The 55,667-nt window shown below is 63.7% G+C and carries 57 protein-coding genes and 2 tRNA genes; 28 read left to right on the forward strand and 31 right to left on the reverse strand.

Going from position 1 to position 55,667, the window contains the following annotated elements:
- The 9 genes from FXB38_RS26360 to FXB38_RS26400 form a co-directional block, all read right to left on the reverse strand.
- Window positions 1–881: HAD family hydrolase (locus FXB38_RS26360; protein WP_148753936.1), on the reverse strand; the 881-nt coding region annotated here is incomplete at its 3' end.
- 28 nt (window positions 882–909) lie between these two features.
- On the reverse strand, window positions 910–2,529 hold the full coding sequence (locus FXB38_RS26365; protein ID WP_430640190.1) for an arylsulfatase: 1,620 nt from the start codon (window positions 2,527–2,529) through the stop codon (window positions 910–912).
- Window positions 2,530–2,672: 143 nt separating this feature from the next.
- A complete protein-coding gene (locus FXB38_RS26370; RefSeq protein WP_148753862.1) occupies window positions 2,673–4,070 on the reverse strand; it encodes a BatD family protein in 1,398 nt (465 codons plus the stop codon).
- A complete protein-coding gene (locus tag FXB38_RS26375) occupies window positions 4,067–5,590 on the reverse strand; it encodes a VWA domain-containing protein (protein ID WP_148753863.1) in 1,524 nt (507 codons plus the stop codon). Before FXB38_RS26375 ends, FXB38_RS26370 begins: the two co-directional genes overlap by 4 nt.
- Window positions 5,583–6,581 carry a VWA domain-containing protein gene (locus FXB38_RS26380; RefSeq protein WP_148753864.1) on the reverse strand — a complete coding sequence of 333 codons (999 nt, stop codon included), beginning with the start codon at window positions 6,579–6,581 and terminating at the stop codon, window positions 5,583–5,585. The genes FXB38_RS26375 and FXB38_RS26380 overlap by 8 nt, the downstream gene beginning before the upstream one ends.
- Entirely contained in the window at window positions 6,574–7,044 is a 471-nt protein-coding gene (locus FXB38_RS26385; RefSeq protein WP_148753865.1) for a DUF4381 domain-containing protein, read from the reverse strand. Before FXB38_RS26385 ends, FXB38_RS26380 begins: the two co-directional genes overlap by 8 nt.
- Before the next feature lie 37 nt (window positions 7,045–7,081).
- Window positions 7,082–8,059 carry a DUF58 domain-containing protein gene (locus FXB38_RS26390; protein ID WP_148753866.1) on the reverse strand — a complete coding sequence of 326 codons (978 nt, stop codon included), beginning with the start codon at window positions 8,057–8,059 and terminating at the stop codon, window positions 7,082–7,084.
- Window positions 8,060–8,066: 7 nt separating this feature from the next.
- Window positions 8,067–9,062 (reverse strand): AAA family ATPase, encoded by a 996-nt coding sequence (locus tag FXB38_RS26395; RefSeq protein WP_246230153.1) that lies wholly within the window; start codon window positions 9,060–9,062, stop codon window positions 8,067–8,069.
- A 242-nt stretch (window positions 9,063–9,304) separates the two neighbouring features.
- Window positions 9,305–10,312, reverse strand: a complete 1,008-nt coding sequence (locus tag FXB38_RS26400) for a formylglycine-generating enzyme family protein (RefSeq protein ID WP_148753867.1) — start codon at window positions 10,310–10,312, stop codon at window positions 9,305–9,307.
- 502 nt (window positions 10,313–10,814) lie between these two features.
- Between FXB38_RS26400 and FXB38_RS26405 the strand changes: the two genes are divergently transcribed.
- A complete protein-coding gene (locus tag FXB38_RS26405) occupies window positions 10,815–11,801 on the forward strand; it encodes a helix-turn-helix domain-containing protein (protein ID WP_148753868.1) in 987 nt (328 codons plus the stop codon).
- Here the strand turns inward: FXB38_RS26405 and FXB38_RS26410 are convergent.
- Both FXB38_RS26410 and FXB38_RS26415 read right to left on the reverse strand, forming a co-directional pair.
- On the reverse strand, window positions 11,798–12,295 hold the full coding sequence (locus FXB38_RS26410) for a bleomycin resistance protein (protein WP_148753869.1): 498 nt from the start codon (window positions 12,293–12,295) through the stop codon (window positions 11,798–11,800). The genes FXB38_RS26405 and FXB38_RS26410 overlap by 4 nt on opposite strands.
- A gap of 906 nt (window positions 12,296–13,201) precedes the next feature.
- A complete protein-coding gene (locus FXB38_RS26415) occupies window positions 13,202–14,281 on the reverse strand; it encodes a methyl-accepting chemotaxis protein (protein WP_148753870.1) in 1,080 nt (359 codons plus the stop codon).
- 270 nt (window positions 14,282–14,551) lie between these two features.
- Between FXB38_RS26415 and recJ the strand changes: the two genes are divergently transcribed.
- The 3 genes from recJ (at window position 14,552) to FXB38_RS26430 (ending at window position 18,120) form a co-directional block, all read left to right on the forward strand.
- Window positions 14,552–16,393 carry a single-stranded-DNA-specific exonuclease RecJ gene (recJ, locus tag FXB38_RS26420; protein WP_148753871.1) on the forward strand — a complete coding sequence of 614 codons (1,842 nt, stop codon included), beginning with the start codon at window positions 14,552–14,554 and terminating at the stop codon, window positions 16,391–16,393.
- Between the two features lie 29 nt (window positions 16,394–16,422).
- Window positions 16,423–17,232 (forward strand): SDR family NAD(P)-dependent oxidoreductase, encoded by an 810-nt coding sequence (locus FXB38_RS26425; RefSeq protein WP_187435157.1) that lies wholly within the window; start codon window positions 16,423–16,425, stop codon window positions 17,230–17,232.
- 96 nt (window positions 17,233–17,328) lie between these two features.
- Window positions 17,329–18,120: an aldolase gene (locus tag FXB38_RS26430; protein WP_148753873.1), complete on the forward strand. Its 792-nt coding sequence runs from the start codon at window positions 17,329–17,331 to the stop codon at window positions 18,118–18,120.
- Between the two features lie 6 nt (window positions 18,121–18,126).
- Here FXB38_RS26430 and FXB38_RS26435 read toward each other — a convergent pair whose 3' ends face one another.
- Window positions 18,127–19,359, reverse strand: a complete 1,233-nt coding sequence (locus tag FXB38_RS26435) for a lytic murein transglycosylase (RefSeq protein ID WP_148753874.1) — start codon at window positions 19,357–19,359, stop codon at window positions 18,127–18,129.
- A gap of 196 nt (window positions 19,360–19,555) precedes the next feature.
- Here FXB38_RS26435 and FXB38_RS26440 point away from each other — a divergent pair, with 196 nt between their 5' ends.
- Entirely contained in the window at window positions 19,556–19,807 is a 252-nt protein-coding gene (locus tag FXB38_RS26440; RefSeq protein WP_148753875.1) for a hypothetical protein, read from the forward strand.
- 114 nt (window positions 19,808–19,921) lie between these two features.
- Here the strand turns inward: FXB38_RS26440 and FXB38_RS26445 are convergent, their stop codons facing one another.
- Complete coding sequence (locus FXB38_RS26445; protein ID WP_148753876.1) at window positions 19,922–20,455, reverse strand: MarR family winged helix-turn-helix transcriptional regulator; 534 nt, start codon at window positions 20,453–20,455, stop codon at window positions 19,922–19,924.
- Between the two features lie 54 nt (window positions 20,456–20,509).
- Here FXB38_RS26445 and FXB38_RS26450 point away from each other — a divergent pair, with 54 nt between their 5' ends.
- Together FXB38_RS26450 and FXB38_RS26455 are read left to right on the forward strand one after the other, a co-directional pair.
- Window positions 20,510–20,989, forward strand: coding sequence for a carboxymuconolactone decarboxylase family protein (locus FXB38_RS26450; RefSeq protein WP_148753877.1), 480 nt, complete (start codon window positions 20,510–20,512; stop codon window positions 20,987–20,989).
- Between the two features lie 21 nt (window positions 20,990–21,010).
- A complete protein-coding gene (locus FXB38_RS26455; RefSeq protein ID WP_148753878.1) occupies window positions 21,011–21,514 on the forward strand; it encodes a cupin domain-containing protein in 504 nt (167 codons plus the stop codon).
- Between the two features lie 52 nt (window positions 21,515–21,566).
- Here FXB38_RS26455 and FXB38_RS26460 read toward each other — a convergent pair whose 3' ends face one another.
- The 3 genes from FXB38_RS26460 to efp form a co-directional block, all read right to left on the reverse strand.
- Window positions 21,567–22,475: an amino acid ABC transporter substrate-binding protein gene (locus FXB38_RS26460; RefSeq protein ID WP_148753879.1), complete on the reverse strand. Its 909-nt coding sequence runs from the start codon at window positions 22,473–22,475 to the stop codon at window positions 21,567–21,569.
- A 158-nt stretch (window positions 22,476–22,633) separates the two neighbouring features.
- Window positions 22,634–24,256 carry a M23 family metallopeptidase gene (locus tag FXB38_RS26465; protein WP_148753880.1) on the reverse strand — a complete coding sequence of 541 codons (1,623 nt, stop codon included), beginning with the start codon at window positions 24,254–24,256 and terminating at the stop codon, window positions 22,634–22,636.
- Between the two features lie 24 nt (window positions 24,257–24,280).
- The gene (gene efp, locus FXB38_RS26470) at window positions 24,281–24,847 is read right to left on the reverse strand and encodes an elongation factor P (protein WP_148753881.1); all 567 of its coding nucleotides are present in this window, start codon (window positions 24,845–24,847) and stop codon (window positions 24,281–24,283) included.
- Between the two features lie 162 nt (window positions 24,848–25,009).
- Between efp and epmA the strand changes: the two genes are divergently transcribed.
- From epmA to FXB38_RS26485, 3 genes are read left to right on the forward strand one after another with little or no spacing between them, the layout of a single operon-like run.
- On the forward strand, window positions 25,010–26,074 hold the full coding sequence (epmA, locus tag FXB38_RS26475) for an EF-P lysine aminoacylase EpmA (protein ID WP_148753882.1): 1,065 nt from the start codon (window positions 25,010–25,012) through the stop codon (window positions 26,072–26,074).
- The gene (locus FXB38_RS26480) at window positions 26,071–27,165 is read left to right on the forward strand and encodes a lysine-2,3-aminomutase-like protein (RefSeq protein WP_148753883.1); all 1,095 of its coding nucleotides are present in this window, start codon (window positions 26,071–26,073) and stop codon (window positions 27,163–27,165) included. The genes epmA and FXB38_RS26480 overlap by 4 nt, the downstream gene beginning before the upstream one ends.
- Window positions 27,166–27,205: 40 nt before the next feature.
- Window positions 27,206–27,457, forward strand: coding sequence for a hypothetical protein (locus FXB38_RS26485; RefSeq protein WP_148753884.1), 252 nt, complete (start codon window positions 27,206–27,208; stop codon window positions 27,455–27,457).
- Between the two features lie 63 nt (window positions 27,458–27,520).
- On the opposite strand, the gene FXB38_RS26490 is transcribed toward FXB38_RS26485, so the two are convergent.
- The 6 genes from FXB38_RS26490 to FXB38_RS26515 all read right to left on the reverse strand — a co-directional run bounded on the left by FXB38_RS26490 (window position 27,521) and on the right by FXB38_RS26515 (window position 32,861).
- Window positions 27,521–28,606 (reverse strand): 3-deoxy-7-phosphoheptulonate synthase, encoded by a 1,086-nt coding sequence (locus tag FXB38_RS26490; protein WP_148753885.1) that lies wholly within the window; start codon window positions 28,604–28,606, stop codon window positions 27,521–27,523.
- A 233-nt stretch (window positions 28,607–28,839) separates the two neighbouring features.
- Complete coding sequence (locus tag FXB38_RS26495) at window positions 28,840–29,418, reverse strand: HdeD family acid-resistance protein (protein ID WP_148753886.1); 579 nt, start codon at window positions 29,416–29,418, stop codon at window positions 28,840–28,842.
- 74 nt (window positions 29,419–29,492) lie between these two features.
- Complete coding sequence (locus FXB38_RS26500) at window positions 29,493–30,533, reverse strand: PrsW family glutamic-type intramembrane protease (RefSeq protein ID WP_148753887.1); 1,041 nt, start codon at window positions 30,531–30,533, stop codon at window positions 29,493–29,495.
- Between the two features lie 582 nt (window positions 30,534–31,115).
- Window positions 31,116–31,376 (reverse strand): hypothetical protein, encoded by a 261-nt coding sequence (locus FXB38_RS26505; protein WP_148753888.1) that lies wholly within the window; start codon window positions 31,374–31,376, stop codon window positions 31,116–31,118.
- 130 nt (window positions 31,377–31,506) lie between these two features.
- The gene (locus FXB38_RS26510; protein WP_148753889.1) at window positions 31,507–32,133 is read right to left on the reverse strand and encodes a PilZ domain-containing protein; all 627 of its coding nucleotides are present in this window, start codon (window positions 32,131–32,133) and stop codon (window positions 31,507–31,509) included.
- A 275-nt stretch (window positions 32,134–32,408) separates the two neighbouring features.
- On the reverse strand, window positions 32,409–32,861 hold the full coding sequence (locus FXB38_RS26515; protein WP_246230155.1) for a hypothetical protein: 453 nt from the start codon (window positions 32,859–32,861) through the stop codon (window positions 32,409–32,411).
- 500 nt (window positions 32,862–33,361) lie between these two features.
- On the opposite strand from FXB38_RS26515, the gene FXB38_RS26520 reads away from it, so the two are divergent.
- The 3 genes from FXB38_RS26520 to FXB38_RS26530 all read left to right on the forward strand — a co-directional run bounded on the left by FXB38_RS26520 (window position 33,362) and on the right by FXB38_RS26530 (window position 37,762).
- Window positions 33,362–34,375: an acyltransferase family protein gene (locus FXB38_RS26520; protein ID WP_187435158.1), complete on the forward strand. Its 1,014-nt coding sequence runs from the start codon at window positions 33,362–33,364 to the stop codon at window positions 34,373–34,375.
- Window positions 34,376–34,646: 271 nt separating this feature from the next.
- Window positions 34,647–36,092: a glycosyltransferase gene (locus FXB38_RS26525; protein ID WP_148753891.1), complete on the forward strand. Its 1,446-nt coding sequence runs from the start codon at window positions 34,647–34,649 to the stop codon at window positions 36,090–36,092.
- A gap of 26 nt (window positions 36,093–36,118) precedes the next feature.
- A complete protein-coding gene (locus FXB38_RS26530; protein WP_148753892.1) occupies window positions 36,119–37,762 on the forward strand; it encodes a hypothetical protein in 1,644 nt (547 codons plus the stop codon).
- Between the two features lie 15 nt (window positions 37,763–37,777).
- Here the strand turns inward: FXB38_RS26530 and FXB38_RS26535 are convergent.
- Window positions 37,778–37,852, reverse strand: a tRNA-Glu gene (locus FXB38_RS26535).
- A 227-nt stretch (window positions 37,853–38,079) separates the two neighbouring features.
- Between FXB38_RS26535 and FXB38_RS26540 the strand changes: the two genes are divergently transcribed.
- From FXB38_RS26540 to FXB38_RS43035, 3 genes are all read left to right on the forward strand, one after another.
- Window positions 38,080–38,334, forward strand: a complete 255-nt coding sequence (locus FXB38_RS26540) for a PilZ domain-containing protein (protein WP_148753893.1) — start codon at window positions 38,080–38,082, stop codon at window positions 38,332–38,334.
- A gap of 110 nt (window positions 38,335–38,444) precedes the next feature.
- A complete protein-coding gene (locus FXB38_RS26545; RefSeq protein ID WP_430640191.1) occupies window positions 38,445–38,621 on the forward strand; it encodes a hypothetical protein in 177 nt (58 codons plus the stop codon).
- Between the two features lie 7 nt (window positions 38,622–38,628).
- Window positions 38,629–38,796, forward strand: coding sequence for a hypothetical protein (locus tag FXB38_RS43035; RefSeq protein ID WP_187435159.1), 168 nt, complete (start codon window positions 38,629–38,631; stop codon window positions 38,794–38,796).
- A gap of 118 nt (window positions 38,797–38,914) precedes the next feature.
- Here FXB38_RS43035 and FXB38_RS26550 read toward each other — a convergent pair whose 3' ends face one another.
- From FXB38_RS26550 to FXB38_RS26560, 3 genes are all read right to left on the reverse strand, one after another.
- Window positions 38,915–39,553, reverse strand: coding sequence for a glutathione S-transferase family protein (locus tag FXB38_RS26550; RefSeq protein WP_148753894.1), 639 nt, complete (start codon window positions 39,551–39,553; stop codon window positions 38,915–38,917).
- 290 nt (window positions 39,554–39,843) lie between these two features.
- The gene (locus tag FXB38_RS26555; RefSeq protein ID WP_148753895.1) at window positions 39,844–40,296 is read right to left on the reverse strand and encodes a VOC family protein; all 453 of its coding nucleotides are present in this window, start codon (window positions 40,294–40,296) and stop codon (window positions 39,844–39,846) included.
- A gap of 296 nt (window positions 40,297–40,592) precedes the next feature.
- Complete coding sequence (locus FXB38_RS26560) at window positions 40,593–46,256, reverse strand: cadherin-like domain-containing protein (protein ID WP_187435160.1); 5,664 nt, start codon at window positions 46,254–46,256, stop codon at window positions 40,593–40,595.
- A gap of 475 nt (window positions 46,257–46,731) precedes the next feature.
- On the opposite strand from FXB38_RS26560, the gene FXB38_RS26565 reads away from it, so the two are divergent.
- From FXB38_RS26565 to FXB38_RS43040, 3 genes are all read left to right on the forward strand, one after another.
- Window positions 46,732–47,412, forward strand: coding sequence for a transposase (locus FXB38_RS26565; protein WP_148753897.1), 681 nt, complete (start codon window positions 46,732–46,734; stop codon window positions 47,410–47,412).
- Window positions 47,413–47,553: 141 nt separating this feature from the next.
- Window positions 47,554–47,760 (forward strand): hypothetical protein, encoded by a 207-nt coding sequence (locus FXB38_RS26570; RefSeq protein ID WP_148753898.1) that lies wholly within the window; start codon window positions 47,554–47,556, stop codon window positions 47,758–47,760.
- 6 nt (window positions 47,761–47,766) lie between these two features.
- Entirely contained in the window at window positions 47,767–47,931 is a 165-nt protein-coding gene (locus tag FXB38_RS43040; RefSeq protein WP_187435161.1) for a hypothetical protein, read from the forward strand.
- A 201-nt stretch (window positions 47,932–48,132) separates the two neighbouring features.
- On the opposite strand, the gene FXB38_RS26575 is transcribed toward FXB38_RS43040, so the two are convergent.
- Both FXB38_RS26575 and FXB38_RS26580 read right to left on the reverse strand, forming a co-directional pair.
- Window positions 48,133–48,441 (reverse strand): hypothetical protein, encoded by a 309-nt coding sequence (locus tag FXB38_RS26575; protein ID WP_148753899.1) that lies wholly within the window; start codon window positions 48,439–48,441, stop codon window positions 48,133–48,135.
- Between the two features lie 172 nt (window positions 48,442–48,613).
- Window positions 48,614–48,784 carry a hypothetical protein gene (locus FXB38_RS26580; protein ID WP_246230157.1) on the reverse strand — a complete coding sequence of 57 codons (171 nt, stop codon included), beginning with the start codon at window positions 48,782–48,784 and terminating at the stop codon, window positions 48,614–48,616.
- Window positions 48,785–49,235: 451 nt separating this feature from the next.
- On the opposite strand from FXB38_RS26580, the gene FXB38_RS26585 reads away from it, so the two are divergent.
- The 4 genes from FXB38_RS26585 to FXB38_RS26595 all read left to right on the forward strand — a co-directional run bounded on the left by FXB38_RS26585 (window position 49,236) and on the right by FXB38_RS26595 (window position 51,285).
- Window positions 49,236–49,532 carry an HU family DNA-binding protein gene (locus tag FXB38_RS26585; RefSeq protein WP_027531020.1) on the forward strand — a complete coding sequence of 99 codons (297 nt, stop codon included), beginning with the start codon at window positions 49,236–49,238 and terminating at the stop codon, window positions 49,530–49,532.
- Window positions 49,533–50,090: 558 nt separating this feature from the next.
- A complete protein-coding gene (locus FXB38_RS44650; protein WP_283812768.1) occupies window positions 50,091–50,225 on the forward strand; it encodes a hypothetical protein in 135 nt (44 codons plus the stop codon).
- 372 nt (window positions 50,226–50,597) lie between these two features.
- Window positions 50,598–50,948 (forward strand): GrlR family regulatory protein, encoded by a 351-nt coding sequence (locus tag FXB38_RS26590; RefSeq protein WP_148753939.1) that lies wholly within the window; start codon window positions 50,598–50,600, stop codon window positions 50,946–50,948.
- Window positions 50,949–51,087: 139 nt separating this feature from the next.
- A complete protein-coding gene (locus FXB38_RS26595) occupies window positions 51,088–51,285 on the forward strand; it encodes a hypothetical protein (RefSeq protein ID WP_148753901.1) in 198 nt (65 codons plus the stop codon).
- On the opposite strand, the gene FXB38_RS44655 is transcribed toward FXB38_RS26595, so the two are convergent.
- A complete protein-coding gene (locus FXB38_RS44655; protein WP_283812769.1) occupies window positions 51,282–51,407 on the reverse strand; it encodes a hypothetical protein in 126 nt (41 codons plus the stop codon). The two genes, FXB38_RS26595 and FXB38_RS44655, sit on opposite strands and share 4 nt — an antisense overlap.
- A 391-nt stretch (window positions 51,408–51,798) precedes the next feature.
- On the opposite strand from FXB38_RS44655, the gene FXB38_RS26600 reads away from it, so the two are divergent.
- Window positions 51,799–52,086, forward strand: a complete 288-nt coding sequence (locus FXB38_RS26600; RefSeq protein ID WP_148753902.1) for a hypothetical protein — start codon at window positions 51,799–51,801, stop codon at window positions 52,084–52,086.
- 88 nt (window positions 52,087–52,174) lie between these two features.
- On the opposite strand, the gene FXB38_RS43045 is transcribed toward FXB38_RS26600, so the two are convergent.
- Window positions 52,175–52,339, reverse strand: coding sequence for a hypothetical protein (locus FXB38_RS43045; RefSeq protein WP_164933808.1), 165 nt, complete (start codon window positions 52,337–52,339; stop codon window positions 52,175–52,177).
- Window positions 52,340–52,610: 271 nt separating this feature from the next.
- On the opposite strand from FXB38_RS43045, the gene FXB38_RS26605 reads away from it, so the two are divergent.
- The 4 genes from FXB38_RS26605 (at window position 52,611) to FXB38_RS26620 (ending at window position 55,039) form a co-directional block, all read left to right on the forward strand.
- Entirely contained in the window at window positions 52,611–53,372 is a 762-nt protein-coding gene (locus tag FXB38_RS26605; RefSeq protein WP_187435162.1) for an SIR2 family NAD-dependent protein deacylase, read from the forward strand.
- Window positions 53,373–53,580: 208 nt separating this feature from the next.
- Entirely contained in the window at window positions 53,581–54,213 is a 633-nt protein-coding gene (locus FXB38_RS26610) for a cold-shock protein (protein ID WP_187435163.1), read from the forward strand.
- A 151-nt stretch (window positions 54,214–54,364) separates the two neighbouring features.
- Window positions 54,365–54,850: a DUF192 domain-containing protein gene (locus FXB38_RS26615; protein ID WP_148753903.1), complete on the forward strand. Its 486-nt coding sequence runs from the start codon at window positions 54,365–54,367 to the stop codon at window positions 54,848–54,850.
- 112 nt (window positions 54,851–54,962) lie between these two features.
- Window positions 54,963–55,039: transfer RNA gene (locus FXB38_RS26620), tRNA-Pro, on the forward strand.
- A 214-nt stretch (window positions 55,040–55,253) separates the two neighbouring features.
- Here FXB38_RS26620 and FXB38_RS26625 read toward each other — a convergent pair.
- Window positions 55,254–55,475: an RNA-binding protein gene (locus FXB38_RS26625; protein WP_148753904.1), complete on the reverse strand. Its 222-nt coding sequence runs from the start codon at window positions 55,473–55,475 to the stop codon at window positions 55,254–55,256.
- Window positions 55,476–55,667: the final 192 nt, after the last annotated feature.

Raw genomic sequence — 55,667 nt, forward strand, 5'->3', positions numbered from 1 at the left:
TGCCGGTCGTAGGCATATTCGCGGGCCGCGTCGGTGTGATGGACGATCCCGAGGAAGCGCGCGCCGGGGCCGGCCGCCACCCACTGCAGCATCTGGTGGTCGCCGTCCGAATTGCCGAAGGCGAGGATCGGGCGGCGGCCGATGAAGCGGTTGATGCCGGACGGCTTGCCGGGGCCATCGTCGATGAACTCGACCTTCGGCAAGTTCATCAGGACGGGTTTGCCGTCGGCGCCAATCCTGAACTGCGTGACGCCGGAGGAGCCGACCACCTGTTCCGGCGGGATGCCGTAGGCTTTGTCCGCCCACACCCGCATGAATTCAACGCCGCCGCCGGAGACGATGAAGGTCTTGAATCCATTCGCGCGCAGATAGGCGAGCAGCTCCACCATCGGCTGGTAGACGAGCTCGTTGTAGGGACGGTTGAATCTGGGGTGCCGGGCGCGGGCGAGCCAATCGGCGACCGACTGCGCGTAGACGTCCGTCGTCATGCCGCTATGGGCGGCGGCGGCCAGCAACAGCATTCCTTTCTCGCCTTGCGCCGCCAGCGTCTCCTTGTCGTGCGACAGGAACGCCTTGAACGGCTGCTGCTCCTTCCATTCGGGATGTTGCGGCGCCATCGCCTTGACCTGGTCGAGGGCAAAGGCGAGCTGGAAATAGACCGGCTGCTCGCACCACAATGTGCCGTCATTGTCGAACACGGCGATGCGCTCGGCGGACGGCACGAAGTCCGCGCCGCCCTGCGATGTGACGCGTGCGACGAAATCGGCGATCGCCGTCTTCGTCGCACCGCCGTTCCAGGACGGCAAGGGGTCGGCCGGCTGCGCCACCGCAATCGAGATGGTGGCGAGACATGCAAGCAGCACGGCGTAGAACCGGACCATCACGGGCACTTGTCCTCCTGTTCCGTAGCTATTGCGGTTTGAGCGACTCAAGCTCGTTGAGCCGCTTCAGCGCCGCCTGCTGCCGGAGCAGTCCGTAGTTGATGCCGCCCGCGTTCAGCGAACTGCCTTCCTGATAGGGGAACTTGTTGAAATCGGAGAAGAACTCCTTGATCTTGCCTTGCACGGGCACGATCAGCCACATGTTCTGGGCGAGGAATTTCATCGCCTCGCCACCTTCCTCCAGGCCGCGCTCATAAGGATCCATGCGCAGATTGGTGATCAGCGACCAGGCGGTGACCTCGCGTGTGCCGGTTGCGATGTTTCCCTTCGACGATGCGAAGCTCAGCTTCCAGTCGTTCCACCTGATGGCATTGAGGTTGCCGCCCTGATCGAAGTAGTAGATCGCGTCGCGGGGCGGCTCCCTGGCGTCACCTTTGAAGAACGGCATGAAGTTGTAGCCGTCGAGATGAACCTTGAAATTCTTCCCGCCGGCACCGGCAAAGCCGGTCTTCATCTTCTCCTTGACGTCGGGTATTCCAGCTGCTGCGCATAGCGTCGGGAACCAGTCGATCAGCGAGATGATCTCGTTGTACTCGGTGCCCGGCTTCACCACGCCCGGCCAGCGCACCATCATCGGAATGCGCATGCCGCCTTCCCAGGTGGTGCCCTTCTCGCCGTGGAAGGGTGTCATGGCTCCGTCGGGCCACAGCGCGATCTCGGCGCCATTGTCCGTGGTGTAGAGGACGATGGTGTTGTCGGCGATGCCGAGATCGTCGAGCTGCTTGAGGAGCTCGCCGACCATGCCGTCGTGCTCGACCATGCCGTCGGCGTGGATGCCCTTGCCGGTCTTGCCGAGCGATGACTGCTTCAGATGCGTGAACACGTGCATGCGGGTGGAATTGAACCAGACGAAAAATGGCTTGTCCGCTCTGGCTTGTCGCCCAATGAAGTCCTTGGCGGCTCCCAGAAATTCCTCGTCGACCGTGGGCATCCGCGCCGTGTTCAGCGGACCGGTGTCCTCGATCTTCCCGTCCGCGGATGCCTTGATGACGCCGCGCGGACCGTACTGCTTCCGGAAGTTCGGATCCTTCGGATAGAAGTAGCCTTCCGGCTCCTCCTCGGCATTGAGATGGTAGAGATTGCCGAAGAACTCATCGAAGCCGTGCTTGGTCGGCAGATGCTCGTCGCGGTCGCCGAGATGGTTCTTGCCAAATTGTCCGGTGGCATAGCCCTGGGTCTTCATGGCGTCGGCGATCGTCGGCATCCAGTCCTGGATGCCGTGGGGATCGCCGGGCATGCCGATGGTGAGAAGGCCGGTCCGGAACGGCTCCTGACCGAGAATGAAGGAGGCACGGCCGGCGGTGCAGCTTTGCTGGCCGTAGGCGTCGGTGAAGATGGCGCCTTCACGTGCGATGCGGTCGATGTTGGGTGTGCGATATCCCATCATGCCCATCGTGTAGGCGCTGATCTGGGGGATGCCGATGTCGTCGCCGAAGATGACGAGAATATTCGGTTTGCGGCCCGGGGCAGGCGACGCGGCCGGAGCCGCAGAGGGAGCGGCCTTCTGAGCTTGCGCGAATGCCTGCGAGGTCAATGTCGCCGCCGCGACAATTGATGACGAGCCGAGCAGTATGGCCCGACGGTTCATGGCTGAGTTATCGCTGCAAGGGGATCCGGCGACGCCGTCTTTATTTGTCTCGTTGCGCATTCGACGCTCCTTTGGTCTGCAAGTGTTGTTCGCTCTGGCTTCCGAGTCTTGCGTTCTGCTTGATCAGTCTCCGTAGGCTTCAGTCATCTGGCAGGCCTTCTGCCGCCATGGGCCGGAGCCTTCGAGGCCCCGACTGGATTGAGGGTTTGCGGTAGACGCGCGCTTTTGCGGCGGTGGGTTCGCAGTCGCAGCCTGCGGCGGGCGACGGTGACGTGGCGCAGCAGCTGGCGTGGCGACCAGCGGTGCGAATCGTGCTGTCTTGCGAACAGTTCGTGCTCGATGGCGCCGATCTGACCGTCCAGGGCAGGATCGCATGCGACTGACTTGAAGGCGCTGATCGTAGTCCGGGAGGAGGTGGCCTTAAGACGTGGCAGCCAGTCAAGCAATGCGAAGTACGCGGTGCTTGCGTCTCGATGACGAACGGCGCGGCGAAGCCGGTCGAACGCAAACGCTTCGGATTGCCGATAGGCCTCCCGCCGGCGACGATGATAATCCGCAGCTCGCCGCGCCATGCCGGGTGCGAACCAGCCAAGTGCGACAGCAATGAGGGTCGCGACCAGCACAGATGGCCAGTGATCCGCAATGAGGTCGACAAGGCCGCTCCACGTCCGGCTCACGTCGGACCCGTCGATGGGCACCGTACCTCCTGCCGGATCGGCAATGACCTTCAGCGGCACGGCATCGAGATGAACCTGCTGGACCTTGCCGTCGCCGGTGTTCCACCAGCCGATATCGATCGCGGGCAGGGAATAGTCGCCGGGGCGTTCCAGCATGTAGGTCGCGGAATCAACGCGGGTCGAGCTCATGACGTCGGTGCGACCCTCCGTCTTGTCCGCGAGGGCGGGTTGCGCGGGATAGAGCTTGAGACCGTCGACGTCGGCGAACGGCTGCGGGGGCAGCAGCATCGCGGGCGTCCCTTCGGCCGCGATCGTCACAGTCCGCGTGACGGCATCGCCTGGCTTGAGCTGATCCGACGAGCGCTTGATCGTTTGCTCGGCGTTCAGCCGGGTCGCCGATAGAAATGGCCGAAGCTCGGCCGCAGCATCCGGAATAAAGGCTTCAAACGAAACGCGCGGCAGCACAATGTCGACTTCGCGCGTCGCCGGAGGCTCGGCAGCATACTTGACGTGGACCTTCTGGTCCGAAACAGCATAGGAGCCCGGCTCCTGCGGGTAGATGGCATATTCAAAGCGCACGCCGGCATAGAACGCACCGTCGCGCTGCTCGTTGGTGTTGACGCTCTGCAGCTGCCGGGTCACGGCGTTACGCAGCTGGAAGCCGGGCAATTCGGGCGGCGACGTCATGTAGTTCGGCGCCAGCACAATGACGTGAAGCGTCGCTTGCTGCCCAACCACCACGCGCGGCGGATCGATGGTCACCTGCACCCTCGGCGCGGGCGTGACGGGCTGTTGCGCCCGCCCAGATTGCGACGGCAGCGCGACCGCGGGCAGCAACGCAATGGCAGCGAGCCAATGTCTCATCGCGACGCTCCCCCTTGGGCCGGCGCGACCGCCTGGATCGCGAATTTCAGCTTGAGGAAGTCTGCGGGCGAGGTCTGGACCTGGCGCATCCAGGCTTCGGCCGCGCCTGCGGTGGTGACGTCTTGCGGCGTGACCTTGATCGTCTTGCCGCCTTTCTGCTTGGGGTCGACGCGCATCTCGTCGGCTTTTTGGTCGGGCGCTGCGCTATCGTCCTGCTCCTGCTTGCGACGCTTCGCTTCCTGGGCGTCCAGCGCGGCCTGCACGATTGCGCGATTGGTCTTGGCGGCGAGATGGCCCGGCTGGACCTTCAGCACATCGTCATAGGCCTTGATCGCCTTCTCGAAGGCATGGTTCTGGGCCTGCGCGTTGCCGAGCGCGAAGGTGCCCTCCAGCGTCTCGACCCGCGTAAATTCCTGCGCGGCCACGATGAAGTCGTAGGCGCGGTATGCGGAGATGCCCCGCCACATCGGGTCGGCAAACAGATTTGCCGCGGCACGATAGTCGCCCCGGTCGAACGCGAGCCGGCCCTGCTGATCCGGAGTCAGCCAGAGATTAGCAAGGCGCGACGTCTCGCCGGCCCGTGACGGGCTCACTTGGGTCAGGAGGACGAAGGCAACAACCCACGCGACCGTCGTGCCGCGCCGAAACCAGAGCAGGCTCAGCAGCGCGAGCGGCAGCAGCAGCCAGAAGCCCTCGTCCTGCCATCGCGTACCGAACGCATCGCCCTCGGCAGCCTGGAAACGCGTCTCGATCCGGCGCTCAAGCCGCAGAATGTCCTCACCGTCGACACTGACCCGAACGACGTCGCTTCCCAATGGCTCGGACGTTGCGCTCGCGGTCACGGCGAGCATCACCAGATTGTTTCGCCCGGCCGCCTGCCGGATCGGCGCGGCGTCGGCAGCGCCGAGGTCGTCGGCGACCACCAGGATCGTGCCGGCGACTGGCTCCGTCGCGAGGGATTGTGCAGCCAGGGCAACCGCACTCGTCACGTTCTTGCCGTCCGACGGCATCAATCCCGGCGTCAGCGCGGCGAGAAACGGCGCGATCACGGAGCGGTCGTCGGTCAGCGGCATGACCAGATGCGCGGTTCCGGCATAGGCGACGAGCCCGGTCCTGGCGCCAGCGCGTGCCGCAAGGAGATCGCCGATCTTCTGCTTGGCGCGTTCGAGGCGCGAAGGCGCGACGTCGCTCTCGGTCATCGACGACCCGGCCGCGAGCGCGATCATCAGCGGCGCCTTGTCTTCGACAAAGGGCGGCAATTCGCGCCGCCAGGTGGGGCCGGACAGCGCGATGGTGCCGAGCACCATTGCGGCGGCCACGAGATAAAGCGCGTTGACGCTGCGTCCCCGGCCGGGCTGCACGATCAGATGGTCAAGCAGGTGCGGCGCAATGACGCCGCACCATTGCGCCCGCGCGTTCTGCCGCCACAGCAACAGCGCGAACACGGCCGCAACCGGGATCAGCGCGACAAGCCACAGCGGGCGCAGCAGATGGAAGGATATGGTGGCGGCATCATGCATGGCTGACGATCTTCATGCGATGCCATTCGCTTCCGAGCAGAAGCGTAAGCCACAGCAACAGGCCGAGGACGACGGCGGCGCCGAGCGGCCATTGAAACAGCGGCAATTTCGGGCGCCATGACAGCGTATCGAGCTTTGCCGGGGCGAGCTGGTCGATGTCGGCATAGATTGCCTGCAACTGCGCACCGTCCTCGGCGCGGAAGAAGTGACCGCCGGTCGTGCTTGCAACGGATTGCAGGACGCCGAGATCGACGCGATTTTCGCCCGAAGCTGCGGGATCGCCGACGCCGATCGTGTAGACGGCGACATCGTTCTGATGCGCGATATCGGCAGCGTGTTCGGGCGGCACCCGGCTCGCCGTATCGTTGCCGTCGGTCAGCAGGATCAGGAGCTTCTGTTTCGCCGTGCTGGTCGCAAAGGTCTTGATGGCAAGCCCGATGGTGTCGCCGATCGCGGTCTGCTGGCCGGCCATTCCGACTGCGGTCTGGTCGAGCAATTGCTGCGCGGTCTGCAGGTCCTGGGTGAACGGCACCTGCACGTAGGCCCTGGTGCCGAACAGGATCAGCGCAACGCGGTCGCCCTTGCGGCGGGCGATGAAATCCTTGATGACGCGCTTGACGCCATCGAGCCGCGTCAGCGTCGTACCGTCCGGCGTCTTGAAGTCGCGCTGGTCCATCGATCCCGATATGTCGATCGCCAGGATCAGATCGCGCGCGGACACCTCTCGCGTCACGGGATCACCGACCCATTGCGGCCTTGCGAGCGCTATGACCAGCAGGATCCAGATCGCCACCGCCACGATCATCTGCAACGCGCGGCGCTCCAGCACCACGGCGCCCCGCTGCGGGGTCTGTCCGGTCGCGGCCGCCAGCCGTTCGAAGAACGGCACCTGGACCGAAGCCTGCCGCGCCCGAAATGGCGGCAACAGCCACCATACGAGGATCGGCAGCGGCAGCAGCAGGAACAGCCAGGGCCAGGCGAATTCAAGCATGGTGCCTCCTGATCCAGCTGCGGACGAGACCGACGAGCGATTTCAGTTCGGCATCATCCGGCGAGATTTGGCGATAGGGGCCGCTGACAAGCAAACGACCGATTCCTTGCGAGAACTCGTCTCCGCCATAGCTCCGGTCGAGGAAAGAAAGCCAGGCCGGGCCGATCAGTGGCGCGACCTGCTCCCGAGGAAAGGCCGCGAGCGCCGTGCGCCGGACCAGCAGGGCCAGCCGTGTCAGCAGTTCTCCTCGTGCCGAGGGGCTCGCGCGCCTGATCGCGGTCAATTCGGCGATCGCCTCGCGCCGATAACGATTGCCGCGCCGATGGTGCACGAGGCGCCACGCCGCAGCGGTCACGACCGCCAGGACCAGGATGATTGCGATCCGCGCTTCCCAGGTCTGCGGCCACAGGCTCACCTCGCGCGGCAACGGGATGTCGATGAGGCCGGCGACCGGATCGGGCATGGCGGGTTGAACTTTTGCCAAGGATTCAGCCAGGTGTTCAGCCAAGGGTCGCCTCCGTCCTGTGGCTACCGCCGCGACCGTGCCTGGCCGGCATCGCGCCAAGGAGGCGACGGAGCTGCATGGCGGTATCCTCCGCGGCGCTCAGCGGCAGCACGGGAATGCCGAGCTCGTGCGTCCAGGCGAAGACGCCCTTCAGGCGCTCCTCGGTCGCCTGCGAGATGTACTTGCGCACGCTGTCGCGTCCGACATCGAGCCTGATCTGCAACTCGCCGTCAGTCACCGTCATGCTGGCCGAGGGCGGAAGGTCGCTTTGCAGGGGATCGTGAACCAGCAGGGCGACGACGTCGTTGTGAAGGGCCATCGCGCCGATCTTCTTGCGCGTCGCATCGTCGGCGCCGTCGAAATCGCTGATGATGACCACGACCGTATCGTGCAGCGCGCGGCGCAGAGCGTGCTCCAGCGCCGTGTTGAGCATGGCCGGCGCGGAGACGAGACCGCGACCGACGCCCAACGCCTGGTTTTGCGCAACGATGGCTGAGAAGATCTGGAGCACGTTGGCCCGGCTGCGCCGTGGGTTCACCTCGACGAGATCGCGGTCACCGAAGATGATTGCTCCGATCCGGTCGCCGACACCAAGCACCCGCCACGCGCCGATCGCCGCAGCCTGTGCCGCGGTCACCGATTTCATCGCGAGCCGGCTGCCGAAGAACATCGACAGGCGCTGGTCGACCACGAGGATCGTCTGCCGATCGCGCTCCTCGTTGAAAACCCTGATGTGTGGCTTCTGGAGCCGTGCCGTCACTTTCCAGTCGATCGAACGGACGTCGTCGCCGGCGCGGTAGTCCCGGATCTCCTCAAAATTGAGCCCGCGTCCGCGCATGCGCGACGCGAAGCGACCGGACAACAGGCTGTGCACCGGTTGGCGCGGCAGGAACGACACCTTGCGTCCGCGATATTCGAGCGCGATCAGGTCGTCGAGACTGACATAGACACCGGGCGAGTTGGCTGATGTCATGACGGCCTCACGCTGCAGCAACAAGTTCGGTGATTTTGTCGATCACCTGGTCGGGCGTCACGCCCTGCGACACCGCCTCGTAGCTGAGGATCAAGCGATGCCGCAGGCAGTCATGGACCACCGCGCGTACGTGGTCGGGTGTCACGAACTCGTATTCATCGAGCCAGGCCCGTGCACGGGCACAGCGATCGAGCGCGAGGCTGCCACGCGGACTGGCGCCGACCTGGATCCATTTGGCGAGCGGATCGCCGTAGCGGTCCGGAAACCGCGTCGCGTAGATCACATCCACCACATACTTCTGGGCAAGATCGGAGACGAATATCCCATCGATTTCGCCGCGCGCGTCCAGGATTGCTTGTTGCGGGATCGGCGGCAGCTCCGCGGCGCGGTCCTTCGGCTTCTGCGCGTTCTCCGCGCGATTGAGCTTGATGATCTCGCCTTCGACGGCCTCGTCCGGATACGTGATGACGACATGCATCAGGAAGCGGTCGAGCTGGGCCTCCGGCAGCGAATACGTGCCCTCCTGTTCGATCGGGTTCTCGGTCGCAAGCACCATGAACAGGTCGGGCATCTTGTAGGTCTTGCCGGCGACGGTAACCTGACGCTCTTCCATCGCTTCGAGCAGCGCGGATTGCACCTTTGCCGGCGCGCGGTTGATTTCGTCGGCGAGCAAGAGGTTGGCGAAGATCGGTCCCTTCTGAAACTCGAATTGCCCGCCCTTGTCGGTCTGGACATAGATCTCCGCGCCGGTCACGTCCGACGGCAGCAGGTCGGGCGTGAATTGCACGCGCGACAGATCCGCCGCGAGATGCTTCGCGAGCGTCTTGACCGCGCGGGTCTTGGCAAGGCCCGGCAGGCTCTCGATCAGAAGATTGCCGTTGGCGAGCAGCCCGATCAGCATGCTCTCCACCAGATGATCCTGACCGAGCACCGACTTTCCGATCCGTGTCCTGAGATCCAGCAGGCCTTCGCGCGCCGACGACGTCCCGGCACCTTGAGACACTGGAGCCGCCATGCGTTTGCTTGGGCTTCCGTCCGGCATGGAAATCTCACTCACCTTGCGAGACGTTCGCATCCCGCGAACGTCGACTTGTTCACGACCACGCATGATGGCGCGGCATTCATCTCGGATCTCGGTGCCTCACTTGTTGGGGTTGGCCGCGTAGATTTTGTCCATGGCGTCGCCGATGGTGAAGCTCGCCGCCTTGGCACGTGGCGGTAAGTCCCTGAAGCTTTCCGGTACTCCTATCTTGCGGACGGTGATCTCGCTGAATCAGGATCGGCCACTCGCACCACGCATCGGAATCCGACGTGACTGGTCGATGTATCGACCGGCTCCGCATGGCGTGCGGCGGGGCGGTAGCGGCGGCAGTAATTCGGCGCACAAAGATGTGATCCGCCCTTCAACACCTTGCGGGGAATCCTGATGTCGGGGAGGCCAGGGTCGTAACTTGCGTCCTCACCGCCGCCGCGGGGATTTTTGGGGATGCAGCAGGGTTTTGCGGCGTCGGCGGCGTGCTTTGCCGTCCACCAGTCGGAGGTCCATTCCCAGACATTCCCGATCATGTCGTAGAGGCCGTAGCCGTTCGGCGGGAAGGCCATGACCGGGGAGGTACGCTCGTAACCATCCTCGCCGAGATTCTGGGCGGGGAAGCTTCCCTGCCAGATGTTGGCCATGTGCTTGCCGCCCGGCATCAGCGCATCGCCCCATGCAAACTCTTCGCCGTCGAGGCCGCCGCGCGCGGCGAACTCCCATTCGGCTTCGGTCGGCAGATCCTTGCCGGCCCAGCGCGCATAGGCCGCTGCATCGCTGTAGGAGATGTGCACGACCGGATGGTCGTCGAGACCCCTGATGTTGCTGCCGGGGCCGTAGGGATGGCGCCAGTTGGCGCCCCGCAGGAAAGACCACCATTGGCTCCAGTCGGTGAGATCGGTGATGCGGGGCAGGGGCGAGAACACCAGCGATCCCGCATAGAGCATCTCTTTCAGCGCGCCGGGATAGTTCTTGGGATCAGGAACGATCTGCGCCTCAGTGACATGGCCGGTCGCGTTGACGAATTGCTTGAACTGCCGGTTGGTGACCGGCGTACGGTCGATCCAGAAGCTGTCGACGGAGACGCGATGGCTTGGCGCCTCCTCGGGATAATGATGGTCGGACCCCATGCGAAAGGTTCCGCCGGGAATAAAGACCATCTCGCCGGTCTTCACATCATCCGGCAACCACTCGCAGTGATCGAGATCCGCGCGCAACATGGTGGAACTCCGATACGCGTATTCCACCCTATGCTACGGCGAAGACCTTGGCAGAGGTCGTCGACGGCCCATTGCCCGGTACGCTGGACGCATTGTCCGGTCCCTCTTTCTTGGCGCTTGGAGGAGAGGACGACGCTTCATTGCGTCGACATCTTTTTCCCGTCGCGCGCACGCTTTCGAGCAGGCGGCAAACCCCTGCCGCGTGCGCTCTGCCATCCGCAGAGCGCTTTGGGTCGATACCGCTGAGGTTGCAAACGCTATCCGAAGATTGGACGGCTGTGATGTGCAGTTTGTGCCAGTACGCAGGAGCACTGGGTGAGACCAAACGACCCACGTCGCAAACCACTGAAATTAAGCCGAAATGCAGTCAAATTTGCCTGCAGGATTTCGATGGCGTTTGTCTCAAAACGCGAAGGCAGATTGTCGCACCCGCTTCGCGTTGTGGTGGCATCTTGCTGCGACCTGCCGCAGAATTGTCGCGCTTCAGCAACAGGGTACAACCATGGGGCAATTCCTTCTGGTTGATTCGAGAAAGCTGGACGGTTTCGAAGGACTTCGTCAGGCCGTTCACGGCTCGCATGTCGATGTGATGCAGCTCGGCCGCGGGCGGCTGCGCGGAACGTTGTCGCATATCGGCATCGACGATTTTTCGCTGAGCATCGGCACCTTCAATGTCGGCATGCGCACGCAGCGCGTTTCCAGCGATGACAAGCTGATCATCGGGATGCTTCTCGCAGCCGAAGATCGTGTCGCGCACTGGTCGTTCGACATGCAGCTCAACGACGTGCTCGTGATTCCACCGCTGCTGGAGCATGACGGGGTTTTTCACGGCGCGTCCGCTTACGCAGCGATGCGCTTCGACATCAACGAGGTCGCTTCGCTATTTGGCGGCGAGCCGCGGTTGAGCGACCCCGATACCTGGCGCAGCCGCGGCCATTTCCGCGCCGACCTCGAGACCGGCGCAATAGCGTCACGCAGCCTTGTTCGGATCATGTCGCATCTGCGGACCCAGAAGTCCGGCCTGACGCGATCGACCGCCGATTTCTGGAAACGATCGATCGTCGAATGCATCGCCGCCAACGTCATGTCCTCGCTGCCGACCGACGACAATGGCTCGCTGCCTTCGACAAGACGGCTGATCCGCAGGGCCGAGGAATATCTCGACGAGGCTGGCACTCGCCCGGTGCACGTGTCGGAAGTCTGCGCTGCGCTGGGCGTCGCGCGGCGTACTCTGCATCGCGCTTTTCATGAAGTATTTGGCCTCGGCCCGGTCAGCTTCCTCAGGCACAAGCGGCTCTGCGCCGTTCATTCCATCCTGCAGCAGAGCGCACCTGGCTCGACCACCGTGGCGGCCGTCGCGATGGAGCAGGGGTTTTACGAGCTCGGCCGGTTCTCGCGATATTATCTTGCGATGTTCGGCGAACGTCCGTCGCAGACGCTCGGAGTTGCAACGTTGCACACGGCCGGGAACGATACCGCTAGCGCCTAGCGCTGCGCGGATGACGATGGCGCGCGTGTCCCTAAGCGTTCGACGAGGCGGATCAAATAGCCATCGGGATCCTGGACCAGGAATTCACGCTGCCCGACGTCCCGGTCACCGACCCGATACCAGACCTCGTTCGGCGGCTCGTAGAGGTGCCATTTCGCTCCATCGAGCGCGCTCAGGATCGTATCGATGCCGTCGACAACCATCTGAAAATTGATGCCGCGTCCAAGTGGCCGCTGCATCTCGGCCGTCTCCCAGCGTCCGTTCCGCTCGCACAGCATCACCTGCAAGCGGCCCCTGACGAGATAGGCAAACCGGGCGTCAGGACGGTCATAGGCGATCTCGAACCCGAGCAGGTCTCGCCAGAACGACAGGCTGGCCTGAATGTCCGAGACGCTGAGCTCAGGCACGAGATCGGCAAAGCCGTCGCGTGGTGCGCTTCCCGTGCTGTCGGAGGCGGCGCGAGCGTGAGGATCTGAAAGCGGTGGCTTTGACATGGTCGCTTCCCGGAGAAGAGCAGAAGGGCTAGGAATAGAATTGGCGTTTGCCGGGTCCGCTTCGCCATTCGTCACTTGGCGTTGGTCGCGTGCGCTCGGCTCTTAGATGTGTCGCTAGATGTCGTCCGGGCGGGCGTACGGCCATTGCTCGGAGACAGCAGCGCCGTCCTCCCAAAACTTGTAGAGGACGCCCTCCCACATCGCGAACACAACGCTGAATCTATCTTTGGCGGCTGCGGTGCCGGTTTGGAGAATTGGAATTCCTATTCCTTCCTTTAGTATGCACCGTAGCATCCCAGATTGACGTACACGACCAGAGCTGTGCCCGGCGGATAATCTTTGCAGAGCTTCTTACTTACGACACGGTCGAGGGCCGCTGGGATCGCGTCAAATCTCTTCCGCCACTCCTCGACGGGATCAGGCTGCCAGCCTTCGTCGTCAGGCTCGTCGCCACGCCGGCGGCCCTCCATATCCGCTTCAGTGGCTTCGAATTGGAGGACTCGTTCGGCGCTTCGAATCTCGAAGTCAGGTCGTTCGTCCGGTACTAATCGAACTTGTTTTGACGAGAGCGCCGATGACACTCTGGAGGCGATCCAGGCATCGCAGGAGCGCCAGATCAGCTGCCTTGCCGCGGAAGCGGCTCCGAGCCTCGCAGGCTTTGCCATCATCGCAGAATGCCGGTGTTTTGCCCGACGTGTCAAACGGCATCACGAGAAAATTCAAGTCGTGCGACGGCGAAGCGGATAGCCTTGAGCGAGCCTTCACAGGACTCTCCCGGCGAGATCAAAACTGAATCCAGGGCTTGGTTTCGACCCGCCAGATCGAAAGAGAAAACGTCATGAAAACAACCCCGCGGCTACTGTGCATGGGGTTGTTTTCAAGGTTTGGGATTGGGCGGCTCCGGCCTCACGCTCCGCAGACGATCACGCCGTACCAGCCGAGCCCGCGATAGGTCTCGTAGCCCGGCGTCGCATGGAAGGCGATCATCGTGCCGGTGCGGTCCTGGTAGAAGCCGGAGCGCTGGCCGTTGAGCGACAGCGAGATGCGCTCGCTCAAAATGCCCTGGCCATCGGAGGCGGCGATGACGCGAAAATGCGAGTCGACCAGCAGCACGCGGGCCTTGTCGTTGTCGCCGACGCGCACGCCTTGCACGATGGCGCGCGCCTGCGGCTCCCAGTCGAAATGGATCGCGAGCACGCCGACCGGCGCGCCGTTGGCCTGGCCGCCGGCGCGGACGCTGGCGCAGTAGGTCGCGACCTGGGCATTGCCGAGCAGCGGTTGGCTCTCGATGTCGCCGGCGACATAGTCGTCGCCGGAGCGCAAGGTTTTCGCCTCGCGAAACCATTTGGTGTGGGCGACGTTCTGGCCGACGACGCGAAAGCGGTCGGCGCGACCGTTGGCGATGACGTTGCCGTCGAGGTCGCAGAGCCAGAGGTCGAGATAGACGGTATAGGCGCCGAGGATGACGCTGAGGCGCTGCGAGGCGTAGGTGACCGCGGCAGGCGCAGGCGAGGCCGCGCAATCGACCATGGCGGAATCGGTCGCCCACCAGCGCACGTCGCAGGTGCGCTCATAGAGGTTGCGGTCGATCAGCTCGACCGCGTTGAGCGACAGATCCATCATGCGCTCGCCGCGCGAGCGCTGGCTCATGCGGTCGATCGAGGCGACGAGATCGCCGGTGCGCTTCGTCAGCTGCGTCTCGAGCTCGCGCGCGATGGTCTCGACCTGCTGGCCGACGCCGCGCACCTCCTGCGCCACCACCGCGAAGCCCGCGCCTTGCGCGCCGGCCCGCGAACTCTCGATCAGCGCGTTCAGCGCCAGCATCTTCATCTGGTTGGTGATCTGCTGGATCGACTTGGTCTTGTCGACCGCGATCTGGTTGACCTCCGCGGTCAGGCGATTGATCAGCGCGGAGATGTCGGAATCATCGTCGTCGTCCGGTTCGGTGGTGGTCGGCTTGGTTTTCAGACCCAGCGCAGCGGACATCGGGGAACTTCCCTTGGCAATGAGGCCTGATCTGCAACGAACCCAGGACAACAAATTACAGATCGAATACGAGTCTTTTTCTAGGATTCAACCTAACGCCTGCTTAATTTGCTGTTCGGCGGAGTGCCTAAATGGTAGTCACGCCGGCCGGGCCATCCACCGCTTTGTGCGCCGCTGCCGTTGCAATTCCCGGGGGATTGCCGGCCAATCCCTTCGCCAGCTGGACGCCGCGCAATCGCGTGGGGCCAGAGTCCCGAGACCCTCTCAATCATGACGCCGCCCGCCACCGCCTTGCCCGTCGAGATGCCCCAGGCCTTCCTGGGCGTGACACGCTCGCTCACCGACAAGCTCTGGCGCAACCGGCTGGATGCGCGGGGCGCGGCCACGGCGCTTGCCATCGTGCAGCGTCACCAGCTGCCGGAACTGCTGGCGCGGGTGCTGGCCGGCCGCGGTATCGACATCGACGCGGTGCCCGACTTCCTCGATCCGACCATCCGAAAATTGTTGCCCGATCCGTTCACCGTGACGGAGATGGAGGCCGCGTCGAGGCGGATCGCCGATGCGGCCGCGAAGGGCGAGACGGTCGCGATCTTCGGCGACTACGACGTCGACGGCGCGACCTCGGCGGCGCTGCTCGCCTGGCATCTGCGCCATTGCGGGCTCGATCCGCTGATCCACATTCCCGACCGCATCTTTGAAGGCTACGGTCCCAATGTCGAAGCCGTTCGCGGGCTGGCGGCCAAGGGCGCCACGCTGCTCGTCACCGTCGATTGCGGCACCACCAGCATCGAGCCGCTGGCCGAAGCCAGGCGCCTCGGCATGTCCGTCGTCGTGATCGACCATCACCAGGCCGGCACGGAGCTGCCGGAGGTCGATGCACTGGTCAATCCGAACCGGCTCGACGATCTCTCCGGGCTCGGCCATCTCGCCGCCGTCGGCCTCGTGCTGGTCACGCTCGTCGCCGTCAATCGCGAGCTGCGCCAGCGCGGCTTCTGGAACGCGGAGATGCCCGAGCCCGATCTGCTCGGCATGCTCCATCACGTCGCGCTTGGGACCGTCGCCGACGTCGCCCCATTGATCGGCCTCAACAGGGCCTTCGTCGCCAAAGGGCTGATCGCGATGCGGCGGCGCGACCATGTCGGCCACACCGCGCTGATGGACGTGGCGCGGCTCAATGGCCCGCCCGAGGCCTGGCATCTCGGCTTCATGCTGGGACCGCGCGTCAATGCCGGCGGCCGTATCGGCCGCGCCGATCTCGGCGTTCGGCTTCTGCTCGAGAGCGACGGCGTCGAGGCCGCGCGGATCGCCGCCGAGCTCGACCGTCTCAACAGCGAGCGCCGGGTCATCGAGCAGGCGGCAGAAGCGCAGGCCGAAGCCGAGGCGCTTGCTTCGATCGGGCTGGAAGACAAGCTCGGCGTCATCGTTACCGCGTCCGAAGGCTGGCATCCCGGCGTGGTCGGCCTCGTCGCCTCCCGGTTGAAGGAGAAGTTCTCGCGGCCCGCGTTTGCCATTGCGCTCGAGCCCGGCGGTATCGGCACCGGCTCAGGCCGTTCGATCGCCGGCGTCGATCTCGGCAAGGCCGTGCGGCAGGCGGTCACTGATGGCATTCTGCTCAAGGGCGGCGGCCACGCGATGGCCGCGGGCGTCACGCTGCGGAAAGAGAAGCTTGCCGAATTCCGCGCCTATCTGGAGAACGCGCTGGCGCAGGACGTCGCCGAGGCGCGGCATGTCAACGAGCTCTACATCGACGGCGCGATCTCGGCGCGCGCGGTGACGACGGAGCTTGCGACCACGCTCAATCGGGCAGGTCCCTTCGGCAGCGGCAATCCGGAAGCCGTGCTGGCGCTGCCGGCGCATCAGCTCGTCTTTGCCGACGAGGTGGGACAGGCGCATCTGCGTTTGCGATTCAAGTCGGGGGACGGCGCCATCGTCAACGGCATCGCGTTCCGCTCGGTCGGGCAAAAGCTCGGCAACGCGCTGCTCGCCAATCGTGGCCAGCAGCTGCATGTCGCGGGCTCCTTGTCGGTCGACCGCTATCAGGGCGCCGAGCGCGTGCAGTTTCGCGTCATCGACGTCGCGCTACCGGACCAGGGACCATCCGTGATTAGATAACGGCCTCAAACAACAAAAAGGGAGTGAACATGGCGGGGCAGGTTGAGGGCAAGGTCGCATTGGTGACGGGCGGCGCGTCCGGTATTGGCGAGGCCATTGTCGACCTGTTCGCGCGCGAGGGCGCCACCGTGATCGCCACCGACATCGACGAGCTGCGCGGCCCCGAGCTCGCCAGGCGCATCACCCAGGCAGGCGGCAAGGCGATCTTTCTGGAGCAGGACGTCACCAGCGAGGAACGATGGATCGAGATCGTCGACGAGATCGCGAAGCGCTACGGGCGGCTCGACATCCTGGTCTCCAATGCCGGTATCGGCATTGCCGTGCCCTCGATCGTCGACATGACGCTCGCTGACTGGCGCAAGCAGAATGCGATCAATCTCGATGGCGTGTTTCTCTCGGTGAAACATTGCCTGCCCTTGATGCGCAAGACCGGCGGCGGCTCGATCGTCATGATGTCCTCGCTTGCGGGCCTGCGCGGCGCACCGGGCCTCGCAGCCTATTCGTTGACCAAAGGCGGCGTGCGGCTGTTCGCCAAGTCGATCGCGATGGAGTGCGCGGCGGCCGGCGACGGCATCCGTGTCAACTCCGTGCATCCAGGCATCATCGACACGCCGATCTGGGGCAAGATCCCGACCGGCGCGACTGGCGCAGGTCAGAACGCGCCGATCGATCCGGAGGAGCGCGCCAAGGTCGCAACCCCGCTCGGCCGCGCCGGCCAGGCTGGCGAGATTGCTTCCGGCGTGCTGTATCTGGCGTCAGATGCCTCGCGTTACGTCACCGGCAGCGAGCTCGTGATCGACGGCGGCATGAATGCCGGCGGCGTCCCGCGGCGGGCGTGAGACGCGCAGGGCAGGGTGGCGGCCAGCGGGGCTGACGCGCAGGCGTGGGCCCTGTAAAACGCTGCCGTCTCCTGCCTGAAAGAGGTTTCCTTCGCCATGGCACACAGCCTTCATGCCTCCGCACCCGCAGCCGTTCGCTCGAACCGACCGGACCTCGCGACAGATGCAATCCGCACCGCGCGCGAGGATCTCGCCGCCTGCTTCCGGATGGCCGCACGGAATGGCTTTGAGGAGGGCATCTGCAACCATTTTTCGGCCGTCGTGCCGGGCCATGACGATCTGTTCCTCGTCAATCCCTATGGCTACGCCTTCCGCGAGATCACCGCGTCAAAGTTGCTGATCTGCGACTTCCACGGCCACGTGCTCGATGGCGAAGGCGAGCCCGAGGCGACCGCGTTCTACATCCACGCCGAGATGCACAAGCGCCTGCCGCGCGCGAAAGTCGCCTTCCACACCCACATGCCCTACGCCACGGCGTTGTCGATGACCGAGGGCGATCCGCTGATCTGGGCCGGGCAAACCGCGCTGAAATTCTACGGCCGCACCGCGGTCGACCGCGATTATAACGGCCTCGCGCTTGACAACCGCGAAGGCGCGCGCATTGCGTCAGCCGTGGGTAATGCTGACATCGTCTTCATGAAGCATCACGGTGTGATGGTTCTGGCGCCGACGATTGCGGAAGCCTGGGACGATCTCTACTACCTGGAACGCGCCGCCGAGGTGCAGGTGCTGGCGATGTCCACGGGGCGAAAGGTGCAACCGGTCGATCCCGCGATTGCGGCTGCAACCTACAAGCAGATGCGTGAAGGCGATTCAGAATCCGCGCGACTGCATCTCGCCGCGATCCGGCGCCAGCTCGACGCCGAGGAGCCCCAGTACCGGCACTGAGGCCGTCTACGATCCCTGCCGCAGCTTCGCCAGCACCTTAAGCCCGCCATAACCATCGGCGGGCGTGATCCCGGCGCGCTGCTGAAAATCCTTGATCGCCTTCATGGTGTCATTGCCGACGCGGCCGTCGGTGCCGCCGGTATCAAAGCCGGCCTTGGTCAGCCGCGTCTGCATCTCCTGCACCTCGGCGAGCGTGAGCACGCGCTCGGAGCCGGGGAAGGGCTGAATGAATGGCGGCGCGCCCAGGCAGCGGTCGCCGAGATGGCAGATCGCGAGCGCATAATTCATCGAGGGATTGTAGCTCTTCACCGAATAGAAATTCGGGCCCAGCAGGAACGTCGGCCCGCCCGCAACCGGCGTCCACATCTGTGCGGATGCGTTCGGCTGCGGAAATGCCTGGCCGTCGGCGCGAGTGACACCGGCTGCCTGCCACGCCGAATAAGTGCGGCTGCCGCTCATCTCGCTGGACGCGCGGACCTCGTAACCCCAATGCTCGCCGCGATGCCACTTGCCGCGATTGACGAGATACTTTGCCGTCGAGCCCAGCGCGTCATCGGGCTTGCCGAACGGCGAAACCTTGCCGTCGCCGTCGTAGTCGATGCCGACATTGAGCCAGACCTCCGGCATCCATTGCGAATGGCCCATGGCGCCGGCCCAGGATCCCTGCATCTCCTCCGGAGTGCTCCAACCCTTGTCGACGATGCGCAGCGCATTGATCAGCTCGGCCTCCCAATAGGCCTTGCGGCGCGGCTCGTTCCAGGCGAGCGCGGCGAGCGAGGGAAAAACGGGCGTCATGTGGTTCTGCTGCACCAGCGGATCGCCGTAGGCGGACTCCACGCCCCACAGCGCCAGCAGCGTGCCGCGCTCGACACCGAAATCGCGTTCGATGCGCGCAAGCAGCGCCTCGTTGTTCTTCAGCGCGATCTTGCCGTTGATGATGCGCCAGTCGGAGACGCGACGGTTGATGTATTGCCAGACCTGCTCGTGGAATTCCGGCTGGTTGCGCATCTGCTTGAACACGCTCATGTCCGGCTCGATCCGCGCCATCGCGCGCTGCCAGGTCGTCGCCGAAATGCCCTTGGCCATTGCGCGTGCGCGAAAACCCTCGCGCCATTCGTCGAAGCCAGGAGGCGACGCGAAGACGTTCGTCGGGACTGCGAGCAGAGCGGCTGCGCCCAGCGTGGATTGGAGCACGGCGCGGCGGGTGATGCGATTGGCCGAGGAATCAGCGTGTTTCATGCGGCTATCGTAGCTGGAAACGCGGCGCCTGTGAGCCGGTTCCTGGAACAGGAGGAACAGGCTTTCGACGCTATGTTCCCCGGAACAAAGTGTCGCAGCCCCGCATTCCTTCCGCTCACATTGGAAGAGGATGAGATGAGGCAGGGCCCCGGCCGGTCGCCGGGGCTCGCCTTCTTCAACGAGACTTCGGGGTGGGATGAAGATACGCGCGCATGCGGAAAGCCATGTCGTCGAGCTCGACGACGGATCGTGCTGGCAGATTTTTCCCGGCGATCTCGCGGCGACGCTGAGCTGGAAGCCTGAAACGGATTTGGATCTGGAGCCGAGCGGCGACCGGATGAGTTCGCATGTGTTGGTCAACGCTGCGGACCGAAGCCGGGTGCGGGTCATTGCGGCGGGCGAGGTGTGGCCGGATGGCGAGGTTAAGAATGCATTGAAGCGCGGATAGGGCAGCCTCTCAAATCCCAAACTTTAAGCCTGTCCGTTTACGGTCGGTTCGCTTCCAGGGCGACTTCGGCTTCGGCGATATTGGAGATGGTGACGGCGGCGACGGAGGAGGCGACTAGGCCTCCTCCTGCAGATCGGCTGCGACTCCCGCAAGCCAGCGGCGGATAGTGACTTCAGCCTTGCCGTCGAGCCCTGTCACCAGGCGCTTCTCCAATTCGAGCACGCGGTCCCGGCACGCCTTGAGCAGCGTCGCGCCGCGCGGCGTCAGCGTCCATTGCTGGATGCGGCCGTGGACTGGATGCGGCGTCATCAGGATCGCGCCGTCGCGCTCGAGGTTGCGGATGATCACCCCGACGGTCTGCGGCGTCAGGAAGGTGAGGCGGGCGACATCGGCGCCTGATAGTCCCGGATAGGCGTTCAGCATGGTCAGCACGGCGAATTGCGGCGAGGTCACCCCGAGATCAGCCAGCGTGCGTTCCATCTTCAGCCGCACCGCGGCGTGGGCCTGACGCAAGAGATAGCCGAGATAACCTTGCTCGCCGCGCTTGCCTTCGCCGGGGGCGGGCACGTGCGCCCGGCTATGCTTGGCCGGCTCGGGCGTCGTCCGCCCCGGTTGCGACCTTGTGACGTTGACAGTCTTGCGCGACATGTAATGGCTCTTATAATATATCAGCATTCTTACAATAGCACGAGGTGAACGGCAATGTCACACGCCCGCAGCGAGTACGAGGATTTCAAGAAGATTGCGCCGGACGCTTATGATCTGGTGCTTGCGCTGGGCCAGGTTGCGGCCAAGGCCGGCCTCGACAAGCAGCTTCTCGAGCTGGTCAAGCTGCGTGCCTCGCAGATCAACGGCTGCGCCTTCTGTGTGCAGCATCATATCCTTCTCTCGGAGCGGCTCGGTGTGCCCGCGGACAAGCTCCATCTGGTCGCGGTCTGGCGCGAGGCACCGATCTACTCGGCGCGCGAGCGCGCCGCGCTGGCCTGGGCCGAGGCATTGACCCTGCTTGCCGACGGCTTCGGCGACGAGGTCTACGCCGAGGTGCAGCGTGAATTCTCGGAGACCGAGCTGATGTACCTGACCTCGGCAATCGCCTCGATCAACGTCTGGAATCGGTTTGGTGCGGCCTATCGCTGGACGCCGGCGAAGCGGCCGGTCGCGGCGAATGCCGCGGCGTCCTGATTGCAACGAGGGGAGGTTGTCATGACTGCAATGAATTTGGTCGCCATGCCGTGCCCTGTGCCGTCGCGCTCCATGGCGCTGGCCGCCGTCGGCGGGCTCGTCTGCGCGGTTGCGATCGGCAAGGTGCTGCCGGTGACGATGGACACCGTATCAGGCGCACTCGCGCCGCTCTGCGCCTCGGCCGCGGAAAGCTCGCCGCTCGACAAGGTCGAGCCGATCGGCTCCTACGCATTGCCCAACGTACCGGGCAAGCGCGTCACCATCGTGCGCGTGTTCTACGGTCCAGGCGGGTTTTCACGACCGCACCGGCACGCCGGCTCGGTGACCGCTTACATCACCAAGGGCGAGATCCGCTCCCAGCTCGGCGGCGGCCCGGTCGAGACGTTCGGTGTCGGCCAGTCCTTCTTCGAGCCGCCGGGCGCGACGCATCTGGTCTCTGCCAACGCCAGCACCACAGAGCCGGCCGAACTGATCGCCGTGTTCGTGGCGGATGAGGGCGCGCAACTGACGACGTATCTGGAGTGACTTGTAGCCCGGATTGACCAAAGCCCAATCCGGGCTACGCCTCAAGCTGTCCTCATCCTCCGTAGGATGCAGGATCGGGATTGTCTGACGGGTTCTCGAACGATTTTTTCAGCGAGGCCGGCAGCGGGACATGGAAGTTGAGGCCGCGCGGCGGTACCGGCTCCATGAACCATCGGTTGTAGATCGTCTCGATTTCGGGGCTCTTGTAGAGCTTGGCGGTTGCCCGATCGACGACAGTCTTGAACGGCACATCGTCCTTGCGCAGCATGATGCCGTAGGGCTCCGGATCGGAAAATGCGCCGGTGCTGATGGCGTAGAGCGACGGATCCTTTGACGAGGCGATCATCGCCGCAAGCTGGATGTCGTCCATGACGAAGGCCACGGCGCGGTCGGTCTCGACCATCAGGAATGCTTCGGGGACGTCCTTTGCGTTCATCACGGTGATGCCGAGCGAGCGTGCAGCGTTGGCCTTGTTGAGCTGGGTGATATTGGTCGTGCCGGAGACCGAGACGACGGCCTTGCCCTTGAGGTCATCGACCTGATCGAGCTTCAGCGCTTTCTTCGAGACGAAGCGGCTCGCCGTAAGGAAATGCGTGTTGGTGAACCACACCTGCTTCTGGCGATCGGCATTGTTGGTGGTCGAGCCGCATTCGAGATCGACAGTGCCGTTCGCCATCAGCGGAATGCGGGTGGACGAGGTAACGATATTCTCATTGACCTCGAGCTTATCGAGCTTGAGCTCACCCTTGATTTCGTCGATGATCTTCATGCAGATGTCGACCGCGTAGCCGACGATCTTTTGCTTGTCGTCGATGTAGCTGAATGGCACGGCGCTGTCTCGTATCCCGAGGGTGATCGCGCCGGTGTCCTTGATCTTCTTCAGCGTGCCGCTCAATTCCTCCGCATGAACCGGTACGGCGAAGGCGACTGCGAGAATGGCCGCCGTGGTGAGACAACGCATGAACTTCCCCTTCATCCTGTTTGGCTGCGGGGAGCCAAGCAATTCTGGGGCCAGAGAATGTCGGGTCAGGCGGAGCGGGCCCGAAATCGGGTCTGGCCGAGCCTGGCGCGCTGTCATTGATGGGTCATCGAAATGCGGTCGGCTGCGCGAGCCGCGCGTCAGTTCTCTTCGCCGCTCGATCCCTCGCGCTGATCGGGCTTGATCGCATCCTCGGGCTGCGCGTGTGCGACGGGCTGCGGGGTGCTTGCGATCTCCGGGCCGACCTCGCGGCCTCGGGCGCGGATCATGCGCTCATAAGCCGAGACCAGCGTGACGTAGGGGCTGACCCAGATCCAGCCGTCGCGCGTGAATACCTGGACGTCGAAATGCAGGTGCATCGACGTACCCGCGGGGTGGTCAAGGTAGTTGGAGATCACGCCGATCTTCTCGCCTTCGGTGACGATGCGGCCATTGAGAACTCCGTCGGCGTTCAACGCCTGCGGATTCATATGCATGTAGCGGAAGCGGATGTGCTCGGTGCGGCTGTTGACCTCGAGCGTCGCAGCCTGGTCCTTGGAGGCACGGATCACAATGGCGTCGCGCGCGGCGACGACGCTGCGCTGCCTGGGATCGCAGGGTTCGCGGCCGTCGCCCGGCGACGGGCATTCGGCGGCGCGGATGTCCTCGCCCTGGTGGCCATAGCCGCCGCCGCACTGCCAGACCTCGAAGCTGCGTGACTCGCAGAAATTGTCACGCCAGGGATAGGCGGTCGGGCCATCGTCCTTGTCGCGCTTGGCGTAGGATTGCGAATGCACGAAGGCCGGCGCCTTCTCGAGCGGAAAGCGGATCTGCGAATAGGCCATCGGATCGGGATGGCCGCCCTGCTTGCGATAGCCGGAGTTCGGGATGATGTCGCCGCTCGGCCGGTAGCTGAAATCCGTCGAACGTGCGGCCGGGCGATCGATCAGATCAGAGGCAATGTCCATCAGTGGCCGCGCGCGCTGGCCGCCGGCGATATGCAGCGCCTTCAGGAAGCGCTCGGCAACGGGGTAGGCCTCCTTGCAGGCGAGCCGCCGCGGCTTCGCGACGCTGTCCAGGCACTGGATCGACACCACATAGGCGGCACCGAAGCGCGTGAAGGCGTAGCGGACATAGCCTTCGCGGATGAATTTGCGCAGGTCCGGGTAGATTGTCGGCAGCGGCTTCACCGGCTCGCCCTTGCCGCCGGCGGGATCGGCGATGTCGTAGACAAGTGCCGAACCGGTGATCTGCACCTCGACCGGCTTTGCGAAGGTGCGCGAAGGCATGCCGTCGCCGGCGCCTGGCTCGAGCGAGAATGTCGCGCTGTAGCCGGCGGGACCGGCGTCGAACACGTCGACCGGATTGAAATCGGCCTGGTAGCGCGGCAGAGCCAGCGGGGATCGTGCGCCGCTGCGTTGCGCCTCGAGATAGGCAGCGGCATCGAACGGCAGCAGCACGGGAACGGGGCTGCGGCCAATGCCGGTGAAGAATTGCGAGGAGACCGCGTTGAGCTGCACCAGCGCCGGCATTGCGCGCGGATCGAAGCGCGGCACCGAACGGCGCGGCACGAAGATGAAATCGCCGGCGACCTGGGGGTGGCTATTGATCTCGGTACGGAGCTGGTCGAGCGCTGTGCGCCAATCGACGCGCAACGCTGTGAGTGAGGGGCTGCGGAATTCGTCCGCAGCGAGCGGCGTCGCAAAGGGGAGCGAAAGCGACGCCAGCAGAAGCGAGACGAAGCGGAAACCGTTCCTACCCACTGTCTCGCCCCCCGGCGGCACCTGTTCCGATCCTCGATCTCTTGCCTAGTCCTTGGCGCGCTCGGAGTAGGAGCCGTCTTCGGTCATCACCACGATACGGGTGCCGACGGCGATGTGCGGCGGCACAGTCGTACGCAGGCCGTTGGAGAGCACCGCCGGCTTGTAGGAGGATGAGGCGGTCTGGCCCTTGGTCACGGGCTCGGTCTCGACCACTTCCAGCGTCACGCGCTGCGGCAACGCGATCGACACCACGTTGACGTCGTGCGTCGATAGCTTGACCGTCATACTCTCCTGGAGATAGGCGGCCGCGTCGCCGATCACGTCCTTGGATACCTGCACCTGATCATAAGTTTCCGGGTTCATGAAGTGGTAGCCGTCACCATCTTCATAGAGGTAGGTGAAGTTGCGCTCTTCGATCGTGGCCTTTTCGACCTGATCGGTGGTCTTGTAGCGCTCGGAGATCTTTACCCCGTCCGAGATTCGGCGCATTTCGATCTGGCTGACCGGAGTGCCCTTGCCGGGATGGATGTTCTCGGCGGTCACGACGACATAGAGCTTGCCGTCTTGCTCGATCACGTTGCCCTTGCGAATAGAACTGGCGATGACTCTCAAAGCTATATTTCCTGCTTGCTTGGCCCGGCTCAGGCCAGGACGTGGTCAAATGGATGGGGAACTTGGGGCCTCAAATCAGACCTCGGCGCCCGTTTCGGGCCGCAACATACGCATTTTGTCGTTGAATGCCAGCATTTTGCTGGCCTGCGGGACGATCGCCTAATGACGGGGGACAAGCCGATTTCGCCGTTCTGGACACCCGGCCGGCACCTCGACCGGCGGCCGTTCCTCCAGGCCAGGGGGGCCATCACCGGGTCTCTCAGGGGCTTTTTCGCCGAGCAGGGCTTCGTCGAGGTCGAAACCGCCGTCCTCCAGGTCTCCCCGGGCAATGAGACCCATCTGCACGCCCCCCGGACCGAGCTCATCCGGCCCGATGGCAGCCGGGCTGGCCGCTACTTACGGACCTCGCCCGAATTCGCCTGCAAGAAGCTGCTGGCGGCCGGCGAGGAGCGGATTTTCGAGTTCGCCCGGGTGTTCCGCGACCGCGAGCGCGGCGACCTGCATCTGCCCGAATTCACCATGCTGGAATGGTACCGGGCGGGCACCCCCTATGACGCCATCATGGCCGATACCGTGGTGGTCATCGCCCGCGCTGCGCAGGCGACCGGAATCGGGACCTTTGCCTTCCGGGACCGGACCGCCGATCCCTTCGCCGAGCCGGAGTTGCTGACGGTCGCGGGTGCCTTTGAGCGTTTCGCCGGCATCGACCTGCTGTCGACAATCTCGGGCAACGAGGCTAACCGTGCCGCGCTCGCCCAGGCGGCCGCCGGCAAGGTCCGCATCGCCGAAGACGACACCTGGTCGGATATCTTCAGCAAGGTCCTGGTCGAGCATGTCGAGCCGCATCTGGGGCAGGGACGTTTGACCATTCTGTTCGAGTACCCATCTCCAGAGGCGGCGCTGGCGCGGGTAAAGGCCGACGATCCCAGGGTCGCGGAACGGTTCGAGGTTTATGCCTGCGGCGTCGAGCTCGCCAACGGCTTTGGCGAACTCACCGACGCCGAGGAACAACGCAAGCGCTTCACGGAGTCCATGGCGGAGAAGCAGCGCCGCTACGGCGAGGCCTATCCGCTAGACGAGGATTTCCTGGCTGCGGTCGCCCAAATGCCCGAGGCGAGCGGTGTCGCGCTCGGCTTCGACCGGCTGGTGATGCTGGCGAGCGGCGCAACACGGATTGATCAGGTGGTGTGGACACCGCCTGCAAATGAAACGTTAAGTGAAACATGACGAAGACCAGTCTTGCACGGACATTGCGTGAGCCAGCCGAACTCGTGGCCGCGGACCTCGCGCCTGCTACGGCGCTGCCGGCGCTCGAACGCGTTGCCGCGCGCTATGCGGTCGCGATCACGCCGGCGCTTGTCGATCTGATCGACAAATCGGATCCCGATGATCCGATCGCACGGCAGTTCGTTCCGACCGCCGCGGAGCTAGAGATGCAGCCGGGCGAAAACGCTGATCCGATTGGCGACCACCCGCATTCGCCGGTATCGGGCATCGTGCATCGCTACCCCGATCGCGTGCTGTTCAAGCTCGTTCACGTCTGCGCGGTCTATTGCCGCTTCTGCTTCCGCCGCGAGATGGTCGGGCCCGGCAAGGAGAACGCGCTCTCGGATAGCGCCTATCGCGCCGCGATCGATTACATCCGCACGCATGGCGAGATATGGGAGGTGATCCTGACCGGCGGCGACCCGCTGATGCTGTCGCCGCGCCGGCTGAGCGAGATCATGGCCGATCTCGCCGGCATCGATCACGTCAAGATCATCCGCCTTCATACCCGCGTGCCCGTGGCCGACCCCGCGCGGATCAGCGACGACATGGTCGCGGCGCTGAAGGTCGAGGGCGCGACCACTTGGGTGGCACTGCATGCCAACCATGCGCGCGAGCTGGCGGCACCGGCCCGCGCCGCCTGCGCGCGGCTGGTCGATGCCGGGATTCCCATGGTGAGCCAGTCTGTCCTGTTGCGCGGCGTCAATGACAACGTCACGACCTTGTCGGATTTGATGCGGGCTTTCGTCGAGTGCCGGATCAAGCCCTATTACCTGCATCACGGCGATCTCGCGCCAGGAACGGCGCATCTGCGCACGACGCTGGCCCTGGGGCAGGAGTTGATGCGGCAATTGCGGGGGCGGGTGTCAGGACTGTGTCAGCCTGGCTACGTCATAGACATACCGGGCGGTGCCGGCAAGTCGCCGGTCGGACCGAATTATGTGTTGGCGGAGCAAAATACCGCAGCCGATCCACGTGATGCAGCCTCGGAAACGCGCTATCGTATCGTCGACTATTGCGGCGACGTTCATCTCTATCCGCCCGAAATCTGAGCGGTCAGAGAACGCCGGTTTGAGGAATGGAGGAACGGACATGAAGAAGATCATGGTGGCAGCATCGCTCGCGGTCTTGCTCGGCGGTGCGGCGATTGCGCAGACCGGCACCAAGGGATCGACATCCGGCGGCGCCGCGTCGGGAACGTTGCCACAGGCGCCGGTCGGTCACCGCCAGCCGCGTGCCGGCGACGTGCCGAACGAGAAGAATCTGACCGACCCGAACAATCCCGTGAACAAGGAAGACGCTCTGCTCGACAAGAAGATCAAGAGCATCTGCCGCGGCTGCTAAGTCGGAACTGCTGCGCGGTGGGCAGGACGCGAACAGCATCGCCCCGCCCACCCGTTGCCCCGCTTAAGCGGAGCGCTCGTGCAGTCCGGCGCGCGCGGTGTTGCGCCGGATCTCGACCGCATCGGCGAGCTGCTCGAGTACGGTTGCCGTCGTCGCCCAATCAATGCATCCGTCGGTGATGCTCTGGCCGTAAGTCAGCGGCTTGCCCGGCACCACGTCCTGGCGGCCGGCGACGAGATTGCTCTCGATCATCACGCCCATGATGCGGTTCTCGCCGCCCGAGATCTGGCCGGCGATATCGGCCGTGACCAGCGGCTGGTTTTCCGGCTTCTTGCTCGAATTGGCGTGGCTCGCATCCACCATCACCAGCGGCGCGACGCCGGATTTCGCCAGATCGTTGCAAGCCGCGGCGACGCTTGCGGCATCGTAGTTCGGCTTGCTGCCGCCGCGCAGGATGATGTGGCAGTCCTCATTGCCTGCGGTCGAGGCGATCGCCGAACGGCCGAGCTTCGTCACCGCCATGAAATGATGCGGATGCGAGGCGGACTTCACGGCGTCCGCGGCAATGCGCACATTGCCGTCGGTCCCGTTCTTGAACCCGACCGGGCAGGACAGCCCCGAGGCCAGCTCGCGATGGATCTGGCTCTCGGTCGTGCGCGCGCCGATCGCAGCCCAGGACACGAGATCGGCGATGTATTGCGGCGTCGTCATGTCGAGGAATTCGGCGCCGGCGGGCAGGCCGAGATTGTTGATGGCCGACAGCACGTTGCGCGCGAGCCGCAGGCCCTTGTTGATGTCGAAGCTGCCGTCGAGATTGGGATCGTTGATCAGGCCCTTCCAGCCGACGGTGGTGCGCGGCTTCTCGAAATAGACCCGCATCACGATCTCAAGCTGGTCAGCGAGGTCTTCGCGCAACGCAGCAAGGCGCTCGGCGTATTCGAGCGCAGCCTTGGGATCATGCACCGAGCAGGGGCCAACCACGACCAGAAGCCGGTCGTCCTGGCCGTTAAGGATGGCATGGATCGCGTTGCGCGCCGCCATGACCACACGGGTGGCCGCGAGGGTGCGCGGGAGCTCCCGCATCACGTCATCGGGCGTGCTCAGCTCTTTCAGTTCGCGGATACGAAGATCGTCGGTCGTGCTCAGCACGGCGGGCTCCTGTCATTTTGAGAACCTGCCGGCCAATAAAAAAGCCGCCAGGTCTGGCGGCTGTTCGGACGTTTGCTTCAATATTTCAGATTGAGCGCGATCCTCCTGCCGCCAGCGAGCTGTCGTAGCTAAAGTACCAAAAATAGCTGGTGGCAACGGTGATCATGGGGGCCATATAGCGCGCCGTTGGCTCCTTGTCACCCCCCAATCGGCGTCAGGGGCTTTGAGGCGCCTCAGCTGTTGCTCTTGCGTGCCGCCAGGGCCATGCCGATCAGGGTGGCGCCGCCGAACAACAGGTTGATGCCGACCAGCACGCCGATGGCCCATTCCGCCGAACTCGGCAGTCCCGTGATCACCATGAACGCGATCGCGATGTCGAAGAGGCCCGAGATCAGCAGCCACGACCAGCGGCCGCTCAACTCGCGGCGGTGCTCCAGTGCGTACATGATGGTGGCGACACCCTCGGCGAGGAAGTAGGCACCGAGCACGATGGTCAGCGTCAGCACGGCCTGCATCGGGCGGGCCAACAGCAGCATGCCGGCGAGCACGGCGAGGGCCGCCGAGAACAGCGACCACCAGAAGCCCGGTGTGGCGCGCGCCCAATAGGTCACGATCAATCCGCCGATGCCGCTGACCAGGAACATCCAGCCGAGAAAGATCGTGATGGCAAGGCTGGCGAGCGGCGGCAGGATCAACGCGGCGATGCCGAGAACGGCAAGCAAAATGCCTTCAAACAGAAACGCCTTCCAATGCGCCTTGACCGCCTGGCTCATCGCGGATTGCAGCCGTGAAAAATCCTCGGGCGAAGTCATGATGGCCTCTCACGTCACGGGAAGCGGATGCGGCTCAATCTAGTATGCGCGCAGCCCGCTTGCCATCCCGCGGATCAGCCGCTGCCGTGCGCTGACGAAAAACCCTCGCCACTGGTGCGGATGCGGTTGCGGCCAAGAACGTAGATCGCGGTCGTGACGACCAGAAGCGCAAGGCCGAGCAGGATCGAGGTGAGGCCGATCGGGATCAGCGCCAACGTCAGATTGCGCTCGGGATTGATCAGCCAGTGATGGATCGAGGTCAGCACGAAGGCGAGGCCGAGGAAGCCGACACCGCCGCCGGCGAGCAGCAGCGCCCACATCCGGCGCAGCTGGCTGAGCCGCTCCCGCGCAACGTCGGTTCGCGGCGCGTGATGGCGCGCGACGCGCCGCACCAGGCGCATGGCGAAGGCGATCGAGCTGAAGCCGATCAGCAGGCTCGCGGCGCCCAGCCACATCCGCAAGCCGGGATCGAGATCAGGCATTCTCTGCAAGGTCAGGAGCGGGAAGTCGAAGGCCGAATGCAGCGCCAGCGGACCGGCGAAGATCAGCAGGCGGCTGGACAGGCGGGCCCAGTCGCGGTGGTGGCGGTTTGCGCCCAGCGCCGTGCCGGCGCGCGCGATCGTGAGATAGGCGCCTGCGATGATGCCGAGCGCGCCGTGGAACGGCACGGTGAGAACGCTGCGCAAGGCCGCCAGCGACCGCCACATCTCGGCGTGCTGCACCAGATAAGCGAGGTTTTCGTAAGCCGCGAAGCCGAGGCCGACGGCGGCGCCATAGACCACGGTGTCCATGGGATTGGCGAAGGTCCGCCGCTTGGTCGAGGAGATCAGCACGATGGCGATCACCTTCACCGCTTCCTCGGGCAGCGCGACGCCGAAAACCGAATGCATGGCGAGCGCCGCCCAGGGATTGTCGGGCGCCGCGACCATCTTGGCGAAGGGGGCCCGCGCGAGACCCAGCAAGGAGATACTGGCCGCGCCAAGCAGGAACGCGGTCCAGACCTGGGCCGGCGGCCCGGGGCGCTCTTCGGCGGCAATGACAAGCCACAGCATCAGCAGCGCCGGGGCGATGGCGGCCGTTCCGATCACGGTGGGTAACGCTTCAATCAGATACATCGGCGCCGAAAATAGGTTCCCTTAGTCCGCTTATCTACGTTTCCCGATGCGACCATCTGTCATGCGCCAGCTGTCCCGTTGCTTAACAAGCGCGACAGCTGGCGTTCATCAGGACCGCAACGTGTAGAATACGAGCGTAATCAATCGCATGACAGAACCACCTCGTCGTGAACCGTAACGGCTGCGCGCCTGTCAGCGGATCGGCGATTGATAAGTCAGATCAAGGCAATGTGCAGGTTTCTTCAATCCACGATGCACGTGGGCGGGCAGCGAGTCCAGAGGCGGGACAAGCCACCGCGCGGCCAGCTGGACCGCTTAGTCACGCTTCGTTGCACGTCCGCGGAGTGGTGATGCCACCAGGCGGGCTCGCACCTGCTCGAGCTCCCAGATGGCGCGTATGAGGCATGTGCCAAGGCAGGAGACGATGAGCAGCAGCACGAAGGCCTGGTCGGCGGGAGGGATATGAATCATGGCGTTGATTAAGCAACGCGCATGCCATGCGTTCCCGAGCAGGCCTGCGCACTGCGCAACGGCGCGTCACATCAGCGCTCGCAAGGCGAGCAGGGCCCGTGCTTTCTGCTCTCAATGGGTGGTGAACGGCGGTGGAGCGTCGGGCGCGATGTCGAAGGCCCCAAGGTGGAATTCATCACCGACGGCGGCCTCGTCTGGCTGGGAATGGTGGGCGAGCAGCGTGAAGGCGGCTTGCGGATACTGCTTCCAGATATCGAGATCGTCGGCCGTAATGGTGAGCCAGCCGAACGTGTATATGTAGCGCCCGGGCTCGGTGACCCGGCCAACCCTGTCCCAGGTGATCTTATCAACCGTGATCTTGTCGACTGCCATCCGGTCCCCCGATCGCAAGTCCGCAACTCAAAAGTCTGCAAATGAAGCCCGGCACGTGGCACGGACCCCAAAAGCTGATCCCGCAATGGGGCCGCGATGGGGCAGCAATACGGATTGGTTTGGACCGGCTTCAGGCTGGCTGCGGAATGGCCTGGCGCACGACCAGGCGGACGAGGTCGTCCCGCTGCTGTTTCTCGGCGAATTTCACCGCAAAGCCATTGTCGAACTTGCGGACGACGCGTCCGACGCAGGCGCCGACGGCAAGCGGGGTCCCGATCGGCGGGTCGTATTCGCAGGAGATCGCAGCGCCGGCCGTGGAGACGTCGATGATGAAGCAGGAATGGGTGCTGCCGTCGGCAACCGTCAGGAATGTGTGCGAGGCTTGCGGAACGAAGCGCGCGTCATGGCGCAGGTCCAGGACGCTGTCGTCCTTCTGCTTCTTTTCGAGCCAGGTCAGCTTTTCCGACATCCAGGCGCGGCGGGCCCGGGTCATGTCGAGCTCCATCAGGAAGCCCGATTTCAGCGTCGCGCTGATGGTGCACTGGAATTCGCCGAAATCCTGGAAGTAGGAGGTTACGCGCTCGCCGACCTTGCCGACGACCGGCACGTCGACGATCATGCGGAAGGGCGAGACGCGCTTGGTGCGGCAGGCGAAGTTTCGCAGCTTGCCCTCGCAATCGTACCAGCGATGCAGCGAATAGCTGCCGCTCACGGTTACTTCGACTGCACGCTGCCTGAGGAACTCTGCGACGGACATGGGCGCTCGATCGTGTTTCTGGTTGTTTCCGTAATTCCACGGTAGCGATCAAATTCTAAGCAAATGATACCGGCGCTCAGGAGCAAGGGTAAATTTCCGGTAAATGGCCGGGGCGGTAGTGTGCCGGGGTAAGCGGCAAAACGTCCCGGTTATCGGGCGCGCTCATTCACAACCACGTCATTGCGACCCAGCGGTGCAGTCGAGGATCTCGCCGCTTCTCGACCGGCTTACTGAGACCTGACGCGGGCTTCTTGGCCCGAGCTGAGCGGCGGCATTCAGGCAGGCCCGTGCAGCGCCAGCAAAACCAGCGCGCCAATGGCCAGGGCGAGCTTGATCACCTTCCAGGTCAGGCTGTCCCACCTGATCTCCAATCCGAGCCATGGCAATGCGCGCCGCATCGCGCGTGTCGCGAGCGCTTCGACGATGACGATCGCAAGGGCAATGCCGGCGATAACTGACCACGACGCCTCGGCCGGAGGCATCCATGCCGCGAGCCAGCCGGGGACCAGGTCCCGCAACGACACGAGCAGCGCAAACCATCCGAACAGGGCGACGAAGCCTTTGACGATCGCGGGCCCGATCGCTTCCGGCTCGAACCGGATCCCGATCGTTGCGAGCGCGCGTTCGATGCGCTCGCCATCGGACAGGAAGATGAATGCCCCCAAGGTAAAATGGCACGCGCGATTGGAAAAAGAACGCGATGATCGCTGACAGGATTGCGCAGCCATAGGCGGCGCGGAGAATGTGCCAGCCGCTCATGCCCGACGGCTCAGTTGCCTTGGCGGCTTGGGGCTGCGGCACCGGTCTGGCGCGCGCCATGTGCTCCAGCATTTTGGCGCGTCGGTCCGGCAAATAGGGCGCGGTGCAGTGGATCCAGGCCGGGGGCGTGGTCACAGCCGGCGGGGCGCCGGAGTGGCCGTCCGGGGTGGATTTGTGCTGCTCCATGGGCCGAACCCGATCCTTCAAGCCGTGACACCGTCGCGGTGGGCGAGGTTGGTTTCCTTCGGACATTGGTCGGAGGTGAGGGGCCGGGAGGTTCATACCGGGATGACCGATTCTGCCGGCGCATCGCCGGCCTGGCCGGCTTCCCGAGCGATCAGGGCCCGGCGCCCCGACGATCTCATCTCCATAGATTGCCATGACGTGCCGTGTTGTGGCTAAGTGCGAACGCGGATGCTGCAAGATCAAGAAGCCGTCCAAAATCCAGACCTCGGATGTCAGGACGATCGTGGTTCAAGAACTCGAATTCCTGCCTAGACTTGAGTCGTTGCGCGGCCTGGCTGCGGTCTCTGTCGTCGGCTACCATGCGTTCGGACGATTCACCGACACCTATGTCACAGGCATGGCGCCGGTGGTGCTCTTCTTCGTGCTGAGCGGCTTCGTGCTGTCGCGCTCGCTGGCTCGGAACGACGACATCGCGGTATTCCTGCGTCACAGGATTCTCCGGCTGTTTCCGGCGGCGGTTGCGGTCGTACTGCTGCTGGCCGGGCTTCACGAGGCCTTCGGATTCTATCTGGGCTTCGGGTCCGATTTTTCGCCCTTCAACGTGATGTTGAACGCCCTGATGATCCGGCACGACATCAATGGGCCGATGTGGTCGATGACGGTGGAGTGCTTCGCAACACCGGTTATCGTTCTGACCTTCCTGGGCGGCCGGCGGTTTGGCCCGCGCGTCCTGATCGCTGCGATCTCGGTGTTGTTCGGGCTGTCGTTCATCGGACCATATGCGCACCTGCTCGGCGGCTATACGAACCTCGCGCCTTTGTACGCTTTTGTGCTTGGCGTAGCGCTGCACTTCTCGGGACGCCGCCTCGTGGAAGCTATCGGCGGTCGGCAGATGGTGGTGGCTGTCGTGGCCGGTGTCCTGCTCCTCTATTGCGGCCTGCAAAAGCAAACCGCGCCGATCATCTTGCTCGAAGGCTGTTCATCCGGGCTGCTGGTTGCGCTGATCGCGTTTGGGGAGCTGCAGCGCGGCATTCGTTTGCTGGATCAGCCGGTGATCGGCTTCTACGGCCGGATATCCTACAGCTTCTATCTCTTCCACATGATCGGCCTGAGCGTTGCGGTCCGCATCAGCGCCATCGACGGCTGGCCCATGCTGTCGATCCTGTTGAGCATTGTCATCGGCGTGCTGTTGACCACGCCGATGGCGTGGACATCCCGGCGGTTCATCGAAGAGCCGTTCATCGCGATAAGCCGAAAATGGCGCGACCGGCGACGTGAGGTCTTCACGACGACCTGAAGACGTCCGCAGCGCGGTCGTTAGCCTTCGCCGCGCCGGTACGACACGTTCGGTCAGCATCGGATCGTCGCTGGACTGGGACAGAATTTCTGGCGCGCCGGATGATGTTCCTGTTGAAGTCCCGCTGCAGTTGCGCTTGAGTAGCAACAGGTTCGGGGGGACTGCTTTTTATGTGTCGTTTTATGTCTGCGGCGCTTCGCGCCGTGGTGCCTGATGTCGCGATAAATTGTCGTTCGAGCAGGCCCGACGGGGCCTATGTCTTGTCACGGACATGACCGTCATGTCTGGCGGCCTGTCTCCGCGAAAAGCAGGCATCCTCGATCACGCCGACCGCGTCGCCACGGACCGCGTGGCATGGCGTGAGAAGAACAGCTTTTTTCACGACGAGGACGAACGCTATCTCCGGTTCTTAATCCCGGCGGGAAGTCGCGTCCTCGACATCGGATGCGGCGTCGGCGACACGCTCGCGAGCCTCGCGCCATCACATGGCGTCGGAATAGATTTTTGCGGCACGCAAATCGGGATCGCGCGACAGCGCCACCCCTATCTCACGTTCGTCGAAGGCGATGCCGAAGACCCCGCGACACTGGAAGCGCTGCAAGGCCCGTTCGACTATATTCTCGTCCTCGATACGATCGGTTCGCTGGAAGATTGTCAGAAGTTCATCGCCCAGCTGCATCCGCTCTGCACGCGTGATACGCGGCTGGTGATCGGTTACTTCTCGCATCTCTGGTACCCCGCGCTGAAATTCGCCGAACTCATCGGCCTGCGGATGCCGCAGCCGGATCAGAATGTGCTGTCGCCGTCCGACTTGCGCAGCCTGGCGAGGCTTGCGGATTTCGATCCGGTCAAGTCCGAGCAACGCGTGCTCTCGCCGGTCCGGATATTCGGGCTCGGGCGCCTCCTCAATCGTTTCGTCAGCGTGCTGCCGGGAATCCGCCAGGTGGCGCTGCGGCACTATATGGTCGCGCGCTCGAGCCGCAGGGCGAGGGAGGAGTTTGGCTCGGCCACCGTCGTGGTGCCGGCGCGTAACGAGCGCGGCAACATCGAGCCGGCTGTCCTGCGGATGCCCGACTTCTGCGGCGACATCGAGATTATCTTCATCGAGGGCCATAGCCAGGACGGCACCTTCGAGGAGATGGAGCGGGTCAAGCAGGCGCATCCTTCCAGGGACATCAAGGTGATGCGCCAGCTGGGCAAGGGCAAGGCCGACGCCGTCTTCACCGCGTTCGACGCGGCGCGCGGCGACGTGCTGATCATTCTTGACGCCGACCTGACCATGCCGCCGGAGCAGATTCCGAAATTCGTCGAGGCGCTGCTGTCGGGCAAGGGCGAGTTCGTCAACGGCTCGCGCCTGGTCTATCCCATGGACGAGGGCGCGATGCGCTTCCTCAACCTGATCGCCAACAAGATCTTTTCCTATCTGTTCTCCTGGCTGCTCAATCAGCGCTATACGGATACGCTCTGCGGCACCAAGGTTCTGCGGCGCAGCGACTATCAGCGCCTGAAAGCCGGAAAGGCCTATTTCGGCGATTTCGATCCGTTCGGCGATTTCGACCTGATCTTCGGCGCATCGAAGCTCAATCTGAAATCGGTGGATCTTCCGATCCGCTACGCCGCGCGTACCTATGGCGAGACCCAGATCTCCAGGTTTCGCCACGGCTGGATGCTGCTGAAGATGGTGGCTTTCGCCTTTCTCAAGATCAAGGCGATCTAGCCCGTGGAAACCACGGTGCGACGACGATGATGTCGGCCGATTGCAGTTTTCCTGACGCGCGCCTGAGCGGGAGGGGCCGAACATCGCTGATCCTCATCGCGCCGTCATTGTATCTGGCGGCGACGTTGCTCTATTCGGCCTGGCAGGCGGTCTGGGGTGTCCAGGTCGATCCTGAATCGGCCTACACCATGAACGGGCTGGTGGCGGCGGCCGGATATGGCTCGCTGAAATTCGATCATCCGGGAACGACGACGACTTTGCTCGTCGAGCTGGTCATCAGGGGTTGGGCCTTGGTCGCCCGGCCCGATGATATCGTCGCGTTCGGGCTCAAGCACTACGATGCGATCACCACCGCGGCGCGGACTTGCGAGGCGCTGGTGCTCTCGGGCGCGTTGCTGGCAGGCGGGCTCATCGTCGGCCGGACGACGCGGAGCGCCATTGCCGGCTTGCTGTTTCAGGCCGGCGCGTTCGTTCATCCCGATGCGTTTCACTTTCAGACGGTGCTCGCTCCGGAAAGCCTCATGGTCGCGATCTCCCTGTTCGGCATGGCGATCGTGCTCAAGGCTGCGCTCGACGAGCGACCGCCGGCGACCAGCCTTGGCGGCGTGTCCGGTTTGATTTTCGCGCTCGGCTTCTCGACCAAATATCTCTATTTGCCGCAGGCGCTGTTCGCCGTGTGCTTGCTGAGAAGCCGGCGGGCGTTCGTCGCCGCCTTGATCACCGGGGCGATGGGCTTCGTTGGCTTCAGTCTGATCTTCAACCCAGGAACGATCACGCGCGGGTTCGGATGGCTGGTGCAAATCGCAACTCACAAGGGCCATTACGGCGAGGGCGAGACCGGATTCATCGACTTCGCGACGTTCTGGTCCAACATGCGCGAGATCATCGCGGCCGTGCCGTTCGCGGCGGGCACCTACATCGCAGCCGCGGCCGTGGTGCTCGCCTGGTGCATCAAGACGCGCGAGTGGCGCGATCCGGTCAGCCTCACGCTTAGCGCCGCCGTCCTGATCTTTGCGGCGTACCTCGTGGCGACGTCGAAGCATTTTGCGCTGCATTACATGATGGCATCTTGGGCGCTGACGGGCGGCGTCCTCGTCCTGATCGTGGTGCAGATCAGGCGTCTGGTCCCGGCCATCCCGGCGGTGGCGCTATCCCTGTTGGCGGGCAGCCTGTGTGCCGCTACGACCGCGGTGACGCTGATCGACGCCAGAACTGTCGCGCTGCAAACCTCGCGCGCGAATGCGATCGGGGCCAGGCTCTCGGACGCCGTGGTCGCTGCCGGTCCCGCTTGCGCCAACGTCTCCGGCATGTTCGTGCGCGCGCCGGAGAACGACATGAACCACGGCTGGGACATGACCTTGCAGCTCTGGGGCGACCAGGCGATGCGGGAGAGGTTCTCTGCTGCCTATGAGCGCGCCTTCACGGTCGCCCTGCTCGACCACAACACCTACACGCGCGTCCTGAAGCGCAATTTTCGCACCACCAGCTACGCCAAGCTCGCCGCGGACTATCCCTGCATCATCGTCCGCGCACCGTGGGAGCTGAACGAGCAAACGTCGATCGGGCTGCTGGCGCTCAATCCGGACCATTGCGTGATCGAGGGGGTCCACGTCTACACGGTCGGGCTCGCCTGCGCGAAGGTGCGCGAGAGCTTCCTGGGCGAGCGGTGAGGGATGGGGGCTGCTTGGCGCTCCCTAGCGGAATCGAACCGCTCTCTCCACCGTGAAAGGGTGGCGTCCTAACCGATAGACGAAGGGAGCAAACGCAAGGCCGGGCCGCATTTGGCGACAGGCCTGCCGGCCGCGCGAGTCGTGCCCGGCGGCTGGCAGCGGGCGAACGTATAGTGGCCTTTGGGCCCGCGGGCAAGCCGTTCCGGAACGCTGTTTTGGGCCCGGTGGATACGCGCCCCGGGATCATTCGGGCGGCGATTTCAACCGTTTCTTAGGGTTCCCTGGGCTAGCGCTGGAGCGGGAGAGATTTTTCGCCAATGCCACAGCCCAAGAAGCGCGCAAGCCGCAAGCTGCTGTCGCAGCACGCCTGGATCACGCTCGCGGGCGGATTCGCGGCGCGGCATTGCCTGGTCGAGGACATCTCGGCCTCGGGCGCCAGGATCACGCTGGACGAGGACGCGAGCCAGCTGCCGGGCGTGATCCGGATGGCATTTGCACGCGATGCCCGGACCGGGCGGAGCTGCCAGGTGGTGTGGCGCCGCGGCAAGTCGGCCGGCGTCAAGTTCCTCTGACGGCGGCCCGGATGGCGCCGGGCGCGGGTCCGGGCTACAAGGCGCAGATGCGCGCGACCGTCCTCTTTCTGATCACTCTCGCTACTACCTCCTCAGCCGGGGCCGAGACCTTGCGCCTGCCGCCAAGCGAGCAGCCGCAGTCGGGCAAGGCCCTGCCGCTGAAGGGCGCCGCCGGGTCTGCGAGACCCAACGGCTGCGCCGCCTATGGCCGGGGCTTCACCATGGTCGAGGGGACCTGCGTCAAGATCGGCGGCGCGGTCAGGGTCGACGCCACGGCCGGGCGCTGAGGGGCCGATGTCGCCGGACCTGTTGCGGCTCGATCTCCTCGTCCCCGCGCTGATGTATTGCGCGCTGCTGTGGTGGGTCGGACGCGGGATGTCCTGGACCGCGAAGATCTCCATTGCGATCGTCACCCTGGTGCTGATCGTCGTCGTCGTGCTGGTCGAGCGCGGCCGGCACTAGGCCGCCCGAACAGAAAACGCGAAAACAACCCCATGCACAGTAGAGGCCAGGCGCGGGCGGTTTGCGCGCTCATAGCGATTTTGCGCGCGCTCACCGCAGCTTAAGCCGCGTCAGCGGGTCACGACATCGGCGGGGCCACGTGCTGCGCAAATCCGGGTCGCTTGCCGAACTCGGCGAGCCACCGCGTCAGGTTCGGCTGCGCCGGCCGGGTGATCCCCTCGACACCGAGCCAGCGTCGCGCATAGGCGCCAACAGCGATGTCGGCGAGCGTGAACTGATTGCCCTCCATGAAGGGCCGCGTGGAGAGCAGGCGATCGGCGATCGCCCAGACCTCGGCGGCCGCATCGGCATCCCTTTGGATCTTGACCATGTCGCGCTCGGCGGGCGGCGTGCGCACGATGCCCCAGAACACCGGGCGGTCGACCGGCTGCACCATCGACAGCGTCCAGTCGAGCCAGCGGTCGACGCCGGCGCGCAGCTTTGGCGCCTCCGGATAGATCGGCGTGCCGCGCCCATGCGCCATGCAGAGATAGCGCATGATCGAATTGGATTCCCATAAGCTGAAGTCGCCTTCGACCAGCGTCGGAACCCGCGCATTGGGGTTCATCGCGAGATAGCCGGCCTCGCGGGTCTTGCCGTATTCCATGCCGGCGTCGATGCGCTGGTAGGGCAGGGCGAGCTCGGCGAGGCACCACAGCACCTTCTGCACGTTGACCGAATTGGCGCGGCCCCAGATCGTCAGCTTCGTCTCTGGCATCTCGTTCCTCCCGCAGCGTTTCGTTTTCGCGGGTGATAGCGGAATTTCGCGAAGTCAGCGAGCCGCGATTGCCGCGAGCCCCTCATGCAAAAAGCTCCGCCCGAGGCGGAGCTTTCATGGCAGGGTCCATCAGGCAATCAATGGCCGAAGAACAGCCACAGCAGAATGATCACCGGAATAGGCACACCCAGCAGCCACAACAATAATCCGCGTCCCATTGTTTCCTCCTCCAATCGCATCGTTGGGGAGTGAACGCGGCGGGCGAGGGCCTTGTTCCTGTGGCGAGAGCCTTACCAGTGACCGGTATTCGGCATCGACGCCCACGGCTCGGCCGGCGCCTTCGGGTCGCCCTTCTGGAGGATCTCGATCGAGTGCAGATCGGGCGAGCGCACGAAGGCCATGTTGCCGTCGCGCGGCGGACGGTTGATGGTGACGCCCGCCTTCATCAGCTTCTCGCAGGTTAAGTAGATGTCGTCGACCTCATAGGCGAGATGGCCGAAGAAGCGGTCCTCGCCATAGGTCTCCTCGTCCCAATTCCAGGTGAGCTCGACCAGCGGCGCGCCGCGCGTTTGCGGTTGCTTCTTCAGCGCCTCGAGATCGTCCGACGAGCACAGGAACACCAGCGTGAAGCGCCCCTTGTCGTTCTCGATCCGCCGCACCTCCTTCAGCCCCAGCGCATCCTGATAAAACTTCAGCGCGACATCGAGATTGCGCACGCGCAGCATGGTGTGAAGGTATCGCATGGTTGTTGCTCCCTGGAACGAATGGGGTTTTGCTTTGGGCCGGGACGGCGGGGGAGAGATAGCAGGAAAGTGCGGGGAGGGGGAGGGGACGGAGGCACATGTGCGTGAGGGGGAGGCGGTGGTGAAATAGATCGGACAAGTGTTGACCGAAGCCGCAGATCCAGCAGGGGCGCGATGGCAGCAGCCTTGGTTTGATCGGTTGCGGCTAACCGTTGAGCCACAGGCCCCGCCGCGATCCGGCTGCGGGAATGCTTGCCCGGTCAATCTGAACGGGCCGCGATCTCTTTGGCAAACGCTCAGATCATGTGCCAGTCGTGTACGGAGATCGCCGACGCATGATCATGCGTCGCATCGCTTAGCCTTTGCGCGAAAGTTTCGTTGCCGAGGCTCACGAGCATGTTGTCCTGCGGTCCAACCCGCCAGGCATCCGCAAACAGCCCTTCGATTACCTTGGTGCTTGGATTGACCAGCCACGAGCCATTGGCAAGGCCGAAATCGTTCCTGGCGTTGCCGTCGAGATTGCCGAGCAATCCCTCGAAACTGCCGGGCCCGCGGGCGCTTCCCGCATGCACGGAAAGATCGAGATAGCTGCCGTGATCGGTCATCTGAACGAAATCGAGCGATGTCTCGATCTGGTGCGTCGTCGCTGTCGCCCTGCCGATGACGACACCATCTCCGAGGTCGAGGCGGTCGCCGACCGCGAACGTGACGGCATGGCCGTCGACGAGCATCGTGCTCGGCTTGGCCTCGTCGAACACAATGAGGTGGTCGCCCGCCTCGACACCGACGGCTGTCAGATAACTGACTCCGGTGTGCCCCAGATTTTCAGCGCGTCCCTCGATCTCGAATTCCGGGCCTGACGTCGCGTGGGCGATGACATAATCGCCAGTCGACTGCAGATTGAATTTGAATCCATCGAACGAAGTGTAGTGAACGTCGCCCCAGCCGCCCCCGGTGGTGCCTGACTTGACGGTGACGCCAACGGTCCCGGTGGCCAGGCCGCCATGACCGTCGGAAACCGTGTAGTCGAACGCCGCGACGCCACTGTAGCCGGCATCCGGCGTAAAGGTGACGGTATCGTGGGCGGCATCGAACACCACGTTGCCGTGGGTCGCGTGACCGACACTGACCAGGCTCAGCGTGTCGCCGTCGGGATCGGTGTCGTTGGCGAGAAGTGCGGCGGCCGATGTGACGAGCGGCGTATGTTCCTGTGCGGTGACGTGATCACCGCCCGCGGTGGGTACCCCATTGGCGGCCGCCGACAGCGTGGTCGAGATCTGATCCGTGTTGCCCGCGAGGTCGGTGGCCGACGCGACCAGCGTGTGATCGCCGACACCGTGGAGCGTGACATCAGCGTGCCAGCTGCCGTCGGAGCCTACAATCGCGGTGCCGAGCACCGATCCGCCTTCGCTGATCTGGACGGTCCGCCCGGAATCCTCAAGCCCGGCGGTGCCGGAGATTTCGGTTGGCCTGTCCGTGATGGTGGGTCCGGTTGGCGCGGCGAATGCGAGATCCGGCGCCACGGTGTCGTAAGTAAACTCGATCTCGCCGGCGGCCGAGACGGATCCGGCGGCATTGGTCTGGGTAACGCTGACGTGGTGGACGCCCTGCGTGAGGCCAGCGGGGTCATAGGAAGCAACGACGCTTCCATCCACCGTATAGGTGAGTGTCGCCCCGGGGACCGCCGCGACCGCAATGGTTGCATCGTTGGTGACGCGGTCGGTGCCGGACGCGCCGGAATCGTGGGCAAGTGTCAGCGTCGGAGCCGCGGGTGTCGCGATGGCGACGGTAACGCCGACCGTCGCCGTGGCCAGGCCGCCATGGCCGTCGGAAATCGTGTAGTCGAACGCCGCGGCGCCACTGTAGCCGGCATCCGGCGTAAAGGTGACGGTTTGATTGGTGGCATCGAACACCACGTCGCCGTGGGTCGCGTGACCGACACTGACCAGGCTCAGCGTGTCGCCGTCGGGATCGGTGTCGTTGGCGATAAGTGCGGCGGCCGATATGACGAGCGGCGTATGTTCCTGTGCGGTGACGTGATCACCGCCCGCGGTGGGCAACCCATTCCCGGTCTCGACGCCATCCGCAAAGGCCGCGACCACGGCGTTGAGCAGCACGGGGTCGCTCCCCGCCTGCGTGGCGGCGTCCACCGCGCTTCCCTGGACCGCCGTTTCCACGAACGCCACGTCGTCTAACACCGTCGGCGAGGTGGAGAGGTGCGCCAGGCTCGTATTGGTCGCGGCCGCGACATGCGCGACAGCATCGGCGACCGCCTCACTGACCCCCGCCGCAGTGGCCATTGCGGTCAGTTGCGCGACGCTCGTGAGGTCGACGGCGCTCTGGGTGCTCAACTGTCCCGCGACGGCGCGGATCGCGTTGAACGCCGTCTCGCTCGGGTCCTGGCCCAAACCGACGAGCGCGGCCGCGATCAACGAGACCGTGTCCTGCACCTGTGCGCCGGCGATCAGCACGGCGATTGCATCCGCGTTGCCGGCGCCCGCCTGCGCGACCGGGTCGGCGTGCAGGAGATCGAAACCGGTCGGCAAGCCAAGCTTCGTCAGCACCGTCCCGACGCTCAGCAGCGTCGCGAGCGTCGTGAGCGGCGTGAGCACGCTCGAACCTGCGGGAGCGAGAAGCAGCCCCCCGAACGGCAGGCCGGTCGAAACATCGGTCCCGCCGGTCGCCACCAACACCCCCGTTCCGCCGACGAGCGTGAAAGCGCCGTCCGCACCGGTGCGGGTGGAGACCTCGCCGGGGCTGAGCAACAAATCATCGTTGGCGTCGGCAAAAACCGTCGCGCCGGACAGATAGCCATCGACCACCTTGCCGTCGGTCTCGGGTGGCGGCGGCACTGCCGTGGTGAAATCAAGCGTGCCGCTGGAGAGACCGGCAAACGCGGTGCCCGCAGCATCGACGACGACACCGGCCCCGAATGTGACATGATAGGTCTGCCCACCCGCAAGATCGCCGGTCGGATTGATCGTCATGGTCGTGCCGGAGAAGATGACCTGATTGGCGTCGGTGACGTCGATCGTGCGCACGTCGCCGGCGTCGCCTGTGATCGTGATCGTGCCGTGGCCAGCATGGACAGTCTTGTCGAAATTCAAGGTAATGTCGGCGGCTGCCGCGACATCGGTCGCCTCGTCTGCAGGGCTGATGCTGGCGAGGGTCGGTGCGACGTCGACCGGATGTGATGGATCGTAGGGAAACTTGGTCAGGTCCTTGATGAAGACATCGCCCGCTCCATTGGTGTCGCCCGGCACGAGATTGGCTGCGTAGGAGACAAAGCTGATTTTCGTTCCGTCGGCGGAATAGGTGGGGTTCGTCGACCAGCCGCTTCCGTCCGTCCCGAAGGAGTCGTCGGAGACGAGCCTGATCGCTCCCGTCACGAGATTCTTCTCGTAGACGTCACCTTTGCTGTTGCCGACGCCGGGCACAAGATTGGCGTCCGTCGAGACAAAGGCGATCCGCGTTCCGTCGGGCGAGAAGACCGGATATTCATAATACGCGGTCGCGGTTGTCGTCCCCTGTTCTCCATTTGCACCGGTCGAAACCCGCGTGATCGCGCCCGTTTCCAGGTTCTTGATAAAAATATCCGGGGCTTTGTTGGTATCGCCGAGGACAAGGTTCTCGGCGTCGCTCTGAAAAGCCACGGATTTTCCATCCGGAGAAAACACAGGCAATTCAGAATCGCCGTAGGCCTGCGCGCCGTCGGCCGTCGTGGAGACGCGGATAACTTGTCCAGTCTGGAGATTTTTGGCGAAGATGTCGGATCCGTGGTTGGTATCCCCTGCGACGAGATTGTCGGCGGTGGATGCGAACACGACCCATTTGCCATCGGGCGAAAATGAATATCCGGGCTCGAGTGAGCCGACCAGTTGCCCGTCGGCAGGCGTGCCATCAGCCGCTGTCAAAACGCGGGTGATGGTGCCGGTCGTGAGGTTCTTGACGAAAAGGTCGCCGGCCAAATTGTTGGTGAGGTCGGAGCTTGACGATCTGAACAGGATGCTGTTGCCGTCGGGCGAGAAGACCGGAGAGTAGCTGAACCCGACACCAACCGTCCCGCCCGGGGTCGTCGAGACCACGGTGGATGTGCCCGAAACGAGATCATCGACGATGATGTTGCGGTCACCCGACGAGAAAGCGACTTTCGTTCCATCGGGGGAAAACACCGGACTGTCGCCACCCTCGGGGCCGGAGACAATGGTCAGGGCGCCGGTCGCCAGGTTCTTGAGCACGACCTGAGCCGCGGCGGCATAGGGGTTTGGCGCGAGATCGGAGGAGTTCGTGACGAAGGCGGCATACCTTCCGTCCGACGACAAGACGGGTGTTCCGGCGAACACGCCGAAATAGGCCTGGCTGCCATCCGCTTGCGTATCCACCCGCTCGATATTGCCGGTTACTTTGATCGTGACGGTGGTGTCTTGGCTCGACTGGTAGCCGGCGCCAGCCTTGTAAGTGAAGCTGTCGGTCCCGATGAAAGTCCCATCTGGCGTGTAGGTGAATGACCCGTCCGGGTTCAGGTCGACCCGCCCGTGCTTGGCGTCTGAAAAGGAGGTGACCGCCAGGGTGCTCTCGCCGGCCGCCACGGAGTCGTTGGCGAGCAGGCCATGGGCCACATCCACCTTGAGCGGCGCGCTATAGCTCGCAACGTATGTGTCCGCCGCCGTGCCGGGCGCTGGGTGCAGCGTCTTGATGAAGACCTCATTGAGGGAGGTCGGGTTGCCACCCGCCACGAGGCCACTTTCTTCCGAAGAAAAGGCGATCATGCTGGCGTCGGGCGAGAAGCCGCCAGGATAGGTGAAGTTTCCGTCCGGGTTCTGATAAATGCCCTGCGATCCGTCGGCAGCCGTCGATACGCGAGTGACGGCACCCGTGACGAGGTCCTTGATGAAAATGTCGCGGCCACCATTGGTGTCGCCTGGAACAAGGTCGCCGGACAGGGACATGAAGGCGAGCTTGCTGTCGTCGGCAGAGAACGATGGTGCATATTGGCTCGCGAAGACGCCGGAATCGGTTTGGCTTCCATCGGAGGTCGTGGAGACGCGCGTGATTATCCCAGTCTTGAGATCCTTGACGAAAAGATCCGCAACGCCATTGGTATCGCCGGCGACAAGGTTGCTGGCGTCCGACCAGAACGCGACTTTTGTGCCGTCGTGAGAAACGCTGAAAGCCTTGATAGACCCATTCGCCTGAACTCCATCAGCGGCGTCTGAAATTCGAGAGACGCTTCCAGTCGTCAAGTCTTTGACGAAGAGATCCGTCGCCCCATTGTTGTCGCCGGCGCTGGCATTCGTGGCGTCAGATGTGAAAAAAAGCTGATTAGCGTTCCAGCGGATCTGACTTCCGGAAAGCCCGCCATTGAGTTGCGCCCCGCTACTCGTCGTCGAAACGCGGGTGATCACTCCTGTGCCGAGATCTTTGATAAAGACGTCCAGCGAATTATTCGTATCTCCGGGAACAAGGTTCGAAGCGAAAGAAGAAAATAGAAGCCGATGTCCATCCGGCGACAGGACTCCACTGCTACTCAGGCCGTTAGCTTGCACACCCGAAGCGGTGGCCGACAACCGCGTGATCGCGCCCGTCGTGAGGTCTTTCTCGAAGATATCAGACACACCATTGGTATCGTCTGGTACGAGCTTGTCGGAGGACGACGAGAAGATAACGGAGTCGTTGGTCCCGAAACTGCCTGAGCCGTCAGAGTCCAACGAGGCTGCATCGGTTCCTCCGGGTGACGAGACGAGAGTCACTGCGCCCGTAGTGAGATCCTTCACATAAAACCGAGCGCTACCGTGAATCAGGTTCAGCCCCGGAACCAGATTGGTTGCGTAGGACGCGAGGAGCACCTTGGTACCATCCGGTGAAAAGCCGCTGAAGTAGGTATCACTATTAGCCGGCGTTCCATCCTGAGCGCTTGAAATGCGTACGATTTCGCCTTGTGCGTCGTTCGGTCCAGCCATCTTATTTCCTGCAATCCGATTGGTGAAATTGAACTCGATCGCGTTCGGTATCCGGGCCATCGTTCCGTCCAGGCCTTCGCGATTTGATCCGTCAACGGCTTGGTCGGCACACGGAACGCACGCGCTTGCGTCTGATGCGGCGAAGCAGAAACACTCAATCTGAAACGGGCGGCCGCTGCCTCCACCGTTCGGTTGAGTTCGGTCCGATTTGGGCAACGGCTGCCGCCCACGCCGGTCACGACACAGTGAGGCCACACTTGCGCGGCGAGGTGCCTTGCCCTGTCATTTCGCCGGCGGCATCGGAGATGGTGAAATTTTCGGCGCTAGCGCCGATTGAACAGGCATCGGAGCCGCGGCTGCACCGACGACATACTAAACGCTGACGCCGATGATCACGCATCCATTGCCGACGATCGCAAATTACGGTGACAGTGCACTAAATTGACATCGCGCGGCTCTGGGGTCATGATGGGGTATGGCCCGTCTTGCCCGTGTCGTCATTCCAGGTCATCCTCACCATGTCACCCAGCGCGGCAATGGCCGGGCGCGTACGTTCTTTGGCGATGACGACTATGCGCTCTATCGCGACCTGCTCGCGGAGAATTGCCAGGCGGCCGGGGTCGAGGTGTGGGCGTGGTGCCTGATGCCGAATCACGTGCATCTCGTTCTGGTCCCGTCCGACACGGACGGGCTGCGCCGCGCACTTGCACGCGTGCACCGGTCCTATGCGGGCGTGATCCAGGCGCGGCGCAAGCGCACGGGGCACTTCTGGCAGGGGCGCTTCGGCGCGGTGGCCATGGACGAAGAGCATCTCGCGGCGGCGTTGCGCTACGTGTCGCTCAACCCGGTGCGCGCCCGCCTGGTGCAGCGGGCGCAGGATTGGCGCTGGTCGAGCACGCGTGCGCATCTGCGCGGCAAGGACGACGGAGTGACTGCGCTCGCGCCGATCAGGGAGCGTTTCCCGCGTTTCGCCGACCTGCTCCACGGCACGCCGGAGACGGACCTGTTCGACCGGCTGCGCGCTGCGGAAAGCATCGGTCGGCCGCTCGGAAATGATCGTTTCCTCGCCCGCCTCGAGCGGCTGACCGGGCGGCCTCTAAAAGCAGCCAAGCGCGGACCGAAGCCGCAGGACGAGCAGGGCGGCGACGACGAGTGAATTGAGTGCACTGTCACCGAAATTCGTGGCCACGCATGCGTGATCGTCGGCACTGTCCTGCCGGCGAGGGGCGGGATGGCCCGCCCGATGAACCAGCGTGGCGTGTGACGCGACGAATGCCTGGAAACGAGGTCTTTCGCCGTGAACTGGTTCAAACGATATGTCGTCGGCTGCCTGATCGCGGTGCTGTTGTTTGCCGCCGTCGATAGCTTCAAACGCCCGGACGAGGAGATGCGCTACGGCGCCATCCTGCTGGCGTCGGCCGGCTGGCCTGTCGTCGCCGCAATTGTGGTGGGCAGCACCATCGGCGACGTGGTGCATGACGTCCGCCAAGGCAAGGCAGGATGAGCGGCCATGCTTGACGCCTTGCTCAGCCTGGTGTTCGACATCGTCCTCAGTGCGGTCGGGACCGCCATCGTCAAATTGTTCAGTCTGGAAAACGCCGCCGAAATCGCGACTGCGATCATCGGTCTTGGCTTCATCGCGATCGGCCTGACGGCCGCGTTGTGGGGACACTGAAGCGAGACGTTCCGGCAGCGCCAATCCGAAATGCGAAAAACTGCCCCCGACATCGCCGGGAGCGGTTTTCGAAAAGCGGCTTGAGTGGCCGGTGCCGTGCTTCGTCGTTTTCGGCGGCTTGCCGTCTCCGACGCGGCCCTCGTTCCGGAGGTCACAACCAGTGCGTACGGCTGCGTCGATGTCGCTGGCAGAAGCCTGCGCTTAAGCTGCAATCCGTTGCACGACCGGCGCCGCCGTCGTCAGCAGCTTCAGCACTTCGGCATGCTCGAGGTCGGGAACCGCGATCGCCGTGTGGCTGTAGGCCGCGTGCGTGCGCGATGTCGTGATCTTGTCCAGGATCTCTTTGCCCTTGATGACATGGAGGCCCATGCCGTCTCCTGACGGGAAGATCGCCAGCACCACGTCATAGGCGCCGATGACCGCCCTGAGCGCCTCGGCCTTGTCTTCGGCGACATCGACAAACACACGAACATCGGCTGCGAGTTCACGCAGCTCGTCAAAATCCAGCACTGTGGGTACTCCAACGCAACGATACTGAATGGAGAGTGGATGCGTTGGGTTACCAGAGTCTGAACAATGTCTGTCGAGTCACAAGTTTCACGGCGAGGTGACGCAATCTCACGTGTTCACCCGGCTACCTCACTCGGCTAGCTCACTTGGCGTAGCCTTATTTGGCATAGCCTTATTTGGCATAGCCCTGGGAACGGAGCCAGGCGATCTTGCGGTCGCCGTTGATCCAGTCGTCGGCATCTGCCTTGCTGGTGAAGCCGGTAATCTGGCGCTGCTCGTGGTCGGGGTAATCAGCCAGGATTTTCCACTCGTTGTCTGCAATCCGGGCGGTTCTGAAGGTCACTTTTATTTTTGCCATGCAGCATTATGCAGGAGATGGTCCGAAAAGAGAACCCTTGATTGCGGTCATCGCGAGGAACGGTCTCGACCGATCCTCGGTCCGAGCCTGTGAGCATGACGCGGCGAGGCGGGCGCGCTTGATCGCGTGCTGCCGCGCAGGCCCGTGTGTCTCGGGAGACCTGGTCGCGCGCGAGCGCGGATGCGTTCGCAAGTTGGCAGAACTCTCTAGGGATGCTGTGGAATTCGATTTGCCGCCGCCGCAGGCAGCGCGACCCGGCGGAAACATGACGGAACTCAGGTCGAACTGCTGCTTGCGTTTTCGGCCTCAATGGGTTCTAAGCCCGGCTGCTTCGTGGCCGACAGGCATGAACTGACGCGCAGCCCGCGTAGTTTTACCGTTCCCGGACCAAGCACCGTCGCCGCTCGCGCGCATCCAATTCAGAGGAAATCCAGACATGGCGAAGATGACCAAGACCCAATTGATCGATGCAATTGCGGAAGGCACGCAGCTTGCGAAGAACGACGTGAAGTCGGTCATCGAATACATGGCGACGGTTGGCTACAAGGAGCTCAACGAGTCCGGTGAGTTCGTCATTCCCGGTTTCGTGAAGATGTCGGTCGTCAACAAGCCTGCGACCGAAGCCCGCATGGGCGTCAATCCCTTCACCAAGGAGCCGATGCAGTTTGCTGCGAAACCGGCGAGCAAATCGGTCAAGGCCTCGCCGCTGAAGGTGGCCAAGGACTCGGTCTGATCCACGGCGATCGCGCACCGTCTGCGTGCGCCTTGAGCGCGCGGACCGCCGGCGTGATGCCGATAAAAGGGGAAAACCCCGCCTTGGGGGGAGCGGGGTTTTCTGATGGGGGTGAAGCCTGGGGAAAGCTTCCTTTATGAGACGCGCCAGCACTATGAGACGCGCCAGCACTGAAAAAGTTCATCGCGCAAAGAGAGATCGTGCTCGCCCGTCCCCGCAAGTCATCGTCCGATCTTCTCCAAGAAGAAAAACCCCGCGCTTGCGCACGGGGCTCTCTCGCTGACGGCGTTGGGATTTCAGCGCCTGGCCGTCAGCCATCTCAAACTCGAGATCGTGTTTCACTTAAGGTTGAAGATCCAAAAAGCAACCGCGCCGCGGTGACGGACTATGTTCGTCCTTCGCGGCGCTGCCATGTGACCGGGCGCTGAAATCGCTGGCGTCCATGGGTCTTCGGCGCGCCGAAAATGGTCAGCGCGACATGCCCGTGAAATTTTGCGCGAGGACTGGACTTTTTGTTCTCATTTTGTTCTAGTGAGTCACCCGCTTTGGAGGTGACTCATGACCGTCGAGAAACAGCGCGAAGTGATCCGGCTCTGGAACCAGCTCAGGAAGCTCGAGGGCCCGGCCGCGGAAGAGCTCCGCATCCAGATCCTGCAGTGCTTCTCGGAGAAGAGCAACAAGCGCGCGGCCTGAGCTTTCGCGCTGAAGGCGTGACGGCGCTTCGCTTCATCGATCGTTAGGAATCGCGTCGCGCCGATTTTTGCGACTCCGATTCGTTCTTTGGGAACGAAATGGAGTCGTTTGCAGAACAAGCTGCGCGTCCGTGCCGCAAGAGCCGCCGTCGCGAGCGCCGTCCGCAACGGCGATGTGACCCGCGCATCGGTTGGCGCGACGCAAACTGATTGTTAGGAGTTGCCTGGTTCCGATTTCGTCGATTCCGATTCGTTCTCCGGGAACGAAATGGCGGCGAAGCCCGAACAAAGCCGGTCACCGAAGGACGAGAGGCTGCCGGCTCGACGCTCCCCGCGCGCCGCGCTATCGTCGCAGGCCACGGTGGGCGCTGCCATGAAGAACGGGCTCTACTCCATCCACATCCACATGCTCGACGGCGTGAAGGGCCGCGACAGCGGCGTATTGATCCTGCGCGATGGCGTGCTGCTCGGCGGCGGACCCTACTTCTGGTCGCGCGGCTCCTACACAGTCGGCAACGGCACCTGGAAGGGCGAGCTTGCCACCAACCAGCATTCGCCGTTCGCCGATCCGCTTGTCAGGCCGCTGTTCGCCGGCGCCGAGGCGACCAGCGGCTTCTCCGGCACATTCAGCGAGGAGGGGGCCGAAGTGTACGGCACCGTGCTGGTCGCGGGCCATCGCAGCCTCGGCTTTCGCGCATCGCTGAAGTGGCTGGCCGAGGCCTGAGACGCTCGGCTGTCTCCTAACGAAAGCTTGCAGCGATCGCGATAACCCTATTCGGTTAGGTTAAAAGCCCAATCGCGTTGCGCTTGCCGCGCCTTGGGATAGGAGTCCGGCAAAGACAACAAGAAACCGATTTTTGCCAATGACCCCATTTCTAGAACCGTCATTTTATCAGGGCGACCGCCAGACCTATCGCCGTGTCGCTGTCGTCGGCACGCTGTTCTGTCTCGCCTTCGTGGTGATCAGCTTTTCGCTACGGCCCGAGGTCGACGACACGCGCGTTGCGGTCAAGGCCGACCGGCTGGTGCGCACGGCAGGACAGCCGCCGCACGCGAACTAGCGCTTGCTGCCATAGACCTCATCGTCGGCGGACTCCTGCCGGCATGCGGCGCCGCGGGTCGCAAGCGCCACGAACCCGGCATAGCCGGACAGGTTGAGCAATACTTCGAGCCAGGCAGGCATGATGCGCCTCTCCTTTTGCGGGAAGACTACCTCAACGTGTGCGCGGCGCGCTTGTTCCCGACTTCCGATTCCGCCGAAGGGCGAATCCTTGAGGAACTTGGCAATGGCGCGGGCGAGCTCGTCGTAATGTGCGCGTTGGATTTGGGAACAAGCCTGCGAATACGGGTCAGCAATGCAGATAAAAACCCCGCCAGCACCGCGGAGATGCTGACGGGGTCGTCGTGCTGTCGCCTCGACCCGGATGGCGGAGGCTTCCGCACTTGCAGGTCCAATCCGCGCGTCCCGAAATTGTTCCTCTTCACACGAGACTTTTCTGCGCGGCGCGGTTCCACCGAAGACGAACCATCCCCGATGGTCCGCGTTGTCTCCGCGAGATGCGAAGGAGGAGATCATGAAGAAGACACTCGCAGTCCTCGCCACCGTCGCAGCCGTCGGCGTGACCGCTGTCGCGGCCCCTGCGCCTGCCGAGGCGCGCCACATTGGCCCGGGCCTGGCGTTCGGCTTGGCCGCCGGTGCGATCACCGCAGGCGCCATCGCCGCGTCGCATCCGTATGGCTATGACTATTACGGTCCGGGCTATGGCTACTATGGTGGCCCGGCCTACGTCTACGGCCCCGGCCCGTACGCCTATTATGGTGGACCGTACTACCGATACCACCGTTACTACCGTCACTGGTAACGGCCGCAGAATCGAAAAGCCCGGAGCGGTGCTCCGGGCTTTTTCGTAGGCGCAGGGTCTTGTTTCGTGTGCGTCCTTTCGCGACGTCTTACGGCCAGAGTGAGGGCCGTTCCACCTTGCGGGCGTTCTCGAGCGTCGAGACGAAATACTCCTCGCGCTCGCGCTTGAATTTTTCCTGCGTGGCACGGAAAGCGGCGACACGGGCGGCGATCTCTTCGCGTTCGCGGATCTTGCGTTGTTCGTCTTCGGTCATGTCAAATCCCCCACTACACCTGAGTATATGTGCACTGCTGAACTCAAGCACTGCCGCCGCAATCACGTTGAGTCGCGTCAACACATGCATTTGGCGCTTCTGATTGGGGCGTCAATGGGGAGGAGGCATTGCAGGATTGTGATAAGCGAAGGCCGGAAAAAATTGCCGCCCTATCGCCGCCCGCGACTTGCGCGGCGGTGGATAACAGCGTCAACAATCTTGTCGCTTGCAGATGTTGCAGCTGGCGCGACGGCAAATCAGGAGGCGGCGAGTGATTGCATCGGACCTTCAGAGCGGTGTCGAACGGCTCGGCGACATGATCGCGAACGCTGGGATCATCGTGCCGTTCACCGGCGCCGGCATCTCGACCGAATGCGGCATCCCCGACTTCCGTTCGCCGGGTGGAATTTGGACCCGCAACCGTCCGATCCCGTTCGACGAGTTTGTCGCCAGCCAGGAGGCGCGCGATGAATCCTGGCGCCGGCGTTTTGCGATGGAGGAGGTGTTCGCCGCAGCGAAACCCGGCCGCGGCCATCGCGCACTCGCCTCGCTGCATCGCGCCGGCAAGATTCCCGCGGTCATCACCCAGAACATCGACAATCTGCACCAGGCCTCGGGCTTCGCCGCCGATCGCGTGATTGAACTTCACGGCAATACCACTTACGCGCGCTGCATCGGATGTGGGCAGGACTATCAGCTCGATTGGGTGAAGCGCCGCTTCGACCAGGACGGCGCCGCGCCCAACTGCACCGCATGCGACGAGCCGGTCAAAACCGCAACGATCTCATTCGGTCAGGCCATGCCCGAGGATCAAATGCAGCGCGCGACCGAGCTGTCGCAGGCTTGCGATCTCTTTATCGCGATCGGTTCCTCGCTCGTGGTGTGGCCGGCGGCGGGCTTTCCGATGATGGCGAAGAACGCAGGTGCACGTTTGGTGATCATCAATCGCGAGCCGACCGAGCAGGACGACATTGCCGACCTCGTCATCCATCACGACATCGGCGAAGCACTCGGGCCCTTTGTCGGAAATTGAGGCATCAATTTGATTCGCGCCTGTGCAAGCTGTTCATAGGTTCCGGCGAATCTCTTTTTTGTCTATGCCTCGCAACCGGGAGTGTTATCTTTTGATTCGAAAGATTCGCGTCGCGTCGATTGAGAAGATTCTCTGAAGGTTCTCTAGAGACGCGTGATTCGACGCCGCCATTGAGGCGGGTTGCATGGCATGTGTGGGGTCCGGGGTTATGGGGTCGTCGGACGGATTTGAGTCCAAGAAGCTGGGAGCTCCCGCGCCGGGCGAGCACGGCGCCGGTCGCGATAGCGCGCTCAGTCCCTTCACCGGGTTGGGTGAGAGCACCGCCAACCTCGTCGAGGTCCATGGCGTCATCAAATGGTTCGACGCCTCAAAGGGCTACGGCTTCATCGTTCCCGACAATGGATGGCCCGACGTGCTCCTGCACGTGACCGTGCTCAGGCGCGACGGCTTCCAGACCGCGTACGAGGGCGCCCGCATCGTCGTCGAGTGCATCCAGCGCGCCAAGGGCTATCAGGCCTTCCGCGTCGTCTCGATGGACGAGTCGACTGCCATCCACCCCGCGCAGATGCTGCCGCCGCGCACCCACGTCACGGTGACTGCGACCAGCGGACTCGAGCGGGCCCAGGTCAAATGGTTCAACCGGCTGCGCGGCTTCGGCTTCCTGACTTGCGGCGAGGGCACCCCCGACATTTTCGTGCACATGGAGACGCTGCGCCGCTTCGGCATGACCGAGCTGAGGCCGGGCCAGTATGTGCTGGTCCGCTTTGGGCCGGGCTCCAAGGGCATGATGGCCGCCGAGATCCATCCCGAGACCGGATCGCCGGGCCTCCAGTCGCACTAGCTGGCGGCTTCCCGTTTTCGTATTTGTGAGCAGAAGCGCGCGGCCCCCGGGTCGGGCGCTTCTGGCTTTTGTCATGATCGCCGCGTAAGGATGCCGCAGTTCCGCGCCGTCAGGCCCAATCCCTCGCCGTCAGCCCCATGAGTCCATTTCCATGAGCTTTGATCGAAAGGCCGCCCGGTCCGTTGCCCGGGGCTGGCTTGCCGCCGTCCTCGTCGTTGCCGGCTTTGCCGTCGCAATCGGGTCCGTTCGCGCGGCCAGCTTCCAGCCGCTCGAGATCGTCACCAAGAACGGCGTGCAGGTGTTCTCGGTGGAGATAGCGACCACGGACGAGGAGAAGCAGACCGGGCTGATGTACCGCAAGGAATTGGCGGACGGCAAAGGCATGCTGTTCGACTTCAACCCCGAGCAGGAAATCTCGATGTGGATGAAGAACACCTATGTCTCGCTCGACATGATCTTCATTCGTGCCGACGGCCGCATCCTGCGCATTGCCGAGAATACCGAGCCGCTCTCGACCAGGATCATTTCGTCGAGAGGTCCCGCCCGGGCCGTCCTCGAGGTGGTGGCGGGAACAGCGCAGAAATACGGCATCCGTCCCGGCGATCGCGTCGGCCACCCCTTGTTCGGCAGCAAATAGATCCGCAAATTGAGCAAAGGGGCGCGGTTTCGGCGGTTTGGGACGCTTGCTGGCGCTTCGGAAGCTTGCTGGCGCTTGGGGAAGCGTGTATCGACGGGGCTCGCCGGACATTCGGGGTATAGCGCAGCCTGGTAGCGCGGCAGTTTTGGGTACTGCAGGTCGTTGGTTCGAATCCAGCTGCCCCGACCAGTCCCGACGTTGAATTTCCTACACTTTTCCCAAGTGATTCTGACGTGATTCTGACACGCGGTTCGTGCCTCGTTCCGTCATCGCCGGCCTGCGGCGCAGCCGTTCCCGCTGACCAGTCCCGTCAACAGCGTCACCGTCCACCAACTCAGGAATACGATTCACACCGCGACTGTGGGCGTAGCGTCTGGCGTGATCCCGTCGGACTCGTTCGGACCTAGAACAGCAGCCAGTCCGCCAGGCGCCAGGCCAGCCAGCCCAGCGCGCAGATCCAGCCCACCATCGCGACCGTCGCAATCCCGAGCCCGCACAGTGCAAACAGCGACGTCCGGGGCTCTTCTGTCTCGGACAGTTTCTCGGTCGTATCAACCTGGCTCACGGCATCCCCTTGGCCAACGGCCTGCTGTTCATTGGTCTCTGTTCGCTCGCGAAAATTCACCGGCCGCGCTCCAACTCACACGGACGTGAGGCGGGATAACTGTCCATTCATGGCGGGCGGGAGCCGATTGCGGGCTGATCGCGGGCCAACCGGACAGAGGGAAGAACCTGCAACTCGTGGCACGTCGATTGGTTGCTGCATGGGAAGCGGAGATAGGCGGCGCCGCCGCTTTTTTCACGCCTGCTGCGCCTG

The sequence above is a fragment of the Bradyrhizobium cytisi genome, assembly GCF_008123515.1.
Lineage (GTDB): Bacteria > Pseudomonadota > Alphaproteobacteria > Rhizobiales > Xanthobacteraceae > Bradyrhizobium > Bradyrhizobium cytisi.

Coding starts and splice junctions, on each gene's coding strand:
- FXB38_RS26365 (WP_430640190.1), bottom strand. CDS start 2,529: ATGAACCGTCGGGCCATACTGCTCGGCTCGTCATCAATTGTCGCGGCG.
- FXB38_RS26370 (WP_148753862.1), bottom strand. CDS start 4,070: ATGAGACATTGGCTCGCTGCCATTGCGTTGCTGCCCGCGGTCGCGCTG.
- FXB38_RS26375 (WP_148753863.1), bottom strand. CDS start 5,590: ATGCATGATGCCGCCACCATATCCTTCCATCTGCTGCGCCCGCTGTGG.
- FXB38_RS26380 (WP_148753864.1), bottom strand. CDS start 6,581: ATGCTTGAATTCGCCTGGCCCTGGCTGTTCCTGCTGCTGCCGCTGCCG.
- FXB38_RS26385 (WP_148753865.1), bottom strand. CDS start 7,044: ATGCCCGATCCGGTCGCCGGCCTCATCGACATCCCGTTGCCGCGCGAG.
- FXB38_RS26390 (WP_148753866.1), bottom strand. CDS start 8,059: ATGACATCAGCCAACTCGCCCGGTGTCTATGTCAGTCTCGACGACCTG.
- FXB38_RS26400 (WP_148753867.1), bottom strand. CDS start 10,312: ATGTTGCGCGCGGATCTCGATCACTGCGAGTGGTTGCCGGATGATGTG.
- FXB38_RS26405 (WP_148753868.1), top strand. CDS start 10,815: ATGGGGCAATTCCTTCTGGTTGATTCGAGAAAGCTGGACGGTTTCGAA.
- FXB38_RS26410 (WP_148753869.1), bottom strand. CDS start 12,295: ATGTCAAAGCCACCGCTTTCAGATCCTCACGCTCGCGCCGCCTCCGAC.
- FXB38_RS26415 (WP_148753870.1), bottom strand. CDS start 14,281: ATGTCCGCTGCGCTGGGTCTGAAAACCAAGCCGACCACCACCGAACCG.
- recJ (WP_148753871.1), top strand. CDS start 14,552: ATGACGCCGCCCGCCACCGCCTTGCCCGTCGAGATGCCCCAGGCCTTC.
- FXB38_RS26425 (WP_187435157.1), top strand. CDS start 16,423: ATGGCGGGGCAGGTTGAGGGCAAGGTCGCATTGGTGACGGGCGGCGCG.
- FXB38_RS26430 (WP_148753873.1), top strand. CDS start 17,329: ATGGCACACAGCCTTCATGCCTCCGCACCCGCAGCCGTTCGCTCGAAC.
- FXB38_RS26435 (WP_148753874.1), bottom strand. CDS start 19,359: ATGAAACACGCTGATTCCTCGGCCAATCGCATCACCCGCCGCGCCGTG.
- FXB38_RS26440 (WP_148753875.1), top strand. CDS start 19,556: ATGAAGATACGCGCGCATGCGGAAAGCCATGTCGTCGAGCTCGACGAC.
- FXB38_RS26445 (WP_148753876.1), bottom strand. CDS start 20,455: ATGTCGCGCAAGACTGTCAACGTCACAAGGTCGCAACCGGGGCGGACG.
- FXB38_RS26450 (WP_148753877.1), top strand. CDS start 20,510: ATGTCACACGCCCGCAGCGAGTACGAGGATTTCAAGAAGATTGCGCCG.
- FXB38_RS26455 (WP_148753878.1), top strand. CDS start 21,011: ATGACTGCAATGAATTTGGTCGCCATGCCGTGCCCTGTGCCGTCGCGC.
- FXB38_RS26460 (WP_148753879.1), bottom strand. CDS start 22,475: ATGCGTTGTCTCACCACGGCGGCCATTCTCGCAGTCGCCTTCGCCGTA.
- epmA (WP_148753882.1), top strand. CDS start 25,010: ATGACGGGGGACAAGCCGATTTCGCCGTTCTGGACACCCGGCCGGCAC.
- FXB38_RS26480 (WP_148753883.1), top strand. CDS start 26,071: ATGACGAAGACCAGTCTTGCACGGACATTGCGTGAGCCAGCCGAACTC.
- FXB38_RS26485 (WP_148753884.1), top strand. CDS start 27,206: ATGAAGAAGATCATGGTGGCAGCATCGCTCGCGGTCTTGCTCGGCGGT.
- FXB38_RS26495 (WP_148753886.1), bottom strand. CDS start 29,418: ATGACTTCGCCCGAGGATTTTTCACGGCTGCAATCCGCGATGAGCCAG.
- FXB38_RS26500 (WP_148753887.1), bottom strand. CDS start 30,533: ATGTATCTGATTGAAGCGTTACCCACCGTGATCGGAACGGCCGCCATC.
- FXB38_RS26505 (WP_148753888.1), bottom strand. CDS start 31,376: ATGGCAGTCGACAAGATCACGGTTGATAAGATCACCTGGGACAGGGTT.
- FXB38_RS26510 (WP_148753889.1), bottom strand. CDS start 32,133: ATGTCCGTCGCAGAGTTCCTCAGGCAGCGTGCAGTCGAAGTAACCGTG.
- FXB38_RS26515 (WP_246230155.1), bottom strand. CDS start 32,861: ATGGCTGCGCAATCCTGTCAGCGATCATCGCGTTCTTTTTCCAATCGC.
- FXB38_RS26525 (WP_148753891.1), top strand. CDS start 34,647: ATGACCGTCATGTCTGGCGGCCTGTCTCCGCGAAAAGCAGGCATCCTC.
- FXB38_RS26530 (WP_148753892.1), top strand. CDS start 36,119: ATGATGTCGGCCGATTGCAGTTTTCCTGACGCGCGCCTGAGCGGGAGG.
- FXB38_RS26540 (WP_148753893.1), top strand. CDS start 38,080: ATGCCACAGCCCAAGAAGCGCGCAAGCCGCAAGCTGCTGTCGCAGCAC.
- FXB38_RS43035 (WP_187435159.1), top strand. CDS start 38,629: ATGTCGCCGGACCTGTTGCGGCTCGATCTCCTCGTCCCCGCGCTGATG.
- FXB38_RS26550 (WP_148753894.1), bottom strand. CDS start 39,553: ATGCCAGAGACGAAGCTGACGATCTGGGGCCGCGCCAATTCGGTCAAC.
- FXB38_RS26555 (WP_148753895.1), bottom strand. CDS start 40,296: ATGCGATACCTTCACACCATGCTGCGCGTGCGCAATCTCGATGTCGCG.
- FXB38_RS26560 (WP_187435160.1), bottom strand. CDS start 46,256: ATGGCTGGACCGAACGACGCACAAGGCGAAATCGTACGCATTTCAAGC.
- FXB38_RS26565 (WP_148753897.1), top strand. CDS start 46,732: ATGGCCCGTCTTGCCCGTGTCGTCATTCCAGGTCATCCTCACCATGTC.
- FXB38_RS43040 (WP_187435161.1), top strand. CDS start 47,767: ATGCTTGACGCCTTGCTCAGCCTGGTGTTCGACATCGTCCTCAGTGCG.
- FXB38_RS26585 (WP_027531020.1), top strand. CDS start 49,236: ATGGCGAAGATGACCAAGACCCAATTGATCGATGCAATTGCGGAAGGC.
- FXB38_RS44650 (WP_283812768.1), top strand. CDS start 50,091: ATGACCGTCGAGAAACAGCGCGAAGTGATCCGGCTCTGGAACCAGCTC.
- FXB38_RS26590 (WP_148753939.1), top strand. CDS start 50,598: ATGAAGAACGGGCTCTACTCCATCCACATCCACATGCTCGACGGCGTG.
- FXB38_RS26595 (WP_148753901.1), top strand. CDS start 51,088: ATGACCCCATTTCTAGAACCGTCATTTTATCAGGGCGACCGCCAGACC.
- FXB38_RS44655 (WP_283812769.1), bottom strand. CDS start 51,407: ATGCCTGCCTGGCTCGAAGTATTGCTCAACCTGTCCGGCTATGCCGGG.
- FXB38_RS26600 (WP_148753902.1), top strand. CDS start 51,799: ATGAAGAAGACACTCGCAGTCCTCGCCACCGTCGCAGCCGTCGGCGTG.
- FXB38_RS43045 (WP_164933808.1), bottom strand. CDS start 52,339: ATGACCGAAGACGAACAACGCAAGATCCGCGAACGCGAAGAGATCGCC.
- FXB38_RS26610 (WP_187435163.1), top strand. CDS start 53,581: ATGGGGTCGTCGGACGGATTTGAGTCCAAGAAGCTGGGAGCTCCCGCG.
- FXB38_RS26615 (WP_148753903.1), top strand. CDS start 54,365: ATGAGCTTTGATCGAAAGGCCGCCCGGTCCGTTGCCCGGGGCTGGCTT.